Genomic DNA, 44,289 nt, shown 5'->3' on the forward strand with positions numbered 1-44,289 from the left:
GGAATTTCCTCCGGCAGAAGTACAGCCGGCCCAAGCCGCCTGCGCACACTTAGTGCCGCCCATGTTCCCTTTATCCGCTAACTATCATTCATACTATACCTTCAAAGCCTTAGAGAGTGATTTCTCAGGCTTTGAACGTATAGTATAAGTCTCATGTTGTTATCGGCTGACTAATCCGCTCTAAGACACCCGCCTCGGCAAGCGGAGAGTTAAGAGCGGCTAAGTCCCTGGATAAGTGCGACTAAGATTCAGATGGAGTTAAAACTCCACCCGAATCAAGTCTTCTTTATTCGCCTTAACTGCCCACCGGGAATGATTGTCCACAATCTTTTTTTCGGCGCATATGATAGACAAGAAAATAATCCTAAAAGGTAGGGGTAATCTATGCTGGACATTAGCATGCTTATTGTGCTCGTTTATAGTATCGTCGAAACCCTTGAAAAATTCGGAACGAGCCAGCGATTGGCACACCTGCTTGCAATTCCCCTTGGCTTAATTTGCAGTTTTCTATTTTTGCGAGGTTCCTCAGTTGAGCTTATTATTCAAGGATTATTAATAGGATTCGGTTCTGTCGGAGCGTGCAATACTTCCTGTAATATGGTGGATTGGTTAAAGGAAAAAAAATTAAATAGCCCGGATTAGAAATACCGAACTATTACGGGGAAGTTGTACTGCTTTTTATTTGCAATGTCAGAAGCGAATACTCAACTTCTTGAGTATTCGCTTCTAGGATCTTGTTTTCATACTTATTACAGGTTTTAATGTTGGTTCCCGCTCATCGTCTCTTGCCGTATGTAGCGGTTCCAGGCCAACATCTGCCAAAATAGATTCAATAGTCCTTTTTTCTTGCGCCGTCATACCTTTCTGCCTCCTTGTTTTGAGATCTAAGTTGTCTATTCTCAATGGTTTGAAGGTTATAACATTACTATATGGAATTCAGCCGTGAAAGATGTTAGGGCAGCGTAAATTTTCTGTAATAATGTAAAACAATAGGGACAATTCGTTAAAAGCTGTCCTTATGGTAAAAAACATCCAACTCAAAGTACTGAACAAAAAAACACCCAACGTGCCTGCCGGGTGGAGTAAGAACTATAATACTTAAAAGGTTCAAAGAAATCAGTTCTAATCTTTAATTTACCGAGATATTTATAACGAGCACAAGGAATTAGCTTAACATACCCTCGAGAGCATGTTTGTGTAACTCATGAGGAGGAGAGATCAATGCCTAATCATTGGGGAAATCAACCGGGATTTAAGATACCGCCCGTGTTAGTCGTTGTAGTCATCCTAGGGATTATTAGCTTTCTTCTTTTTCCTAACTTATTTACGGATATTTACTCTCGCGTAAATCCAGCTTCTTCATTATCAAATTCCGAGAATGTCAGTCTACCTAATAACGATAACCAAACCAGCATAAACTCGCCCCAGTACTCCAACCAAATTTTGCCTAACACTGACAATACCTTGAGTATCGGCAACGGGAATAATGAGATAGCCTCCGGATATTGGATTCTTTTTGTCAATAACAGTGCTATTCAACAATTGCCTATTAATGCTCAGGATTACGCTTTCATCCTCGGTTTAGTCAATAGCGATAAAAACGCGACTCCAACAAATCAAATATTCCTAATTGAAAATGGACAAATCCAAAAATACCTGATCAGCAATGAAGTAAATTCGGTCATCTCAAACCTGGCAACCATTTACAAGAGGTCCTCAGCAACAAGCCAAACGCCTACAGCTCCCGGTACCACAGTTCCTGACACTGCAAGCCCCAATGCCACGACTCCCAATACTACAATCCCTAATACCACAGTTCCTAGTACCACAAACCCCAATACCACAAACCCTAATACCACAAACCCTAATACCACAAACCCTAATACCATGACTCCCAATAACGTTATCCCTTAGTGCCAGTTAGAATATAACTTAGAATTCCGTACAGCCCAGCCAGCGTTAGCATTACTTACTGACAAGCAATCTTTCCGCAAAGAGAAAGCAGAGGTTTAGATATTCCCCAAAAGAAAAGCGCTCCCAGACAAAAAGAGTAAAATCTGCGAAAATAGCCTCCAGATCTTACTCTTTTCTTGGTTTTCAGAAACGCCTGCTAAAGAATTCAATTTCCGGAGGCACCCATACATCCCTTAAATACCCAAGTACTAATTAGGAAGACGTTATTTGCTATAGCAGCTTAATCCTGTCATTAAGTTTATAATTGTTATGCCAATATTAATTCTAAATATCGAGATGATTTTTAACCACGTAACGGACAATATCCCCACGACTAATAATGCCCACAAGCTTCTGCTCAGAAACGACTGGAACTTTTTTGATTTTTTTATTACCTAAAATTTTGGCCACTTGATCGATATTTTCATTAGAGTCTACTGTAACAACCTTTTTGGTGGCAATCTCCATAACGTTGCGATCCATTAATTTTTTTATTTTTTCCTCAAAGGTTTCAGTATCTACCCAAGAAGCAGAATTAAAAGCATCAAAAATAAAAATTTTGGGGTCCTGGTAACCGATATTATTCATAATATCCCCATCACTGATGAAACCAACGGGTTCGTTTTTGCCATTGATAATAGGAACTCCACTGATTCTCCGCTCCACGAAGGCCTTCAATACCGTTTTCACCGAATCGTTTTTATTAACCGAAACGACCTGGTTAACCATAATCTCGAATGCTTTTGTCACATTTACCACCCCTTATAATATTTCTTGGAAAATTTCTGCTATTTGCCATAATCCAGCTTTGCTGAATTAGTGAAGCGGCTGTATTCTCTTCCCCCGCATATAGGATGCTACCGCCGCAATAATTGACAATACGGCGGAAATATAAAAAGCGATTTTCAGGCTGGACATAACGGCCGGGGCAATTAGTTTGGGAAAAAACACCTTGCCAAGAATCAGCTGTTGACTAGCCTGGGGCAGCTGATGGAGAATGGTGGCCGGTAATAGTTGGGCCATAGGATTATAACCTAGAAATGCCGCGAACAAAGCTCCTGTCGGAGGCAAATTAGCAACCTGAAGAGCGACGGCAGAGGGAACCCCAGCTTGCAGAAGTCCCTGGTACATTGTCGTTGGCAATTGTTGAGCTAAGCCGATGATCAAGATACTAAAATATAAGGTCATACTCAAAGCCGATCCTGTATTTTGCAGAGTGGCCCGCATCCCGGACGAAGCCCCTCTGTGCTCCGGGGGGACGGTATTCATAATAGCTGTCGTGTTAGGGGCGGCAAACATGCCCATTCCTACACCGGCAATCAGCAGGATCATCACGAATGGCAGGTAACTAAAGTCAGCCGGTAAAAGAGTCAGCAGTACAAAGGCCAAGGTTGAGAGCAACATTCCCACTGTAGCAAATCCCCGCGCACCGTAACGATCGGACAAGAAACCGCTTATTGGGCCCATAACGAAAAAACCTATCATCATAGGCAGCATATAAATTCCCGCCCATAAAGGGGTTTGTTCGAAATTATAGCCGTGAAGCGGCAGCCAAATCCCTTGCAGCCAGATGATTAACATAAATTGCAGTCCGCCACGTGCTATCGAGGACAAAAACAAACTCAGATTACCCGCGGCGAAGGCTCTGATCTTAAATAAGTCCAATTTAAACATAGGCGTCTCAGTGTGAAGCTCAATATAGATAAAGGCTGCTAAAAGGATGATTCCGATGATTAAACCGGCAATAACCCACGGATTTCCCCAACCCATTTTTGCCTCATGGTAAGGCATGATTCCATAGGTAAGAGCCAGAAGAAGAGTTGTCAGACCAACGGCAAAGGTACCGTTGCCCAGCCAGTCAATTTTTTGCCTTTTTAATAAGGCACTGTTGTCACGTAATTTCAGATAAGCCCAAATTGTCCCGGTTAAGCCAACAGGGACGCTGACTAAAAAAACAAGCCGCCAATGAACATCCGCTAAAAGCCCGCCGACTATCAGACCAACCAGTGAACCTCCAATGCCTAGGATCTGATTCAAGCCCATAGCCATTCCTCTTTGGTTGGGAGGAAAGGCATCGGTAAGAATTGCTGTACTGTTAGAAAACAGGAATCCGGAGCCAACACCTTGCAAAAGCCGGCAGATGATTAACTCCGTTGCCCCAGTGCTCCCTTTGCCCGGAGTAAAAGCCAGCAAAATTGAAGCACCGGTAAAAATGGCAAAACCTAAGTTATACAGGCGGGCACGCCCAAAAATGTCCGAAATTCTGCCGAAAGAAACTAAGAGAGTGGCCGTAACCACAGTATAACCCATCAATAACCACAGCAAATAAGCAGCGCTTTCCGGGGCCATTGGATTAATCTGAATTCCCCTGAAAATAGCGGGGAGAGAAATCAGAACAATATTTCCATTTAGCATGGCCATAAAAACACCCAAGGTGGTGTTTGACAATGCTATCCATTTGTAGTGAGAATTTTGACTTTGCATAATCCCTAACCCTTTCCTAATGATAGTTTTTTCTCCAGACCCTTACTCAAGAGCTGTTCATTGCACGGCAGATCATTTTGGATTTTCCAGATCATTGTCGTTTTTGGAAAACGTTGCATTTTCCTGTTCGTAACTTTTACATTTGTCTAAACGTTTCATAAAGCCATCACGCATCTTCGTGAGAGCCTCGATTTTCTCATCGATTAGTTTTACCTGGCTCTCTAATAAAATCATCGATTCGCGAACAATTTTGGTTTTCTCCAATTCAGAAGTCTCTTGTTCAAATAAGTCCCGTAATTGTCCCAAAGAATCTTCGGCTTCTAAAATGAAACGAATTTCCTGCAAAGACGCGCCGAGGTACTCTTTTAAATGTAAAATATGTTCCAGTTTATTGACCACCGCCGCGTCATAGAGACGATGACCGCCTTCCGTACGTGTAGCCGGTTGAATTAAATTGATTTGCTCGTAGTAATGAAGAGTTCTGGAGGTTATTCCCAGCTTACTTGCAACATTTTCAACTGTCAGCAAATGTTCTTTCATCTTAAATCTTGTACATCCTTTACGAAGCAAATTTAAGAATTTTAGTTATACATTGTTTTTAAGCTCTTGTCTAAATAAATTACTGACTTAGTAGTTCCCTATATAGTCAAAAACGAACCATCAACAACCCCCTTATATATGCCTCTCTCTAAAACAATTCCACCAACTCCACGAGATTAGGATAAAGGTTAGTTATAACCGCTTGATTATAGTTTACGTCAACGTTAGTTTTATTGCAAAAAAAACTTTGTATTTAAATCAGGCTATCTCAGCTAAAAAGGCTGCTCTTAGAGAACATATCCGATATATGGCTATATTTTCTTAATTGTGGAGATCACTTCAAGCTCAAATTCCGTTATTTCGAAAATGTAACAGGAATACACTCTTTTTTGTCGAAGAAAGATGCGGGAAGGAGTGTTGACAAGGTGACTCTACAACGAATTTTTATTCTTATTTTGGCGCTGTCTTTAATTCTCTTATCCTCGGATTCTGTCCACGCCGCTAATCTTCAGGATAACCTCCATAGTTATCAAAATCAAATGAACAATCTTAAACAGCAGGCATCTCTGCAAAACCAGCAAAAAAATCAAGCAGCTCAACAGGTGCAATCTCTGCAAACGTCTATAAATCTTGTGCAAAAAGCAGTTGAGCAAGACAATAGTTTAATCCAACAACACCAAGAATCTCTTTCGCAAATCAAAAATCAAGAAGAAACATTGACCAGAAAACGGCAACAGGATATTCAAACATTGGGAAACTATTTATGCGCGGAGTATGAAGAAAACGGGACAGCTTATTTGGACCAGATCAGCTGGGTACTAGGCGCTAAAACCTTAGATGACTTATTAAGCCGCATGACCTATATCGGATCACTTGTCGATTCTTACAAAAAATTAGGCGATCAAATTAATGCCGATTATAAGGAACTCCAAAACAATCAACAGTCTGAGCAGACGGCAGAGACTCAATTGACTCAAGCTGTTCAATCCAAACAACAAATGGAAAACAGCCTCAATCTGGCCTTGGGAAAAAAGAAAGATTTAATAGCCGCCCTGACTAAAACTGAACAGCAAACAATAATTAAACAAAATCAAGTCCAAAACGATATTGATGAAACAAAACGTCTTATTGAGGCTCAAGAGAGAGAAGCGGAGCTGGCCTCTCAGGCAAAGGCCAAACAGGAGCAGGCGGAGCAAGAGAAAGCGGATCAAACTTCCGGAAAGCTTACGGCTCCTGTCAAACTAAACGGAACGGTCGGAGAACTTTTGTCCTTTGCCGAGAGCTTTCTCGGATCACCTTATGTCTGGGGCGGGACTACCCCCAACCCTGGGTTTGATTGCTCGGGGTTAGTGCAATATGTCTACGCCCATTTTGGTATTAAGCTTAATAGGGTTACCTGGGACCAATACCAAGAAGGGCAACCTGTTTCCGCAAACAACCTGCTGCCGGGAGATTTGGTCTTTTTCTCCACCTACGCACCTGGTGCCTCTCACGTTGGAATTTATGTCGGAAATAGGATTATGATAGATGATTCGGATTATGGCGTCGCCTATGACAATATCGACCATCCCTATTGGGCAACCAGATATCTAGGAGCACGAAGGGTTATTGCCCAATAACTTCCACCCCCTAAAATCTTTGTTCGATCATTTTACAACGTGGCAGGCAAGCCGCCGGTTGCTTTCTTTGAGATTATTAATGAGGGACGGCTCATCTTCCGTTAGCCAACGGCTGGTTATAGCCATTTCAATCCTGTCGAAGGCATAATTAATCAACCTGCAATAATGAAACCGGCGCGGCAATTCAAAGGAAGTGGCAATCAGGTCAAGATAAGTATACCGACAATATTTGAGCAACCCAATAAACATGGTTAAGGTTATACCGCGCTGTCTGTGCCGCTGTGCTTCGGTTAAAACAAACTCAAGTAACTTACTGAACGGAATTAAAGCTGATGACGATTCATCAGCTTCATGATCGACATCAAATTCAAACTCATCAATTGACGCACCACATTGCAAACAAGATATTATTGAATCAGTCAGGCCAGAAATAGCGAGACGCCAAGCCTCTATTAACGTGGAGGTATATTTGGTGTAGCCATGTTTTTTTAAGATACACTGCAAGTCGCTACATCAGCCAACCTTCACTAGTCCGGATCTTTACGATTAAATCGCGCATGATTCGCTTATACCTCCTGTAACCGACAATATTTTTATTAATGTTACAGGATACTTTCTCTATAGCGAAGGAATTTCCTCTTTATGTTAAAGGGTTACAATCGATATTAACTATTTCTCAAAATCAGAAACTATTCGTTCTATTTCCTCCAATAACAACATCTCATTGATAGGCTTAATAACAAAACCCTTGGCACCGTTTTTAATACTTTCTTTGATGTAAGCTTCTTGTCCCATTGCTGAGCACATTAATACGTTGGCATCGGGGTTAAGGCGGAGAATCTCTTTTAATGATTCCAGGCCGCTTACTATCGGCATAGTGATATCCATTATTACCAGCTCAGGTTTCAAATCTTTGTATTGGCAAATAGCTTCTTGTCCATTTGAAGCTTCACCGATAACCTGATGCCCTGCTTTTTCCACCACGACACGTATTATTTTCCGCATAAATAAAGAATCATCCACAACCAAAATTCGCATGCCATTATTTTCCTTTCTCATCTATAATAAGCCTAGGTAAAAAAAACCATACCCAACGGTAATGGCTTAGAAGTTCCCCGCGGTGGCCCGGCGATCATTACGTTAAGTAAGAAGACCCGTAGCTTTGCGTCCTTAACTTTCGTTAAGTTTGCCTTTATCAAAGCTTTTTAGATATTAAGGACATAAGGGGGTGGGATGAAACGTTCAACAACTTATTTAGAGCATCTTTTTAAGGTTCTGTGTTTTAAATTGTGCCGGAATGTTATAATCTGAAACACTAATTGTCATACATTAACTTTATATTCGGTAATTATTTTTGGTACTAAGTCCTACACATCGTTTAGTATATTACCTTCATTTATGCCTGTCAATATCGTATAATACCTTTGTATTGAGCTCTAATAAGTAAAAGCTTATTCAGAAATTTAACTTTTTTAAAGGAGTAAATAATCAATTGTATCGATCGAAAATAGTTGAAACTGCCAAAGATATTATTAAAACAGAGGGAATAAGCAGACTGACCGTCTCAAACCTCGTGGAAAAATGCAAAATTAGTAAAAGAACCTTTTATGAAATATTTCCATCCAAAAATGCTTTATTAGCTCAACTAAAGCAAGAAGATAACACCTTACAAATCACTGATGAGAGGGAAATCATTATTGAAAATGCCCGGGAAAAATTTGCCTGTGAAGGTTATAACAAAATTGACATGGATGATATAGCCAAAGCAGCAGGACTTAAACGAACCACATTGTATAAACACTTTAAATCCAAAGAAGAACTTTTAGAATATTGTATCGAATACGAAAACGAAATGATCAAACGCGTGGCTGGTGAAGTATTATTAAATGTTGATAATCCTAAAGAGGCTTTAGAAGAGTATATTACAGGTTTCTGCAGGTATATTGCAGACCCCTATCCAAATACCCTGTTTTCTGAAGCCTACAATCAAATAACCTACAATAAAAAAATAGATCAATGTGCCAAAGATATACATCATTTTTTTGTCAACCGTTTTATTGTTCTTCTTGAAGCCGGCATTAAAAAAGGGGTTTTCCGCAGTGATCTGGATGTGGCAGGTACCTCAGTTGTTATCCTGGCAGCTTTGAACGGTCTTGATTTTTTTGTCAAAATTGATCCTTCGCTTGATCTTAAAGTACACATAAAAAATAATGTGCTAAATCTTTTGTATAATACAATATTGACAAAACAAAGTTAAAAAAACTATGTTGCTATTTCCTGAGATATTCAGTAACAAAATCCGTAAAAAGGATGCCCTCTAAGTGATCTATTTCATGACAGAAACACTTTGCCAAATCCCCGCTGCCTGTTAACACAACCTCTTCCCCATTTTCGTTCTGGGCTCGGATTTTTACCTTGGCAGGTCTGTTTAATTTCCCCAAAAGATTGGGAATACTCAAACATCCTTCGATCACTTGTTGAGTCCCCTCCTGCATAATTATCTCAGGATTGACTAATTTCAATAAACCTTGTCCCATGTCAATGACGACCAATCTTTTCAATATCCCCATTTGCGGGGCTGCTAAGCCAGCGCCATGTGCTTCACGCATTGTATCCGCCATGTCATCTAAGATCAGTCTTATTTTATCGTCAATGACGTCAACTCTTTTGCTCTTCTTTCTTAAAATTTCATCATCAGATAACCTAATCTGTCGCAGTGCCATTTAAACTACACCTCTGCTTCTCTGGGCTCTTGATTTTCTTTCACTTTCTTCAAACAGAAAAATCTCCTCAATCCAACAGTGAAATATTTTACACAGGTCATAGGCCAGCCAAATAGACGGTTCAAACTTTTCAGTTTCGATGGCGTTAATTGCCTGTCTTGATACACCTACAAGCTCACCTAATTGTTCCTGAGTTAATCCCAAGGATTCCCGCAATTCTTTTAAACGGTTTTTCATATCCATCCTCCTGTCATGTTAACCTAACAATTTATATCATTGTCTAACGTCATTGTCAAGTTGACCTTACAGAAAAAGACAAAGACGGCATCTCTGCCGTCTCCTATAACACCCATTTACAAATTTCCCCGCGGTATTTTTTAGATTTCTAATCCTTGAGAAAGATTATTACTGACAGTTCTTTGCCTAGAAATTTTAAGATGTTTTGCCAACTTCCAGCCATTTTAATAGTTCCTCAGGCCGCATAGGTTTTCCGTAATAATATCCCTGTATCTCTTCACAACCCCTCTCGCCAAGAAAAGCCAGTTGTTGTTCCGTCTCAACCCCTTCGGCAAGGGTCCGCAAGCCAAGGCTTTTGGCGAGGCTTATAATTGCTTCTATAATAACCTCGTCACCAATATTCCCCCCAATATTCCGGACGAAAGACTGATCGATTTTCAGTTTATTAACACGAAACCGCTTTAAATAGGAGAGCGAGGAATAACCAGTCCCAAAATCATCAATGGCAATACGAATTCCATGGTCATGAAGGGAATCCAACATAGCAACCGCGCTCTTCGGATCTTTCATCGCCACACTCTCGGTCAATTCCAATTCAAGATACTCTGCGGGGAGTTCCGCTTTATTCAAAAGCTGAATAACCAACTCCGGCAGATGCTTTTGCCGCAATTGGACAGCCGAAAGGTTAACCGCCATATTTTTAATAGGCACTCCTTGTTTCAGCCACTCTTTCATCTGATTGACAGAAGTGCGCAGCACCCATTCGCCGATGGGTAAAATCAAACCGCTTTCCTCAGCCAGAGGGATAAATTCCAAGGGGGAGACCATACCGAACTTTGGATGCTGCCAACGCAACAGAGCTTCCACTCCAATGAACTTTTCCCCCGGCAAAGCAATCTGAGGCTGATAGTAAAGCCTTAATTCCTCCCGTTCCAGGGCTTTGCGCAAAGCACTTTCCAATTCCAGTTGCCGGATGGAATGTTTCCGCATCTCGGGTATAAAAAAGCGGTAGGAGTTGCGGCCTCCTTGCTTAGTGAAATACATGGCAATATCCGCACATTTATAAAGGGTATCGAAGTCTTGTCCATCTGCAGGGTAAAGAGCAATTCCAAGCGAAGGAGTGATTGTCAGCTCATGTCCCTCGATATTAAATGGATTTGTATATTCGTCCAGCAACCTTTGAGCAATAACAGCGGCACCTTCACCATCCGTATCTTTTACCAGGAGAATAAACTCATCTCCGCCTAAACGAAAGACGGTATCCTGCACGCGCAAGGAATTTTTCAGCCGTTTGGCAACATGAACAAGCAATTTATCCCCTACTCTGTGACCCAATGTATCATTAACATTTTTAAAATGATCGAGATCAAGGAAAATGAGCGTTAAGGGTTCATTGCTGTTACGGGCCTGGTTAATCGTTTCATTGGCAGTTTCCATAAGCAATGTGCGATTGGGCAAACCGGTTAAGTTATCAAAATAGGCTAAGCGCTGAATTTGTTCTTCAGCAACTTTTTGTTCAGTGACATCGCGAATAGTTTCAATGGCCGCGATAACTTCGCCTTTGGAATCACGGAAAACGGAAGCGTTTGCCCACAGAATTGCTTTCCCTCTAGGCAGATAAGGCGCCAGTGACTCTCCAACCAGAATATCCCCATGTCTCCAAGTAACGGATTTATAATGCTTAACACACTTCACATCAAAATCCCCTGCTAAATCGATCAAAACCGGCCTTTTTTTATGATAAAACGGAAGGGCATACTCGTAGTTTCCTTTGCCGATCATATCCTGCGCTTTGACCCCAGTCATGATTTCTATTGCTTTATTCCAGGCTAAAACAATCCCGTTACTATCTATAACAAAGGTTGCATCCGGCAAAAAATCAATAATACCCCGCTGAAGTTGCTGAGCCTCCAATTTTGCTTCTTCAGCTTTCTTCTGCTCACTTATGTCACGCACCGTGGCCTGAATTACCTGCTCCCCCAGGATTTCCATCATGTTCATGAGAACCGTTGCGGAAAATTCGTGTTTATCGAGCCGTATATGAGTCCATTCAAAAAGGTGTGACCCTTGCTGAGTGGCAATGTTAATCATTTCTTTTAGTTTAGTTTCTGAGCGCTGTCCGTCAAGTTGGTATTCGGGAGACACTTGACCAAGCGAGAGTTTGATAAACTCTTCTTGATCAGAAACTCCAAATAACTTAATAGCGGCAGGGTTTCCGGAAGAAAAGACGCCCGTTGCCGGGTCAATGGTCATCATTGCATCTTGAGAACGTTCAAACAGTGTGCGGAACTTGTTTTCCGCCTCTCTCACAGCATCCTGCGCCGCTTTCCGCTCTGTGATGTCACCAAAAATGCCGATATAATTCGTAATCTCTCCGCTCGCATTGACAATACGGCTGATGGAGAGCCACTCGGCATATATACCACCGTCTTTGCGACGGTTCCAAATTTCCCCGCGCCAATGACCGTTCGTATTGATTTCTTTCCACATTTGATCATAGAAATCGCGATCATGACGTCCTGAAGCAAGAATCCGCGGATTTTGACCTCTAACTTCATCTTCGCCATAACCCGTTAACAGAGAAAATGATTGATTCGCCGAGATGATGGAAACGTTTGCGTCGGTAATGGTGATACCTTCGCGACTATGTTCGAATACCTTGGCGTAAAGCCGAAGCTGAGCTTCAGTTTTGGCACGCTCTGCCGCCAGATCTAAACGGTCTAAAGCTAAGTTTATATTAACCGCCAGCTCATTCAACAAGTCTATAGTTTTCTGGTTAAATCTCTTCTCATTGCTATGATAGACATTGAGAACCGCATAAGGTTGTCCCTTCTTTAGCAAAAGGATTGCCACACTGGGTTTCCAGCTGCCCTGGCCTATTTTATTTTCCCATATGTCCGTGTTTAAATCCACCTGAGGCTGGCCGGAAATGTCAGGCGAGCCATCTTTAGCCTCTGCAGCAAATAGTGAAAGAGGCCGGACAAGATTCTTGCTGTCCGCTCGGCTGATCCAACACAAGTCCATACCGCCAACTTCTACCGCTATGCGGCATACTTGATCAAAAAGAGACGTTTCACTATGGCATTGAGTGATTGCTTGATTGGTTTGGACGAGTACAGCGTACACCTGATTAAGATAATGACTATATTGTTCAATTGTCTTTTGTTCCGTAATATCAAAAAAACTAACCACCGCCCCGATTAATTCCCCGTCCCGCTTAATAGGAGTTACCGTTAAGCGTACAGGAAAGTTCTCACCGCTTTTGCGGACAAATGTTTCCTCTGTCTCCCTGGACACCCCGTCTTCCACAGTTTGGAAAACAGGACACTTGGAGCTGGGATAGGAAGTGCCGTCAGGCCGATAATAATGAAACAGCCGATGCTGATCCGTCCCCAGCACCTCATCCCTTTCAAGTTCCAGCATAGACAAAGCAGAAGCGTTAATAAAAACACAACGCCTTTCCTTATCGACGCCATAAACGCCAACACCCAAATCGTTCAAAGCCAAAGACTCATATCTTGCTCGAATTTCAGCATTGAAGTTTTCTCCCAGCTCATTTTGAGTCTCTTTCATAATGGATCTCCTTCACTCAACATCCGCCATTAAGCTGATTGCGGCTGAAAAGGCCAAACTTTCAGGCGCTCTGCAAAAACCAACCCCGCCCGTCCCTAATTTCACAAGCCTGTCCTAACAGCAGAGATTCCTGCCTTCGACAGGAAGGAATTTTCTGAGACAACTACCCTTCTTCATTGTCAGCATTTCGCACAGTCTGAACAATTCTCAACGTTTTGCCCTCCAGACAAACGAATTCCCTGCTTGTTTAATTCTTCGACCTTTTCAGCAATGAAATCCAAGGACTTGTAGATCTTATGAGAGAGAATTTCGGCTTGCTGATACAGGTTGTCAGCGGATGCTTTCTGCTTCTCCTTCACAGCTTGAAGCACATGATCGCCCAGTCGGTGGAACTCATCATGAACGGAATCAATTTCTTTCCATTCCTCAGCAACGGCAGGATGATGCACATCCAAAGAATGATAGAAATGACCAAAGGCACACTTGGAGGAATTGGTTTGCAGCGGATAAATTGTCATTTCATCGACAATTCTTTTGAGATTATTCAGCCATGCAGCATGAGCGGTTTTAGCCTTTTCAATGTTTTCTAAAAATTCCTGATTACTGATAGAGTTTATACTGCCATGCAAGCATTTCGTCTGAAGTCTAACAATTTCCGAAAGCTGATCGTCGATTTGTGCAATCTGCCTGGCATAATCGGCGCTGCTGACGGCATCCTGATGAATTATTTGCGTCATACGAGTTAAGTTTTCAGCTTCTCGACTGGATACATCCATAGCCTGGTTGATTTCATGCGTGGAAACTCGAATTCCTTCCATGGCTTGATTAATCAATTGCACATCGTCAATCGTCGTTTGCAGCATATCGACATTTTCTTCCATAGTACCCGTAATTACTTCAATTTTGTCACTCATTTTCTGGGTAAGAGATATGGTATTCTCCATACTTTGTTTGCCTTCCTGGGCAGCATTTTGAATGCTGCCCACAAAGGTCTTCATACCATCCAAACTCTTTTTGGTATTGTCAGCCAACTTGCGGATTTCTTCCGCAACCACAGCAAATCCTCTGCCATTTTCCCCCGCTCTGGCAGCTTCAATTGACGCGTTCAAAGCCAGCAAATTTGTCTGATCAGCTATTTCTCCTACACCCTGGACAATTTCATTAATTTTATTGGCCATTTCCACTAATTGCTCTACTTTTTTACTCATGATACCGGCATCAACCATAACATCTTCTTTTAGCCGGTTAACTTCCTTTAATTCCAAGAGACTGTTTTGATTACCCTGGACCAAACTGGCCGAGGCTTCGGAGAGTTGTGACAGGGTTTCCGAAGTCTGTTGGACCGTGTCATTTACTTCATTCATTCCTGCATTGGTTTCTTCCACAACCGCTAAATTCGATTCACTCAGCACGGCCATCTCTTTGGCAAAATCAATCAACTTATTGGAGATGTGTGCCATATTAATATCAAAACTGCTCAATGAGGCCGTAATTGTTAACAATTCTTTCGTCGATGCTGCCATTTGTTTTTCATTGGCAAAAAGTTTTTTGAAATAGTCTAAAAATACAATATGAATAGGATAATCGACCTTTGGAACCTCCGCTTCGCATCCCTGCATCTTTTTTTCCACATATTTGATAATATAGTCTGTTTCGTAACAAGGTTTTTTCGAAAAGAAATCCATATAAACGTCTCCTTTTCATCTCAATCTGATCTTTTCTGTTTCCTATTCTGTTCTGTGCCGCAAAATTTCAGCTTTTAATATAATCCTGAGCAAAGATTAACGTATACTTTCCCTCGATCCTGAGAAATAAAAAGGCAGACGTGCTGCCCTAATTTTAACGTAAACATTTAAGCTCCATCGTCAAAGGATCGCCGCCGAACTCATCGGTTATTAAGACAGCTCAGCAATTGCTAACTTATTACCTATCTGATTAAAACAAACGCAAAGACACTTAGACTGCCTTATACTTCGCGGAAGCCATATTCGAACCTTCTCACCCCGGAACTTAAAAATCCTTATCCTTATTTCTTTCTTTTTTTAAAGCATTCTACATATTTCCTTTATTTCCTTCCCAGATAGCAAAAAAACCAAAAAAATTCACCTGAACCAAGCTTCAAGGCCAAATTATAAGAATTAATTCTTAAAAGAAAGTAATTAAACTTCTCATTTAAGATTTATAAATAAAAGAGCGTTACAAACCATCGATTTAGGTTAACGCCCTTTCATTCTTTAACTCAATTGCCTATGTTTAGATCGAAAAATTCGATCATGAGTGAACAGTACTTAAAATTAATCAATTTCCGGTCTTTTTATAAAGCTGAAAGGTTAAGGTATTGCCTTCAATTAAACTGCGGATTAAAAGATAGGAATCCGTGCTGTTTCTAAATTTGAAATCGAGAACAGGATAAGCTACTGTGGCATCCTGCCCGGAAGGAACATATCCTACGGGAAGGGTATGCGGATGTCTTTCAAGAACCTCCAAATGAGCAAGAACTACTGCATTATAAAGAGTAGACGAAACTTGACAGACTCCTCCTCCGAGGCCCGGAGTAAAGGTGTTTCCTTCGATAATTAAAGCCTCTTTATAGCCGGCTTCAGCAGTTCGTTCTCCAACGCTTTTATTGAAGGAGAAACGTTCTCCCGGAGCCAACAGCTTCCCATTGAGTGCTTTTGCCGCCAGACAAAGATTTTCGGTTCGATTGACCAGAGTTGCGTCAAACTGAGTAGAGTACTGAGCGATAGGCATTGGCTCCTTGACAGTAAGCGTGAGTTTAATTATTTTGCCGTATCCGTTTACAGTCCCTTCATAAACATTTGACCCTACCTTACTGGTATTGGCAACTTTAGAATTCCACTGTACAGGCAGATCAATCGTCTCGCTATTGTAAAGCTTGGCCTGAACGGTTGCGGGTAAAGAATAACTTTCATTTTGAGTAACTGCTGCCGTAATATCAGAAATTGAATAAATGCTGGTTCCTTTCACTTTTCCCAAAATCAAGTCACTTGAATTTTTCATCACATCATCTGATACAACGCCGCTTCCTCCCAAAGAAACTAAATTAGGACATACTTTATTGTCATATAGTCTCTCAAAATAACTGGCAGCCGACTCTGGCAAGGTCTGCTCGGCAGGGTCTATAAATATAATAGGATTTCTTTGTTCCGCTGCCAAAGCGCTGCCGGCCAGAGCGTCGGCAAAACTATAGCCTGTAGCTAAGTAGACTGTTGCTGGATTCGGAGCAAAAGTTTCGGCAATAACAACATTCGTGTCAAACCTGGATTGTCCCGTCAGACGTTGAATACTAGCCTGGGGCAACAAACCGCTTATTTGAGACTTTATATGGTCGGAAATTATCCCTGTCCCTCCCGCTATAATTACCTTGGAAGGTTTTTTTTCCTGCAAAAAATTTTCCATTTCCCGGGGAAGTGCATCATAAGGAGATAATAGAATTGGCCAGCCTTTATTGGCGGCAAAGCTTGAAATACTTAAGGCATCAGGATATTGTTCGCCCGAAGATATGACTACAGTGGATAGAGGTTCATCCTGAAGTGATGCGGCGATCATATAAGATGTATCATACCGGTCCATTCCGGCAATTCTGACAACATTTTGAAATCCCAGATCATTAAGCTTAGCATCAAATTCTTGGCCGATAATCCCCCTACCTCCGATTATATAAACCGTTCCTGCCGACTCTAAATGTTCAGCGATATAACTAAAAGCATCCTTAGAACCGGCAACAGAAGTGTCAACTAATAGTATCGGCGCTTTTTTCTCATAAGCTAAGACGCTTGCAGATAAAGCATCTGCGAAATCCTCTCCCGTTGCCAAAAAAACACATTTAACCTTTCCAGCGCTATAAGATTCAGAGATCGCTTTGGCAGTTTCATATTTTGTCTGTCCGAAAATCCTATTAACATTGATAATCGAGGGCGGGCTACTAGCTGGGTCCAGATTATCAGCCGCAGCAAAGGACGGCGTTCCTAAAAAAATACCGCAACACAGTATTAAGACCAATATGTTTTTGTTCATTTTAAACAGTACACTCCTTCTCCTAACATCTCGATAATTATCTCATGCCGAAGAAGTAAAGCCTGTCGAAAGGATTATGTATTAATACACTACTTCACAAGGAATATGTCTCTTTCCAGCGAACGTAACAAGTCACTCTTTCGAAATTTAAAATTTCTGTTTAAAAAAAATGAAATTGCACTTATAAGCGAGAGAGTATTCACGAAACCGTCAAAATCTTTTCCGGAACAAGTCTCTTTTCTGAATATAGGCTTCTTTAGAGAAGCCAGCTTTTGCCTTTTACAGATTCTTAATAAATTCTTGATACAATAACGATCAAATATCAAGAACTTTATTGTATTCTAAGAACAGAGAATATCAGTAAACTCCAGATAAAAACAAATAAAAAACAACTTACATGAAAAAGACTAAAAGCCGCCCTTGCTGTGGGGCGGCTTTTGGTTCTTTGCTACGGGCTTCATTGGTACTTTTGGCGGTGTGGGAGCAACTGGGGCTAACTATTTTTTTCCCGCTTATTAATTTTTTTCACTAGCTCCTCTGAAAACTCGGTAGACAAATTTGATTGCGACCTCTTCATAATCGAACTTCCGGGCAGCGGAAGGCTTCTGGTTGATCCCAGGCGAAATCTCAGCCCCACATAGATAAGGGAATATAATACAACCATAATAATGCCTGTGACGAGTCCCGCGCTTTGCCCCGGAATAAAAGGCATACTGCCAAAAACAACAATCATGCTTATTAAAGTGATCCAAGAGGTATAGGGATACCCGGGCATTTGACATTTTCCCTCCGGAGGACACCCTTTCCTTTTGCGGAAACGGATGTGGCTGGCCATTATGACAGCGTAAGTAAAAAGCAGGGCAAAACCGCCTGAAGTAATCAGAACGAGATAAACCCTGGGAAATAAGTGACCGAAGCCCAAGCCCAAAAGCATGGCCAGACCGGAAAACAATATTCCCCGATAGGGAACATCTTTTCTATCCTTCAGCCATTTTGGGGCATACCCTTCGTCGGTCAGAGACCTTATCATACGCCCTAAGCCAAAAACCGCCGCCAACATTGCCGAAAGACTTGCGGAGATTAACACTACATTAATCACCGAACCTGCCCACTGAATTCCCTGTCGGTTAAGAGAGATAACCATCGGACTTATATTCTCACTGAGATCTGCCGTGGGGATCAGCGGTAAAAGAACTATTATATAAAGGATATATAAGCCAACCAGAGACAAGACAGTATAAGTAATGGCTTTAGGGATGGTTTCCCGGGGACTTTCCGCCTCTGAGGCAGCCAAGCCAATGATCTCAAAACCTGCATAAGCAAAAAGGACGATTAACATACTCCCGGCAATTCCTTTTACCCCTCCCGGCATTAAAGGCTCGCGTACCAATTCTCCGCCCCCAATAGGCGGGCTTCCCGGAAAAAAGCCTAAAATGAGTAGAACGGCCAAAAGTATGAAAAAGGCAATCGCAAACAATTTGACGGAAGAAAGCCCGCTCTCCAACTTACTCAGGCGCTTGGCGCCTAAGAGATTAAGCATTGTGACTGCTATGATAATTAAAATTCCCAATCCTCCTATGGAGATATTAGGAAACCATTCCCGAGTTAAGATTGGTATGGCTGTGGCTTCACTGGACATGGAAAAAATTGTACCCGTCCAATACACCCATCCTACAACAAAGCCAACTCCCTCGCCCAGTTCTTCAGCTGCAAAGGTGCTGAAAGAGCCCCCATAGGGGTTAGCCACTGTCATTTCAGACAAAGCAAACAGAATAAAATAAACCAGTACCCCCGCTAAAACAAAAGACAGTACAATAGAAGGCCCCGCCGCATTAATAGCAACCGAGGTACCTAAAAAAAAGGAGCCTCCGATAACGCTTCCTAAGGCCATCATAGCAAGATGCCCTGCCGTCAGGCCTTTTTCTTTGCCCATAATTTTCTCTCCTACTTATAAAAGTCCCCGCATTTGACAATTAAGCCCAAATCCTCAAAGGCGAACAAATCACAATGTATTGTACCCGGGATTTTAGGTTATCATTCCCTAAGCCCGCGATAATAAAACCTGCACTCTGAATAATTGCCACAGCGCAATTATAATTTTTTAAGCTATACAGGATCTGTCCGACAATAGAAAAAGTACAGTCGCCTTAATAGGACTGTACTTCCAAAACTTTAATCTCTAACTTCAGAAGGATTAGTAATTCTTTGTTCCCAAAGCCCAGAGGCTACTTCCCCCCAGGACTCTGCTACACTCTGAAGCTTAGCGGTTAATTCATCGACATTTTCCCTATCTAAGTTCTGAGTTGAATGAGCACCGGATTGATGAACCATCATCTTCAATTTAGTTGGGTTATCCATCAAAGGGCAGGGACACAAGTGATTCTGATTAAAAGGCTGGTTTTTGCGGTACTGAGCGAATAAAGGAGATTTTAAAGCCTCCAATAGAGTAGTCTTTTTAATGTTTACATTGGCGTAATGAATAAAAGCACAAGGTTCGACTTCTCCTTGCGAGTTAATATGAAAATAACTTTTTCCTCCGGCAATGCATCCATCGACATACTCACCGTCATTCCAGAAGTCCAAGGCAAAAATAGGCTTTTTGTTTCTTATTTCTCTTATTCTGTGATACATATATTCCCTTTGCTGGGGCAGGGCAACTAATTCCATGACTGCATCTTTGCCAACGGGCACATACGTAAAATACCAGGCAAAAAGACAACCTTTTTCAATCATCAAATCAACAAACTCATCAGAAGCTACATCCTCAATATTTTTACTGTGATAACAGGAAGAATAACCGAAACCCGCTCCTGCTTCCCGCATCAAATCCATAGCCTTGATAACTTTAGCATATGTACCCGCTCCTCTGCGCATATCTGTCGCCTCTCCTATTCCTTCGACACTAAAAGCTAAGACAAAGTTCCCAACTCGAACTAACTCTTTAACCAAAAGGTCATCCACCAAAGTTCCATTCGTGAAGGCCAGGAATGCACAATCCTGATGCTTTTCGGCTAGGGTTATTAAATCGTCCTTACGCATCAAGGGCTCCCCGCCCGAGTAAATGTACATAAAGATACCTAGCTTTTTACCCTGCATGATGATATTGTCGATTTCTTGAAATGACAAGGAATCATGTTGGTCATATTCGCCGGCCCAGCAGCCAATACATTTTAAATTGCAGGCCGACGTTGGATCTAATAATATGGCCCAGGGAATATTGCATTCTTGTTCTCCAGCGATTTTAGCTGCCTTAGCTCCACCGATCAGGGTAGCTTTAATGAAAAGGTTTGTCAGAAACTTATAGCGCACCTTGGCATTAAGGCCGGTCAGCACGGTGTTGACTAATCTATTGGAGGCACCGGAAGGATCTTCGGCATATTTCCGGATATATTTTATAAAAACCTCATATTCTTTCATGCTGGGTATTTTCTGAGCTAGTTTAGAAAGCCTTTCTATTTTGCTCCAATCATTGTTTTCGGCATAAAAAAGCGCCTTTTTAAAGGCAAATGTATAGAGAATTTCACGAATCTTGCTCATACCATATACCCTCCCTAACCATTATCACTACCTAACGCTAACAAACCCAATAGAACTAAGGGCTATCTAAAATATAGGTATGTTCTTAGCAAAGTATAAAGACCATTAAATTCAGCCTTTAGTTCTACTGAAGTTTGCCGGCAATAATTTTTAAAGTATTGGCCGCTCAGGTATTTGCGCTTAATTCTTCATTTATAAATTTCTTTAGAACTTCTTTTGAGCAAGCAAGACTCTGGCTTCTGCGCCGGAGAGATTGCAATGATAAAATTTTATAAAGAACTCCCTAACCTCTTCCACCATGTTGTAGTTAAAAACATCCGGATAAAGTAAGTTGCCCAACCACTTTACACCCAGAATGCGGTTAATGGAGGGAGGCCGGTCCAACCAATTGAAGGGAGCAGAGGGAATCTGATAGACGCGATTTTGCTGTACAGCCCTTAGCCCTCTCCAACTCGGATCGGTCAGAATCCCCTGATAGTATCCTCCCTGCCCTTCACCCCAGGCCAGAATCACCTCAGGATTCCAAAGCAACAGCTCTCTCAGGGACACCGGCGACATTCCTACGCCTTCATTTAAAGGAAGCTTAGCAACGTTATCCCCTCCGACTAAACTTAGCACCTCAATATGCCTCGAACCCTCAGGTTCAGTATGCAAACCTTTTACGCCTTCCGCATAGTAGACTTTTACGCGCTTTTCTTTCGGTATTCTTGCTGCTCTTGCCGAAACATCAACTATAGTATTTCTGCAATATTCAGCCAGCTCGTGAGCACGAGTCCTTTCGCCGAGAAGGGCCCCCATGAATTCACAGGCCTCGTCCATTTTGGCCATTGGAGCGTCAATCAGCACTACCGGTATGCCTAATTGCTGCTGAATCCTGTCAGCTTTGGAGATCTTAGCCGGAGTAACATCCCCCATGCCGATCAGTACATCCGGATGCAACTGCAGTATTCCTTCAGTATTTCCCGTATTTCGACCATACCAGCCGCCTAAACCGGGTAAGGATTGGCATTGAGGTAAAATGTACCTGTTCTCTGTAAAGCGCGGAACGTTATTCCATCCAACCATTTTATACGGGCACAAACTATAAAGTATAATCGACCCCATTGGGCTTGTGGCAAAAGCTCTCTTTATAACGCGAGGTACTGAGACTATTCTGCCCGCCCTGTCTTTAATTGTGCGTTGGGAGCCTGTAGTCGTGAACTTCCATTTGATCTCGGAATCCTTCTTGGGAAGCCGAATCCGCTGCAAATATTTCCAAGTTATTGGACCAACAATTTCATCCGGTAAAAGACCGTTGTCTTTTTGAAATTGAACAACTGCCGCAGCGGTCCTCCCTCCAAAGATTCCGTCAATTACCCCGGGATTATATCCCAGGGCAGCCAGGGTGGACTGAAGTTTTACGACGTCGGCTCCCGCTACTCCTCCGCATAATATACGCAAGCTCATCACCACTGTCATAGTTTTATACTTGCAACACTATATGCATTTTGCAAAAGTATGTTCTTGGCGTAAGCTGCCGTATAGCCGGAAATAAATTGAAGCGCTCCTCAAGGTTTTAAAAAGTATATAAACAGCAACATGGCTGTAGGAATAAAAGCAGCATGAAAGCACCCCTGAAGGTACTTTCATGCTGCTTTTCAGTTGACTTTCCCAATTACATTGGTAAAGCTCAGCTTTTTAGCCAAATTGAATCTGGCGTTTTTTCAATTCCTTTCTTCTTAACCATTCTGTGACTTAGATATACCATAATTCGACTTAGGTTGGTGGTAATTTATTACTGTGCCACCTTTTTGACCCGGTCTGAAGTAATCTGATAGTTTCCCTGCAATCAGACATTGAAAACAATATTGCCATAGCCTCATCAGCGAATGCTATCCTGGAATGATCGTATCCCTAACCGTAAATTCATTTCCGGTATACCCTTGTCTCATGGCTTCCCTAAACCATTTGGCCCGATCGCTTTCTTGTTTTATTAATGCGGAGAGGGGACATAACGCTTCATTCCTACCCGTCTCGCCAGCTAGACTAAACCACTTATCCGCTTCTTCGTCCTGCCGCCCCACACCCCAGCCCAGCTTATACATCACCGCCAGTTTAAACTGGGATAGCGCATGACCCTGATTGGCTGCCTGAAGAAAAAGATTCGCCGCCCGGAGGACATCCCGATCAACGTCTTTTCCCAGCGAATGTCGAACACCCAGATTGTGGAGAGCTTTAGGATATCCATTTTCGGCCGAGCGGTTAAACCACTGCAAAGCATTCTCAGTATTCTGCTTAATGCCACGGCCTGCACAATAGGAAACCCCCAGTTCATATTGGGCAGCCGAATGCCCTTGGCGAGCCGCCGCACGGAACAAAGCGGCCGCTTCAGCCAGGTCTTTATTTTCTGCGGGACCGGAAATAATCTTCATCCCCATTTGATAACATGATTCCGGATTATTCGCATATCCCTCGGTGTTTTCGGACTTCTCAAACTCCTCATTCATGGCTAACCTCCCAATTGACAAGGAATGCTTAATCACAACTTAAAAACTATTTGTCCAGCAGGGACTTGGCACCATTGAAGCCGTGCAGCAAATCTTTATAACTTGCGTCGGAAAGATCCAGATTTAGAAAGGTTTTATAAAACTTTTTCGTTTCATCTTTCATATTTAGATCTTTGAACAGATCCGGGTATAAAGTCTTGGCGATCAGCAATGTTCCAAGTCCGACTTCAGCCGAACCGTACCAGTAATTGGTGCCAACCGGCCATTGGTAAACATCTCCGTTTTTAACTGCCGTTATATTAGCATAGCGCTGATCATTTCTCAGAACGTTGTAATAGTCATCGTTATTGTCGACGTGCTTAACCTGAAAGATATATTCGGGGTCCCAGGCCAGAAGGGCTTCCGGGTTTGTTGTAAATCCTTTATCCGTATTGCCCGCCACGTTGATGCCGCCCGCGTTGACGACCGTTTGCCCCGATTCCCAATCATTGTTATGCTTTTGCAGGATATCCTGACGCATTATATACACCCTTTTACGCTGGTTCTGGGGAATATTTTTCACACGTTCTTTAACCAGTGCCACCAGATCATTATTGTATTTGAGGAGCTTCTCAGCTTTTTCCGACTCACCTACCAGCGCGGCAATCGCCCTTAGTTCTTTAACATAATATTCATAAGTATCTTCAACCTTGGTGACATAAACAGGCATACCCAGCTGCCTCATCTTTTCATTGGATTTTGGGGCAGTGGCAGGAGTCATGATGATATCGGCATTGAGTTTCAACAGTTCTTCAGTATTGACATCTTCAAAAGACCCGTAATCGGGAACCTTAAGCAATTGCGGGTCAACCTTCCTCAACCAGGCATACATGGAGGTATCGGACATAGCGGCAATGCGGTCTATTTGACCGAGAGAAACCAAAATACCAAAAGGCTCGCCCCAGGACGTGATGGCAATTCTTTGCGGATTGGACGCTATGCTGACATCATTGCCGGCCATATCCTTTACGATAATTTTTTCCGTTTTCTTCTGTCCTTGCCCCTGCGAGCTATCCGAACTGCCGGATGAGGATGCCGCTTGTGAAGAACAGGCGGTTAAAAGACTTATAATTAACAAACTGCTTACGATGATCAGAAACACCTTGGAACCTTTAAACTTGCCGACCATATTCCTTCCCCCTAAATTTCTTTGCCGCCCGCAACAATTACTGCCGCAAAGAAGCTCTTCTAAATCCTATTTTTCTGTCTGATTATTTTTTCCTCACAGGGAAGTTCAACCATACACACTCACTTTTTTATATTGGCCCTTTGCTGAGGATATTCAAACTATTCCACTGGCGTCGACAAAATTCTCCACAGCACGCGTCGGCTGAAGCTTCTCGCCGGCTTTGACAATTCTCTCTCCCTGGGTAAGGCTGGAACCCTCCCACATCACGCTTTGACCCTGGTTTTGGTTCAGCCGCTATTGGAGGTCCTCATTGTTCAGCTCTCATCCTTGGATCTTCTGATGACCGTTCGATCTGCCGATTTGCCAAAGAAATGGTAGCCGGAGCCGGCCTCGGCCAAAAGATCCAACAAATCATCGGGATGGGTCACGGAAATTCCGCCCAAAATATCCACACCGCGTTGGAAAAAGGCCTCGGGCATTAAGCTCGCCGTCGGTCCGACGACGGCAATCTGAGCTGTCGGTTTGGCCAACTGCAGCAGGTTGTCCAAGGTATCGTTGATCAAGGTTGTACCCGTGATCACTAAAACATCCGCTTGAGGTATGAACTCGGCGGCCCGGCTGCCGTGCGCGTAAAAAGGCATCTCGTCGGCTTTGAGAGTCGAGGGGTCCATCTCCAGAACGGTGAACGGCTTGGCACGCTTTTTCAGTTTCTTGAGAAAAGGCGCGAGGGCCCCGACCACGACAACATAAGCTTCTTCAGGAATTTCTACCACATCCAGAGCATCAACGTTGCTCTGAACCTTATAATCTTGGGGCGGGGATTTTTGCCAGCAGGTTTCGCTCAGGGCGTTAAGCACCGCTATGCCGATAGCCTTGCGCAAAGAATTACTTCCGGGGATCTCCTTAAGCAGCTCCAGAACCGGCGCACCCTTTAACCGTCCGGAGTTCGGCATGGCCCTGGCTGAGCTCGGGCAGCAAACTGCTTCCGGAATCGTTTTAATCGGGGTGAAGCAAATCCCGCCCACTCCATTGCTCAGCTTAACCCCCGTAAAGAACAAGCCGATAACGACCCGCTCCAAAGTAATTTTGGCGATGTCCCCACCTAAAATAGACTGAATATGCTCCTGGGTTTCCCGCAGGATAGCTCCCGGGCCTAAATCCAATAAAGCAAATCCTTCCCTCCGCTCTTTTAGCTCTCCGGTTTCCATGATTTCCTCCTCTCTGCCCTTAAGGCACCCACATTCTACCCCCTGGTAATCATGACCGACGGGGCATAGGGTTTGAAATCGACGGCCATGCCGCCCTCCCCGACCAAGTTTCTGACCATACCGGGTTCTACCACCATAGTCCCCCACAAAACATCGACGCCATAATCGAAAAGCAGCGGCGCCAAAGGAGTGCTGGGCCCCCACACTACGGTAAAGGCCTGAGGGCAGAGTTCCAGCAGGCGCGGCAACGTCTTATTCTCCAGGGAAGTTGCCGTGATGAACACAAAATCCTGCTCCGGCAGAAGGTATTCGCAAGCCGGGTCAGGATAATCCCCGGGTTGAAGCCGGCGCTCCAGAACAGAGAGCTGACAGCAATCCGCGAATCTTTCCACACCCGGAAGATGACCGATAGCCGCCACCTTTTTACCCCGGAAAGATTCTTGAAAGTAATCGAAGGCGCCGATTTTAGGGGAGTCATCCCACAACCGATACCTCAATTTTTCTACACGGCCCCTGATGTTAAGCACCGAGTTGAGGGCTGCCAGACCCAGGGCCGCCTCATGCAGATTCCAGGACTTCACGTATTCCGCAAGCTCGCGAACCGGCATACCGGCCATTTTTCCCGACAGGGTAACTGTGCGGGAACCCTCCAAAGGCGTCATGGCCAGCCCGATCGTCTCGGAGCGGACCAGCGTCCAGTACAGGCCAATCAGGCATTCCTCCACCCTTAGATCGGCTGGAATCAAAGCCAGTAAATCATCATAAAGCTTCCACAAAACTCTTCTCTCCCTCCACTTTGGCACCTTAAATTAAGCTTGAAGCCCGGCTGTCTAATTAGCCGGCGGCAAGAACTTCAAAATTCTGTTCGCTTGATCGTCGGTTAAGGTGTAATTATAAAACTTGGCATAGTAATCTTTAAGCTCCTGAACCATGTTTAAATCCTCAAACAATTCCGGATGCAGGGTCTTGGCGATAAACTCCATGAGTAACGGACCTTCGCTGCTGTAATCCCAAGACATGACGCCATTGGGATTGACAAAGACCTTTTTGTCCTGAACGGCCTTTATCTTGCTCCACTTGGGGTCCTTCATGATCAGGTCCGTATTGTTCACCCGGCCCATGAAGATCACCTCCGGGTTCCAGGCTAAAACCTGCTCCATGGTGACCGTATCCATGATTTCCTTAGGGGTGTTTTTAGTGACCAGGTCCCCGCCCGCCATCTCGATATACCATTCGGTGTAGGAATTCCTGCCGTGAACGGTCAGAGCCTCGGGACCCCTGACATAGTACACTGAGGGTCTCTCGCCGGCTTTAAGCTTTCCTGTGCGCGAAGTCACATAATTGACCTTCTCATCAAGGAAGGCACACCATTGGTCGGCCTTCTTCTTGGCCTCAGGTCCTAAAACATTGCCAAATAACTGTACCTCCCGCTTCTGGAATTCCACAAATTCCTTGGCACTGGTCGGGTTGCCCGAGGTTACTTGAGTAGCGATAACCGGAATCCCGGCCGCCGTCATTTTATCAAGCGGTTGTTTATAATCCCAGAAGAAGACCGCCTGAATCTTTTTATTAAGCAGATCCTCAATATTGGGATCTTGGAACGAGGCTGTAGTCGGTACACTTTTGAGGGCAGGGGCAATTACCGGAGCCCATTTCGAGGAAATCGGCATGGTCAGGACCAGCTTATCAACTTGACCCAGCATCAGCATTTTCTCATAGCCGGGTCCAACCAAAGCGGCTACCCGGGTAATATCAGCCGGTAAGGTCACGGTTCTTCCCGCCAGATCCGTGACCTTAGTTGGTTCGGCCTGGGGTTTGGCGCTGCTCTGAGCGCTTTGCGCGCACCCGGCAAGCAAGGCTGCAACGACCATCACGATGACGATCGGCCCTATGATCTTCTGAGAACTCAATAGCCTTTTGCGGCAAGCCATCACGTTTCACTCCTCATTCTCTCTTTCGGTTTCAGGCAAATCAACCCTCAGTAATTGGGGCACTCCAGCACCACCTTGCGCCCCATTCCCTGGACATAATGTTCGAGTAACGGACGTTTATCCACAATGAATAACTGCTCGGAAATCTGCTTAACCTGTTGACCCGGCTGCGTGCGCGGAATCTTGCGGGAGGCCGTAACCCCTAAAAGCTGGTTTCCTCCGCCTGCCAGGTACCAAAGGGGAATATCGTCACTCTCATTACCGGCGGCCAAACCCAGCTGCACCTCAGGCAGAATCAGCCGGGCAACGGCAACCGTCCTGGCCAACTCCCAGGGGGAACAACGCGGGAGATCCCGGCATTCTGTTCCGGGAAAAGGATAGAACCGGGAGAAGCGCAAGTGGTAGAGCCGCTTAAATTTCTTCAGATAGAAGAGCTGGTTTATTCTGTCCTCGTCGCTTTCTCCCAGTCCAACCAGCATCATGCCCCGTGTCGGCATACCTTCACTTTCGCAAAACTCCAGCAGGTTTTTGCGCCCCTCCAAGCTATCTCCGGGCTTCCGCCGGGCAAACAACTCCTGATTGCTGACTTCCAAAGAACTTGTGATACTGTTAACCCCCAGGCCCTTAAGCTGTCTCACGGTCTCCCTGGTCAGAGAAGGACCCAAATTAACTTCCAGGGCTATAGCGGAGACAGCGCGAATCTTGCGAACTAAGTCCAGTATTTCCTGATCGTACCCCTGGAGATTGGTCCCTCCACTCAAATGAAGTTGCTGCAGCCCTAATCCCTCAATTTCTTTAATTCCCCGTATAATATCCTCGGTGGAAAAAAAACTATCCGTATGATAAGTACAGTATCCGCAGCGCGGAGTTACCCGACAGGGAAATATTCCGGATATGCCCGCCGACCACCATAGTTCCTGACCCAACTGTTCATCCCGAATTCTTGAAGCAGCTTCAAATAGTTTGAGGGCCCTCTCCGGCAATACTGAGGCTTGGAGAATCTCCAGAGCCAGCTCAGGCGTAATTTCCCCGCTAAGGCTTTGTTGCACCAGATCAGTAAACATCACACATCTTCCCCCTATGTTTTCCAATGTTCAGAGTCCTTGCACTTCCCCAGGGCTGCCGGCAATCCGGCCGACCTTCCGGGGGCCTGTGCCCCCGCTCCTTGAAGGTCTCTGGCCTTGGACAATCCTCGCTGCTTAAGAGCCGATAATCTCCTTGATTTGCGCATCGGTCAGATTGGTTTGGAAAAAGTGGCTATAGAAGTAGGAAATTTCTTTCGCTAAGTCTTCCGTCGGCAGGATATTCGGGTACAGCTTGTTCAGTGTCCACAAAATTGTCAGGGGCTGCTCAGTCGTACGGTTGCCCCAAACATGGGCTACACAGGGGATGGAAAATATCTGCTTATTCTTAACCGCGGGAATATTGGCCAGTCTGGCATCGGCCAGGACATCTTTTTTAATGGCCGGATCGGAAAGGATCATCACGTCCGGATTCCATTTCAGCAGATCTTCCAAGGTATAAGTCAGCGATTGGGCTGTTCTGCCGTTATTGGTCACACTGATCCCACCGGCCGCGGGAATCCACCACTCGGCAATGAGATGGGGTTGGGTGTAGGTGGTTATGCTGCCATAGACAACTTTTTTCTTATCTGCTTCCTTGAGGTTTTTAGTCAGATCCTGAGCCTTGGCCACCGTCTTGTCAAAATAAGCCAGATAGTCCGCGGCAACAGCCTGTTTATTAAGCGCTTCGCCCAGCAGGGTGATGCATTTTTTTACATCCTCAGTTTTATCCCAGGACAGGTAAAGGACGTTTTGTCCCTGGGCTGCAAGCTGATCCGTCTCCGCCTTGGTCATAGCCAGACACAGGTCAGGCTTGGTTTGCAAAACCTTTTCCATCAGAATCGCGCCGCTGGCATCCTGAAATACAGGGCTGGTTTTCAGTTGCGGAGCGAATACATATTGATATTTCCAGCGGTCGGTTTTAGTAAAGGACGCCGACATCTCATTGCAAATTTTGCCGCCCTCGCCCAAGGTTTCCACAAAAGCGTTAAGCACCCCGATGGAACCAAAGGTGGCAATCGTTTTAATCTCGGCAGGGAGCTTAACGGACCTGCCCGCCATGTCAACGACGGTGCGTTCGCTTTGGCTGGCTGTTGTCTGCTCCGGGGCCTTCGCCCCGCTCGGCGTGTTCTGCCCGCATCCCGTCAAACTGGCTAACACAAAAAACAAAGTGAGCAGCAGTGCGAGAATCTTTTTACTCGATTTCATGTTTCTTTTCTCCTCTTCTCTTCTTATAATCTTTCTTTAGTCTTTCTTTAATTCATGATTGGAATGCACACTTTAGTTACCTCATTCCGGGGAGGCAGCGTGGCTGTTGTCACACAAACCGGCGTGGCATAAAGCTTGGACAGGTTCCCCGTAGTAACAACATCATCAGGCGTCCCCTGGGCCATAAATAACCCGTCACGCATGAGCACTGCTTTATTGCAGGCCAAAAAGGCATGGTCGGGAAAATGCGAAGTCATTAAAATCGAATAGCCCTCTGCGGCCAGGCTTTTAATGACCCGCAGCATTTTCACCTGGTTGCTGTAATCAAGGCTGGCGGTCGGCTCATCCATGATCATAATTCCGGCCTGCTGGGCCAAGGCCCTGGCCACCAGGACCATCTGCTTTTCGCCGCCGCTCATTTCATTAAACAGAGCCCGGCTCATCGGCAGGATTCCCAACCGCTCCATCGCTTGGTCGGCCAGATCCCGGTCTCTGTTGGTCGGGCGGCCTCCCGTCGCCAGGTGAGTCACACGCCCCATGAGCACAACCTCTCTGGCTTCATAAGGAAAAGCCATCGTGGTAGCCTGAGGGACATAGGACATCATTTTTGCTCTTTTGGAGGCAGACAGCTTAGTTATGTCACACCCATTGATTTCGATGCTGCCGCTCTTCATTTTGTTAAGTCCCAGCAAGCAGCGGAGCAAGGTTGTCTTACCCGTTCCGTTGGGACCCAAGAGGCATAAAATATCCTGGCTGGCCAGGGAGAAGGAAATGTCTTGCAAAATCATTCTCTCCGGGCGGTAACAATAGCTCAGCCCTTTAACACTTAACACTACGACCACCCCTTCTTAACCCTGGACAGCAATAACACAAAGACGGGAGTCCCTACCAGAGCGGTCAGCACACCAAGCGGCAATTCTACTCCCTCGATCCCCCGAATCACATTGTCGATAAGGAGCAAAAATGTTCCGCCGATAAAAAAGGAAGTGACCGCCAGCTTGGAAAAGCTCGCACCGGTGAGCATGCGGGCAATATGCGGCACTACCATGCCAACCCAGCCAACAATCCCGCAGATGCTGACTGCCGCCACCGTCATCAGCGTCGAGCTGACGACGACAATCAGTTTGACCAAAGGAACATTGACTCCCATAGTGCGCGCTTCGTCTTCTCCTACCGCCAGGACGTTAATCTGACTGCGAAAAATATAGATCAGGCCAAGAGATAGGGCCAAAGTCGGCAGCATGATGAGCACATCCTCGTTTTTGCCCTTGCCCAAGCTGCCCATCAGCCAATAGGTAATGGTCGGCAAAGCGTTATTGGTATCGGCCAGGGTTTTCAGAATAGAGAGCAGCGCCTGAAACAGACTCGAAACAACAATCCCCGCTAAAATGAGCACGGTCATCGTATTTCCGCCAAACACATAGGCAATCAGATAAGCGGCTGCCACGGCCGCGATTCCAAAGAGAAACGCCAGCAGTTGAATTTGCCACCAGGAGGCATTGTTGATCATGGCCAGGGCTGCTCCAAAGGCCGCCCCTGCCGAAACCCCTAAAATATCGGGGGAAACCAGCGGATTTTTAAACAGCGTCTGGTAGGAGGCCCCGGAAACCGAGAGTGCTCCCCCGACTAAAATCCCCAGGGCAATCCGGGGAAGCCGTACTTGCAAAACAACCAGGTTGAGGGTCGTATCCCAATCCTGCGGCAAGGCAACAAATTTGGAAATAATGATCTTTAAAACTGTGAGAGGGGATATGGCAAACCGTCCAACCAGAAACGACGTCAAAAACAATACTATTGTCAAGCAGACCAAGGCCACTATTTTTACCGCAAAGTGATCATTGCTGTTAAACCTCAAGACCGTGTTTTCCCTCCTTTTTCCTCATACTCCTGGTGAACGTTGCGAACCTCTTCCTGCTCCTTGCTGCCTAAAGCCCTAACGCACCGGCTTCATAAAGGTTTTAGCGGATTGCGGCCATCCCCCGAACCTTATTTTTTGAGCGCAATATGCAGGCGGGAGGTTCCATAAGCGCTGGGGATTTCCGCTTTGTGGATAATCCTAAAGCCATTCTGTTTAAAGAGAGCGTCAAACTCTTCACCGTGGCAGAGCGGATGCCCAAAACTTTGCACCGCCCGCTCCAAATCCCGTACCCCTGCACCCTCTTCTCCCCTGTCGCAGCCCGGATCGCAGAACCAATGATTGGACACGACTATCCCGCCGGATTTCACGCTAGCGTTCAGCTTCCGGAAAAACTCCGGCAATTGTTTGCGGAATTTATACAGGAGGTGCGCGATGATGGCGATATCAAACCCTGAACCCAGAGGATCGCTCATAGCGTCTCCGCCTTGGGTGGAAATTCTCTCCGTCAGAGCATAGTGTGCAATAAACTCATCCGCCAGGCCAATGACATGCGGTTTATCAAACACCACTGCTTGCAAACCGGGATGGGTTTGGCAGAGAGCAATGGCATAGAGTCCATGGCCGCCACCGATATCGATTAAGGAGCCGGCCCGGGAAAACCCCTCCCAAGCCCTGATGGCTTTCGTTGCCGCTTGCAGCTCTCCATGCAGGGCGCGCTGGGCGATGGCGCGGAGAAATTCCCGGCTGGGCCCGTCGGCAAACCCCATCATCGAGGGCTCTTGAGCTGTGAGAGTGTCTGTCAAATCCGACCATTTGGAAACTTTGCTCCCGGTGTTCCTGAACCAATCTCCCTGATAGCCTAAACCGGAGGAGATCAGAATACTTGAGGCCATCGGGGAATTGGCATAAACATCCCCGGTCTTGAGCAGCAGCTTCATATCCACTAAGGCTTGAAGAAAGCTGCGGCCAAACATCCCGTTGATTCCCAACCCAGCCGTGATTTCCTCCTGCCTGGCAGATCCTTTGTTCTCCAACCAGTCAAACATTTTTAACTCCAGGGCTGTGCTCAGAACCTGATAGGCCTGATAGCCGTTCATAATAGCCTTAAGCTGCTCTATCCCCGAGGAAGCCTCCAGGTCAGTGATCTTCATGTTTCATCCCTCCAATTTTTTGCCGCTCTCAGCGGTTCATGGTTTAAATGAGCGTCTTCCGCCCGTTGCCTTGGGATAAGCATCCGGCTGCAAGCGTGATCTTTAGCTTTAAAGCGGACGGATTCACGCTGAGGCTTGCGGATTGAAGAAAGCCTGAAGTTCTTGACTGCTGAGGGAATAATGGTAAAAGGTCTGATAAAAATCCTTTGTCTCCTGTTCTAAGTTGACATCGGCAAAGGTATCCGGATACAGGGTCTTAGCCAGCCACATGAAGCCCAGAACTGATTCCGGCGAGGGACGGTCCCACCAAAAGGCCCCGATCGGGCATTGATATGTTTGACTATTTTTAAGAGCTTTTAAATTCCCCATTTGGGGGTTTTTCTTTAAATCGTCGGGAGAGATAAACTGGCCTTCATTGCTGCTCAAAATAATCACATCCGGGTTCCATTGCAAAAGCTGCTCAACAGAAATATCCTTGACGTTGCCGATCCCCTGAGCGGCATTTTTTCCGCCGACCGCTGTGATTAAGCTCTGGCCCCAATTAGCGCTTCCTTCAGTGTGCAACGGTTTGCCCAGCATGTAGTATACTGTCTTTACCTGGTCTGAGGGGATTTTGGCAACCCGCTCTTGCAGCATTTGCAGCTTGCCATTCCAAAGTTGCACAAGGGCTGCCGCCTCTTTTTCCTTGTGCAATACCTCACCCATCATGGTAAATTCCTTTTTCAAACCGTCCACCGTCGCCTTACCCGTCAGCACGGTTACCACAGGAATTCCGGCATCCGCCAATTTTTTGTTGCCTGTTGGCGAAGTAACACTTGCCACGACAATGTCCGGCTTCAGTTTGAGAATCTCTTCGACATTCACATTGTCGAAAGAACCGACGTCCGGAGTCTCTTTAAATTTCGGTTCCATAATTTCCAACTGCTTGAAGCTCTTCATTGTAGGCTGGGCGATGATCTTGTCGCCCGCGTTCAAAACGGCAATTTCATTGCTGGCGCCTCCGTAGCAGGTCACCACGATTCTATTGACTTCCGCCGGAATTTTGACGGTTTTACCGGCCATATCGACAACCGTTCTCGTTGCTGGAGGTGGACTATTGGTTGTCTGCGCAGCGCAGCCGCTTTGGACCAGCAGAACCAAGAGAACTGCCAGCAATGCGAGGTAAGATTTCGCCGTCTTCATCACAAATTTTCCTCCATTCATTCCATTACAGGTTTATTTGTATCCTGCCTTCTTTTTGCCCCAAGTGCAGCTTGGATACCCCATAGGTGCTGGGCACATCCGCTTTGCTCAACAGTTTGACTCCTGATTCGGTAAAAAAACGTCCGAAGTGTTCGACGTGGCAAATAGGATGCCCAAAGCTATGGATGGCCTTATCCAGTTCATTAATCCCACCGGACTCGACTTCGCAGCCCGGTCCACAGAACCAATGATTGGAAACCAACAATCCACCGGGGTTTAGGAGGTTTGACATTTTGGAAAACAGGGGAGAAAGCTGCTGGCGATAAGCGTAAAGCTGGTGTACCATGAGAATCACGTCGAAATCAGGCTCCAGCTCAATTTCCAGGAGATTATTGCACGCTTGAACCTTTACTCTGTCAGCTAAACCTTGATCCTCAATCAGCTTAAAAGTGTGAGCGACCCGAAGCGGTTCTTCAAGAATTAAACCTTCCAAACCGTGGTTCTCCTGGCACAAGGCAAGGGTAAACAGTCCAAAAGAACCGCCGATATCCAGAATTTTACGGCTTTGCCGGAATCCCGGCCAGCCTGCCACATGACGTGTCACCGCCTGAAGCTCGCCGGTCAAGGGACGCTTGGCCAAAGCTTGAATGTATTCGGGAAAATCACTGTCATGATACAATGCCGACACTGGATTTTGAGAACGAAAAAGGGAAAGCAGGTCGCTCCAGTCAGATTTAGCTGTCAAGCTCAGCCATTCTCCCTGGTAAGTCTCTTTATCGCTGGTTAACAAGCAGCTTGCCAGAGCAGAATTTGTGTATTGATTGCCTGATTGCACCAGAAAACCCAATTCAACAAGGGATTCCAAATAACCCTTCATGAAAAGGCCATGCAGTTTGACCCCTGCGGATAGTTCTTCCCTGGTACTTCCCCCTGTTTTCTCGAGCCAGTCAAACAGACCCGAATCAATGGCCGTTCTTAAGACCTGGAACGACTTGTAAGCCTTCGTTAAATTTTCGATGACCTCAAGTTTCTCGGGAACTTGTGTGTCCGCCAACTTTTTAATTTCCATCGTTACCACCCTTCCTTAATTGTTCGAAGTTTATTTTAGCTAGCCACTTAGGGCCTCCTTAGCCTCACTTCAAACCCCGGTTTTCGAGCTTTGCAGAGGAACGCACATTCTCACCTCACTGTCTTCCTGGAAATCCGATTTGATTCCGGTCTGAATGATTTTGACATTAACACCGTAAAGTTCTCTCAGTCCTTTTTCGGTAATGACGTCTTGCGCTCTGCCCAATCCGAACAGGCCGCCTTGACTTAAAAGCATGACCTTTGTGGCATAAAAGAAAGCGTGATCAGGAACGTGGGAAGCCATGATGATCGTTAAACCATCACTTGCCAACTGCCTGACCTGAGTCAAAACCTTCAACTGGTTGCCAAAATCCAAAGCTGAAGTAGGTTCGTCCATAACTAAAATCTTCGGTTCTTGGGCCAAAGCGCGGGCGATCAGGACAAGTTGCTTTTCTCCTCCGCTTAATTCCGTAAAAATACGACTCTCCAGATAGGAAATGCCCAGGGTATCAATAGCTTGTTTGGCAATTCTCCTATCCTGCTTCGTGGGAGAGGCAAAATTCCCCAAGTGAGCTGTGCGTCCCATGAGAATCATATCCATAACTCCAAAGGGAAACGAAGTGTTCTGAGCCTGAGGTATGTAGCCAATCATTTGGGCCATTTTAGAGCGCGACCAATTTGCCGAGTTTTGGCCATCCACCAATATTTTCCCTTCAAGGGGCTTAAGCAGGCCAAGAATTGTCTTGAAAAGTGTCGTTTTCCCCGTCCCATTAGGCCCCAAGACGCAAAGAACCTCTCCTGCTTCAAGACTAAAAGAGATATCACTTAAGACAGCCTTTTGGCCATAACCGCATTTGAGAGCTTTTAGTTCAAGGCTCATTACCAACCCTTCCTTCCGCGCAAAAGGATAAGGAAAAAGAACGGGGCCCCAATAATCGACGTCAGAATTCCTAAGGGAATCTCAGCCGAGGTCAGGCATCTGGCCATATCGTCGACCATCAGCATATAAACACTCCCTATTGCGATGGAAACAGGTAAAAGCACTTTGTAATTGGGACCTACGATCATACGGGCTAAATGGGGCACTATCAGACCCACCCAGCCAATCAGTCCACTAATTGCCACCGCTCCGGCGGTCAGCAGCGAAGAACAGATAATTACCGCCAGCCTTAGTTTTCCTGTTTCCAAACCTAGCGTTTTGGCCTCCTCTTCTCCCAGAGACAAAACATTAAGGCGCCATCTCAGCAAATAAAGCGGTATTCCCCCCGCTAACATAATAATGAATGAAGAAATTACGTTTTTCGGAGAAACCGTTGCCAAACTGCCCATCAGCCAAAAGGTTATAGCCGGCAGCTTGTCATAGGGATCAGCCACATATTTAAGGAGAGAGGTGAAGGAGGAACACAGGGTACCTACCAAAATTCCTGTCAGAACTAAGGCTAAGGTTGGATCACGCTTGATCTTGTTGCTGAGCAGATACACGGTCATAACCGTCAAAAGACTGAGGGCAAAGGCGGATATCTGAATCCCCGCGTTGCCCAATGAGAAAAAGATAGCCAAGGCCGCCCCGAGTCCCGCTCCTGAAGATGCCCCTAAAATATCCGGTGACACTAACGGGTTTTTAAACATTCCTTGATAGGCGGCTCCGGCAATGGATAAAGCCGCCCCCACTAACATAGCCGCTACAATTCTAGGCAGCCTTACTTGAAAAATTACCGTATTGACAACACCCTCAGGACCATGAACAAAAGGAAAAACCCTTCCCGCCAAAGCCGAAAGCAAATCAGGTATCGAGATAGGATAACGGCCCAAAGGAAAAGAAAAAATAAACGCTAAAATCGGCAGCAATATTATAAGGATATATACCTTAGATAAACTTTTTTCGCTCTCTGATTTAAGGGACGCTTCTCCGCTCTCGTAGCTAGTCTTCACTTTTGCAAATCCTCCAGACTCAATGTTAATTACACAAAAATAGCTCCACTTATAGAAAGTGGAGCATGCCAAACAAAGGCCCGGCAGGCCAGCCACCTCCTTTTCAATAGTGAAGGCATATCCGTTTCCGGGTATACCCTGAGAGCTTCAAAGCCCTGGCCGGTAACCATAGATTTCTCTTTAGGTCAATACGGCTCGGAGTTAAGACCTATAAGCATAGCCGGCAAACCATGGTTGGGGGAAAAAGCCACAATTATTGCCAGCATTGCTGCTTTTTAAAATACAGACGAGAAATTTCTCCCTTGATTGCTGTAAACAACATGCCCCCTTTCTTTAAATGCTTCCTAAATGACAGATAAAGAAAACTTAAATGGTGAAGGCGGCTGCTTAGTTGTTTTTATGCTTAGAAAGTATACAACGCAGGTTTATACCTTCCTAAGCAACAAAAATAAGCTTCCTAAAAAAAGGGAGCTCTAATAGACCGGTGTTCCAGTCTGGTTTGCGCTACTCCTTTTCAAAACGTGAAGGCATCCTCGTTTCCGTGAATACCCTGAGGACCTGAGGTCCTGTCCAGCGACCATGGATTAACTCTTTAGGTCATTCTGGCTCGGAGGTTAATTATTAGGTTTTCCGAATTTTGGAATAAAAAGTCCAAATTACACTGTAATTATACCTATGCCACATTACATTAGCAATATACTATTTCACTTTTCATAAAATTATGAGCATAGGTTTGCTCTGATTGTTTTAAACGTAATATCTCTTGACTCCATTTTCAGGGAATTTTCAGTTAACACTTAGAGGATTTTAAGCTAATGTTCAGTTCTATTTAAGTTGGAGGCTCTAAAATTAAATTGTATTCAGAACAATTTAGGAAAGGAGACGAAAACTATGTAGGTTTAATATCCAAAGGAGTTCATGAGCCCACAACTCAGCTAATACATAAAAAAGACGGCTCTCCGTTCTCAAATAACTTTTTAATTTGCTTAATTTTTTACGCAGAGAAAGATTAGAATTTAAAAAGGAGGCTCCCTATGAAAAAGACGAAACCTCTTATGGTATTTGGCGCAGTATCACTTATCACTCTTCTAACTGCGTCAACTGCCTTTGCCATGGCTCCCAGTGATGATCACTCGAAACATTCCCAAGTTCACCAAACCGTTGGTCAAAAGGATTCCAGTAGATTTATAAGCGGCCTGGATAGTTTGGTAACTTCAGGAACTATTACACAGGATCAAGCAGATGCTATTCAAAGCGCCCTTAATGACGCAAAACCTACTCAAGATCACCGAGGCAATTCCGGTCTCACTTCAGTCCTTGACAATTTAGTTTCTTCAGGCACCCTCACTCAAAGCCAAGAAGAGGCCGTTCTGAATGCTCTTAAACCCCCTACCCCACCGGATGCTCAAGACACTGGGTTAGCAAATACTTCTGACAATTCGCTAACCCAGGATGAACAAGCTCCTTTTGGCTTTACTTCCCTCCTTAATAGCCTGGTTTCTGACGGTACCCTTACTCAAGCCCAAGAAGAAGCCGTTCTGAATGCCCTCCAGCCAAGTACTCCCCCTGAGGGTGAAAACCTTGGACCGACAAATCCGTTGGATAGCTTAGTAACTTCAGACACGCTTACTCAGGATCAGGAAGATGCTATTCAAAGCGCTCTCTCCGCAGCTATGCAGCCCCCGTCGGACAACAGTGGCTTAACAACCGTTCTGGATAGCCTGGTAGCCTCAGAGGCTCTCACTCAAGAACAAGAAGTTGCCATTCAAAATGCTCTTGCGCCGGCTCTACCTTCAGAAGAGGATAACAACAATTTGGAAACCGTACTTGACAGCCTAGTATCTTCCGGTACAATTACACAGGCTGAAGAAGCAGCAATTCTAAATTCTTTGGATTAACCCAGTATTTAATATCTCTTAATAAATTTAGCCCTCCGGTTTTTATGAAACACCTCCTTGTCGAGTAGACTGTGGAAAAAATAAAAATGCCACCAATCATTGCGGGATTGGTGGCATTTTTATTTTGCCAAAGCGTTCAGGTATTGTCCCTATTCGAATAGCTTGATATGTCCCGATTAGCTCCGAAACTACATCTGCAACCGTTTATCCAGGGTGCGATACTGTATCGCCTCTGCTAAATGCTCAGGCAGAACATCGTCGGACCCTCCAAGATCAGCCACCGTACGAGCTACTCTTAGGATTCGGTCATGAGCACGGACACTTAAGTGCTGACTGTCAAAAATCCGCCGCAAAAGGGCCTCTCCACTCTGGGTTAGCCTGCAAAATGTTTGGGTTTCTTTTGCCGTCATCTCGGCATTGGTTTTTGTCAGTCCCAGACGTGCCCATTGCCTTTGGCGAGCGGTCATTACTCTCTTCTCCACGATACTGGAAGGTTCGTCTTTCTGACTATTGTTCTTTAACTCCGAATAATTCAGCCTTGGCACTTCAACGTGCAAGTCAAAACGATCCAATAAGGGTCCGGAAATTCTGCCGCGATAATTTTGAATCTGCGTAGGTGTACAGCGGCAGACTCTGCCCTGATCACCAAAGAAACCGCAAGGACACGGATTCATACTTGAAATAACGCTGACGTGGGCAGGGTATGTAATACTGCCCGATTGGCGGGTTATCGTCAATTCCCTGTCTTCCAAAGGCTGACGGAGGCACTCCAAAACTTCACGTGAAAACTCAGGGAGCTCATCCAAAAATAAGACACCGCAATTTGCCAAACTTAATTCCCCCGGGCGCAAATCCCGTCCACCGCCGATCATCCCCACCTTGGTGATCGTATGGTGCGGACTGCGAAAAGGGCGGTGTTGCACCAGCCGGCCATTGCAGGTGAGCAGGCCGCAGCTGCTGTAAAGCTGGGTAACCTCAACACTCTCGGCCTCGCTCAGTTGCGGCAGTATCCCTGCGTAAGCCTTGGCGAGCAGTGTCTTACCTGATCCCGGCGGACCTACCAGGATGACGTTATGTCCCCCCGCAGCGGCGATTTCCAGCGCTCGTTTCGCCTGCTGCTGACCCCGAATATCTGTCCAGTCAACTTGCCGTTCAGGGGATACTTCTTCAGCTTGAGCAAATTGCACTGGCATTTCATCTTCAACGTTGCTTTTTCCCTCTAATCTTTGAACCATCTGCCTCAGGGTTGAGGTGCCGTGGCTTTCTATCCCGGTTACAAGACGGGCTTCGGCAAGATTTTCCCAAGGAGCTATCAGGCACAGCTCCTTGACTTTCTTCTCCTGTACGTCGGCTTGCTGATTATTCCGCTGAAGAGTAAGGGCCATTGTCAGGATACCGGGAACAGGCCGCAGAGATCCTTCCAAAGACAATTCACCCAGGAACACGTAGCGGTCAAGGCCGGTACAAAGGCATTGTCCCGTGGCCGCAAGAATTCCCAAAGCAATCGCCAGGTCAAGACCTGATCCTTGTTTGCGCAAATCTGCGGGTGCCAAATTCACGGTCACTCTCTGCAAAGGAAACTGATAGCCGGAGTTTCGAATCGCTGAACGGACTCGATCTCTGGCCTCTTTAACTGCTATATTAGCGAGACCTACGAGCTCGAAGCTCGGCAGACCGTTGGAGACATCAACTTCCACACAAATTAAGTGAGCCTGTAAGCCAAGAACGATCATACCATAAACTGAGGCGAACATCGATCATCTTCCCCCTAAGAAAGAAAATTTGTTGGCGCAGTTGTTACACTCCCCAATAAAGAAGACTTGATTCAGGTGGAGTTTTAACTCCATCTGAATCTTAGTCGCACTTATCCAGGGACTTAGCCGCTTTTAACTCACCGCTTGCCAAAGCAGGAGTCTTAGAGCGAATTAGTCAGCGGATAAATTGAGGCAGCTTGCCGTCCGGTTTAAATAATTTTCAGAACCTCGAAGTTTCAGTTCTTAAAAACCGGGTATAGAGAAAATGTTCGCCCAAATTTGTGGCATTCCTTCATAAATAGTCCAAAATATGGTTTATTTTTCTACAGTCACATTATTAGGCTCTTTGGGTAAAGTAATCCAGAAAGTTGTCCCTTTTCCCATATCGCTTTCCACCTTGATGTTTCCTCCATGGGCCTCCACAATTTGGCGGACAATCGCCAAACCGAGACCCATTCCTCCGTCTTTGCGCGAACGTGCTTTATTAACTCTAAAGAAGCGGTCAAAGATATAGGGCACGGCTTCTCGCGGAATCCCCTCTCCTTCATCTTGAATAGCAAAGCGCACCTGATTTTCTTCAGTTTCAAAAAGGACCCGCACTGCTTTGCCGGCTGGCGTATGACGCATGGCATTATCTAGAAGATTAATAAAGACCTGTAAGAGACGATCCGGGTCGGCGATGATTTCTCCATTTCCCTTGGCTATTTCCAAAGTCAAGCCTAAATCATGTGCCCTGCCCTGGAAACGCTGGTAAACTTCATTTAAAAAACTCTTCAAATCTAAATTAACAGGCTGCAAACTCTGCCCTCGTTCCAGCCAATTAATATCTTGCAGATCTGTTACCAGTCGGGCCAAGCGCTTTGCTTCTTCCAAAACAAGTTCGATGTACTCGCCACGCTGATTCTGTGGAACAACATCATCCTGAATCGCTTCCAGGTATCCCTGGATAAGGTGAAGAGGAGTTCTCAGCTCATGGGTTACACTCGCCAAAAACTCACGCCGCGCCTTTTCCGCCCGTAGAGAAGCCGTTATATCCCTCATGACAGCAACATATCCGCGGAAACCCTCCGTCTCAGCCATTGGGGCCATCACGACCTGCAATACCTGGATACCCAGGTTGAACGTCGCGTAATTTTCACTGGGGTCCGGATTTTGACTCATACTTTGCAGAAAGCTTTCGATCTGATTCTTGCGCTCCGACAGCTCAACGTCATGCTCCTGCCACAATGCTTTAGCCGTATCATTGGCATAAAGTATATTGCCATCCGAACCGAGCATGACCACTGCGTCGCTGATGCTTTCCACAATCCCTTGCAGCAAATTCTTTTCCTGGGAAAGCCATTCCATATGGTTTTTTAAGCTTTCGCCCATGGAATTGAGAACCTCAGCTAATTCTCCAATCTCATCCTGGCTGGAGACCCCCTGAATCGGCAGAAAATCGCCTTTAGCCATTCTTGAGGCACCTTTTTGCATCAAGGCAAGAGGTCTGGTAACCTGCCGGGCAAAAATGAGGCTGACCACCGTAGCTAAAAAGACAGCGACTAAAGAGGCATAAAAAATCAAACGCCGAAACGTGGCGATACTCTCTTGAATCGGTATTGGAGAACTCCCTAATAAAACGACGGCTTGGACAGGTTTTGATCCCACGGGAGTCGCCGCCAGAAGCATGGTTTGTTCCCCTCCATTGACTGGCAGCGCTTTATTCGAAATAGTATTGCCTGCCAGGACGTCGGCTAAGTTATCATCCGTAAAAAAATCCGAAGGGAGCGGTGTGCGGGACCACCCTCCAAGCAAGCCACCGATTCCTCCAAACTGCCCGCCTATGCCGACACCTTGGGCCTTTGCCGAGGTTGAGCCCGCAATAACTAAAATGTTCCCCTGAGGATCTAACAAAACCAGCTGGGTACCGGAGGTTAACTTAAAAGTTTCCAGCAGGCTGAGCCGTTCACTCCAGCTTGGGACTGTGGCTAATTGAGCTGAGATTTCCGTAGCTTCAGTGCGCAGTGAGTCCAGCTTCTGATGTAAATAAAAATCCCCGAAAAGCCAGGTGATAGTAAGTCCTAGTCCTCCCAAGACCCCAAGTATCAGAAGAGTCATTGCCAGCCACAGTTTTATGGAAATAGTCCACGAGCGTCGTTTCCGTTTGTTCATCAAGTCACCATATCCGGGTCAAATTTGTACCCCACACCCCATACCGTTACCAACATTTTCTTAATACTCGGGTGAGCCAGTTTTTCGCGCAATTTTTTAACGTGGGTATCTACTGTCCGCGCATCTCCATAAAAATCATAACCCCAAACGGTTTCCATCAGTTGTTCACGCGAAAAAACTCTGCCGCGGTTTTTCGCTAAAAAATAAAGCAGGTCGAACTCCAGGGGGGTCAGGTTAATTACCTCATCACCGATTGTAACCCTGTGCCGTTCTTTGTCTATGCTGAGTAAGCCTGCTGTTAATTCTGAGGTCACAGGATGAAGTTGTCCGCTTGACCGGCGCAGCAGTGCTTTAACCCGGGCAACTAATTCCTTTGTGCTAAATGGTTTTACTAAATAGTCATCCGCACCTAATTCAAGGCCTAACACGCGATCGAACTCTTCGCCGCGTGCCGTCAGCATAATAATCGGGATTGCCGAAGTTTCTCGAATTTCCCGGCAGACACGCCAACCATCAATCTCAGGCATCATCAGATCTACGATCAGCAACGAAAATTGACCCGCTTTAAACTTAGCTAAAGCAACGCTGCCATCTTCCGCCTCTTCGACAGCATAACCTTCGCGTTCAAGATATAATCTGACCAAACTTCTGATTCTTTCTTCATCATCAACAATTAAAATTGGATCCACTTTGTAACTCCCCTTTGACAGCCTTTATCAAGACATTTCTTGGAATTCGCTATTAGTCTACCACGTATTCATGGTTATTTTGTGAAAAAATAATGAAGAATATTATAATGCTCCTTTAATCCAAATTATCTCAGGGTTATTTTCCAGCCAACGTATGGCAATTACATCAAATCTTAAGTTCGGCCAGGTAGTGTAGCCGCATTGCAGCACATAGTAGGCTGCAATTGCTTTAAGACGCTGTGCTTTATGATAGCTTATGCTTTCTTCCCCCCATCCTCTAAAGGAGGAGCGGCGGGTCCTGACCTCTATGAACACCAATGTTTCGTGCTCCCGGGCAATAATATCCATTTCTCCCTTTGGGCAGCGGTAATTCCGGGCGACGATTTTTAATCCTGCTTCTTGCACTGAGCGAGAAGCGAGTTCCTCGCCGGATTTGCCTAAACAATTATTATTTCCGATGTTTGATCAGCTCCCTCTCCGCAGCGGTTATAGTTTAATTCTTCAGCTTATGGAGATTTCCTTTTATTTTTAGGTGACATTGTTCTAAAAGCTTTGGCTGATGATATGTGTTCCTGTTGCACTTCAACATGACCTTTGGAACGGTATCCGCCGGAAACTAATAAAGACAGGCTCTCAGCAACCTGAAAGCCTGTCTTAGCCGTACAATTATCCAAATGTTAGTTATACCCGATGATAGGAGTTTACTGCACCAAACTCTGAGCGGCAGTGATGGCCATCTGCGCCAGAGGCGTCGGGTAAATCCCAAGCACAATCGTAATGATGAGAGAAAACAGCATCGTGAACTTAACAGCTCCGTGGACCGGAACGTCAGGCAAACC

General features: G+C 45.3%; 37 protein-coding genes and 3 riboswitches. Of the genes, 5 read left to right on the forward strand and 32 right to left on the reverse strand.

Annotated features, from left to right (window positions below; translation table 11 throughout):
* The first annotated feature begins 384 nt into the window (after positions 1–384).
* Positions 385–642: a hypothetical protein gene (locus REC12_RS18585; protein WP_308897066.1), complete on the forward strand. Its 258-nt coding sequence runs from the start codon at positions 385–387 to the stop codon at positions 640–642.
* Positions 643–726: 84 nt separating this feature from the next.
* Here the strand turns inward: REC12_RS18585 and REC12_RS18590 are convergent, their stop codons facing one another.
* Positions 727–858, reverse strand: coding sequence for a hypothetical protein (locus REC12_RS18590; protein WP_308897068.1), 132 nt, complete (start codon positions 856–858; stop codon positions 727–729).
* A 363-nt stretch (positions 859–1,221) separates the two neighbouring features.
* Between REC12_RS18590 and REC12_RS18595 the strand changes: the two genes are divergently transcribed.
* Complete coding sequence (locus REC12_RS18595) at positions 1,222–1,914, forward strand: hypothetical protein (protein WP_308897070.1); 693 nt, start codon at positions 1,222–1,224, stop codon at positions 1,912–1,914.
* 324 nt (positions 1,915–2,238) lie between these two features.
* On the opposite strand, the gene REC12_RS18600 is transcribed toward REC12_RS18595, so the two are convergent.
* From REC12_RS18600 to REC12_RS18610, 3 genes are all read right to left on the reverse strand, one after another.
* Positions 2,239–2,703, reverse strand: coding sequence for a CBS domain-containing protein (locus REC12_RS18600; protein ID WP_308897072.1), 465 nt, complete (start codon positions 2,701–2,703; stop codon positions 2,239–2,241).
* 66 nt (positions 2,704–2,769) lie between these two features.
* Positions 2,770–4,437, reverse strand: a complete 1,668-nt coding sequence (locus REC12_RS18605) for an MFS transporter (RefSeq protein ID WP_308897075.1) — start codon at positions 4,435–4,437, stop codon at positions 2,770–2,772.
* A gap of 72 nt (positions 4,438–4,509) precedes the next feature.
* Positions 4,510–4,977 carry a helix-turn-helix domain-containing protein gene (locus tag REC12_RS18610; RefSeq protein ID WP_308897077.1) on the reverse strand — a complete coding sequence of 156 codons (468 nt, stop codon included), beginning with the start codon at positions 4,975–4,977 and terminating at the stop codon, positions 4,510–4,512.
* A 425-nt stretch (positions 4,978–5,402) separates the two neighbouring features.
* On the opposite strand from REC12_RS18610, the gene REC12_RS18615 reads away from it, so the two are divergent.
* On the forward strand, positions 5,403–6,596 hold the full coding sequence (locus REC12_RS18615) for a C40 family peptidase (RefSeq protein ID WP_308897080.1): 1,194 nt from the start codon (positions 5,403–5,405) through the stop codon (positions 6,594–6,596).
* A gap of 27 nt (positions 6,597–6,623) precedes the next feature.
* Here the strand turns inward: REC12_RS18615 and REC12_RS18620 are convergent, their stop codons facing one another.
* On the reverse strand, positions 6,624–7,100 hold the full coding sequence (locus REC12_RS18620) for a hypothetical protein (protein ID WP_308897082.1): 477 nt from the start codon (positions 7,098–7,100) through the stop codon (positions 6,624–6,626).
* Between the two features lie 165 nt (positions 7,101–7,265).
* Entirely contained in the window at positions 7,266–7,655 is a 390-nt protein-coding gene (locus tag REC12_RS18625; RefSeq protein ID WP_308897084.1) for a response regulator, read from the reverse strand.
* Between the two features lie 57 nt (positions 7,656–7,712).
* Positions 7,713–7,797: riboswitch (cyclic di-GMP riboswitch) on the reverse strand.
* Between the two features lie 291 nt (positions 7,798–8,088).
* On the opposite strand from REC12_RS18625, the gene REC12_RS18630 reads away from it, so the two are divergent.
* Positions 8,089–8,853, forward strand: a complete 765-nt coding sequence (locus tag REC12_RS18630) for a TetR/AcrR family transcriptional regulator (RefSeq protein ID WP_308897086.1) — start codon at positions 8,089–8,091, stop codon at positions 8,851–8,853.
* 13 nt (positions 8,854–8,866) lie between these two features.
* On the opposite strand, the gene def is transcribed toward REC12_RS18630, so the two are convergent.
* The 22 genes from def to REC12_RS18740 form a co-directional block, all read right to left on the reverse strand.
* Positions 8,867–9,319, reverse strand: a complete 453-nt coding sequence (gene def / locus REC12_RS18635; protein WP_308897087.1) for a peptide deformylase — start codon at positions 9,317–9,319, stop codon at positions 8,867–8,869.
* Positions 9,320–9,556 (reverse strand): helix-turn-helix transcriptional regulator, encoded by a 237-nt coding sequence (locus tag REC12_RS18640; RefSeq protein WP_308897089.1) that lies wholly within the window; start codon positions 9,554–9,556, stop codon positions 9,320–9,322.
* 195 nt (positions 9,557–9,751) lie between these two features.
* Complete coding sequence (locus REC12_RS18645) at positions 9,752–13,129, reverse strand: bifunctional diguanylate cyclase/phosphodiesterase (protein WP_308897091.1); 3,378 nt, start codon at positions 13,127–13,129, stop codon at positions 9,752–9,754.
* 179 nt (positions 13,130–13,308) lie between these two features.
* Positions 13,309–14,814, reverse strand: coding sequence for a methyl-accepting chemotaxis protein (locus REC12_RS18650; protein ID WP_308897093.1), 1,506 nt, complete (start codon positions 14,812–14,814; stop codon positions 13,309–13,311).
* A 613-nt stretch (positions 14,815–15,427) separates the two neighbouring features.
* Positions 15,428–17,167, reverse strand: coding sequence for a cell wall-binding repeat-containing protein (locus REC12_RS18655; RefSeq protein WP_308897095.1), 1,740 nt, complete (start codon positions 17,165–17,167; stop codon positions 15,428–15,430).
* 493 nt (positions 17,168–17,660) lie between these two features.
* Positions 17,661–19,103, reverse strand: a complete 1,443-nt coding sequence (locus REC12_RS18660; protein WP_308897128.1) for an amino acid permease — start codon at positions 19,101–19,103, stop codon at positions 17,661–17,663.
* 236 nt (positions 19,104–19,339) lie between these two features.
* Positions 19,340–20,704 (reverse strand): radical SAM/SPASM domain-containing protein, encoded by a 1,365-nt coding sequence (locus REC12_RS18665; RefSeq protein WP_308897097.1) that lies wholly within the window; start codon positions 20,702–20,704, stop codon positions 19,340–19,342.
* A 204-nt stretch (positions 20,705–20,908) separates the two neighbouring features.
* A complete protein-coding gene (locus tag REC12_RS18670) occupies positions 20,909–22,162 on the reverse strand; it encodes an ABC transporter substrate-binding protein (RefSeq protein WP_308897099.1) in 1,254 nt (417 codons plus the stop codon).
* A gap of 413 nt (positions 22,163–22,575) precedes the next feature.
* A complete protein-coding gene (locus REC12_RS18675; RefSeq protein ID WP_308897101.1) occupies positions 22,576–23,190 on the reverse strand; it encodes a tetratricopeptide repeat protein in 615 nt (204 codons plus the stop codon).
* A gap of 46 nt (positions 23,191–23,236) precedes the next feature.
* Positions 23,237–24,358, reverse strand: a complete 1,122-nt coding sequence (locus tag REC12_RS18680; protein ID WP_308897103.1) for an ABC transporter substrate-binding protein — start codon at positions 24,356–24,358, stop codon at positions 23,237–23,239.
* A gap of 314 nt (positions 24,359–24,672) precedes the next feature.
* Positions 24,673–25,566, reverse strand: coding sequence for a Rossmann-like domain-containing protein (locus tag REC12_RS18685; protein ID WP_308897106.1), 894 nt, complete (start codon positions 25,564–25,566; stop codon positions 24,673–24,675).
* 35 nt (positions 25,567–25,601) lie between these two features.
* Positions 25,602–26,342 carry a Rossmann-like domain-containing protein gene (locus tag REC12_RS18690; RefSeq protein WP_308897108.1) on the reverse strand — a complete coding sequence of 247 codons (741 nt, stop codon included), beginning with the start codon at positions 26,340–26,342 and terminating at the stop codon, positions 25,602–25,604.
* 54 nt (positions 26,343–26,396) lie between these two features.
* Positions 26,397–27,497, reverse strand: a complete 1,101-nt coding sequence (locus tag REC12_RS18695; RefSeq protein ID WP_308897109.1) for an ABC transporter substrate-binding protein — start codon at positions 27,495–27,497, stop codon at positions 26,397–26,399.
* Between the two features lie 47 nt (positions 27,498–27,544).
* Positions 27,545–28,561, reverse strand: a complete 1,017-nt coding sequence (locus REC12_RS18700; protein WP_308897130.1) for a radical SAM protein — start codon at positions 28,559–28,561, stop codon at positions 27,545–27,547.
* Positions 28,562–28,696: 135 nt separating this feature from the next.
* Complete coding sequence (locus tag REC12_RS18705; RefSeq protein ID WP_308897111.1) at positions 28,697–29,767, reverse strand: ABC transporter substrate-binding protein; 1,071 nt, start codon at positions 29,765–29,767, stop codon at positions 28,697–28,699.
* Positions 29,768–29,814: 47 nt separating this feature from the next.
* Entirely contained in the window at positions 29,815–30,600 is a 786-nt protein-coding gene (locus REC12_RS18710) for an ABC transporter ATP-binding protein (RefSeq protein WP_308897112.1), read from the reverse strand.
* Entirely contained in the window at positions 30,600–31,622 is a 1,023-nt protein-coding gene (locus tag REC12_RS18715; RefSeq protein ID WP_308897114.1) for a FecCD family ABC transporter permease, read from the reverse strand. Before REC12_RS18715 ends, REC12_RS18710 begins: the two co-directional genes overlap by 1 nt.
* A 131-nt stretch (positions 31,623–31,753) precedes the next feature.
* On the reverse strand, positions 31,754–32,776 hold the full coding sequence (locus REC12_RS18720; RefSeq protein WP_308897115.1) for a methyltransferase: 1,023 nt from the start codon (positions 32,774–32,776) through the stop codon (positions 31,754–31,756).
* A 123-nt stretch (positions 32,777–32,899) separates the two neighbouring features.
* Positions 32,900–33,958: an ABC transporter substrate-binding protein gene (locus tag REC12_RS18725; protein WP_308897132.1), complete on the reverse strand. Its 1,059-nt coding sequence runs from the start codon at positions 33,956–33,958 to the stop codon at positions 32,900–32,902.
* Positions 33,959–33,983: 25 nt separating this feature from the next.
* A complete protein-coding gene (locus REC12_RS18730) occupies positions 33,984–35,027 on the reverse strand; it encodes a class I SAM-dependent methyltransferase (protein ID WP_308897117.1) in 1,044 nt (347 codons plus the stop codon).
* Positions 35,028–35,096: 69 nt separating this feature from the next.
* Positions 35,097–35,906: an ABC transporter ATP-binding protein gene (locus tag REC12_RS18735; RefSeq protein ID WP_308897119.1), complete on the reverse strand. Its 810-nt coding sequence runs from the start codon at positions 35,904–35,906 to the stop codon at positions 35,097–35,099.
* A complete protein-coding gene (locus tag REC12_RS18740) occupies positions 35,906–36,958 on the reverse strand; it encodes a FecCD family ABC transporter permease (protein WP_308897120.1) in 1,053 nt (350 codons plus the stop codon). Before REC12_RS18740 ends, REC12_RS18735 begins: the two co-directional genes overlap by 1 nt.
* 80 nt (positions 36,959–37,038) lie before the next feature.
* Positions 37,039–37,169: riboswitch (molybdenum cofactor riboswitch) on the reverse strand.
* 280 nt (positions 37,170–37,449) lie between these two features.
* A riboswitch (molybdenum cofactor riboswitch) is annotated at positions 37,450–37,583 on the reverse strand.
* A gap of 409 nt (positions 37,584–37,992) precedes the next feature.
* On the opposite strand from REC12_RS18740, the gene REC12_RS18745 reads away from it, so the two are divergent.
* A complete protein-coding gene (locus REC12_RS18745; protein WP_308897122.1) occupies positions 37,993–38,856 on the forward strand; it encodes a hypothetical protein in 864 nt (287 codons plus the stop codon).
* A gap of 188 nt (positions 38,857–39,044) precedes the next feature.
* On the opposite strand, the gene REC12_RS18750 is transcribed toward REC12_RS18745, so the two are convergent.
* The 4 genes from REC12_RS18750 to REC12_RS18765 form a co-directional block, all read right to left on the reverse strand.
* Positions 39,045–40,610, reverse strand: coding sequence for a YifB family Mg chelatase-like AAA ATPase (locus REC12_RS18750; RefSeq protein ID WP_308897124.1), 1,566 nt, complete (start codon positions 40,608–40,610; stop codon positions 39,045–39,047).
* Positions 40,611–40,925: 315 nt separating this feature from the next.
* A complete protein-coding gene (locus REC12_RS18755) occupies positions 40,926–42,761 on the reverse strand; it encodes an ATP-binding protein (protein WP_308897134.1) in 1,836 nt (611 codons plus the stop codon).
* Positions 42,761–43,450 carry a response regulator transcription factor gene (locus tag REC12_RS18760; protein WP_308897126.1) on the reverse strand — a complete coding sequence of 230 codons (690 nt, stop codon included), beginning with the start codon at positions 43,448–43,450 and terminating at the stop codon, positions 42,761–42,763. The genes REC12_RS18755 and REC12_RS18760 overlap by 1 nt, the downstream gene beginning before the upstream one ends.
* 102 nt (positions 43,451–43,552) lie before the next feature.
* Positions 43,553–43,909: a YraN family protein gene (locus REC12_RS18765; protein ID WP_308897136.1), complete on the reverse strand. Its 357-nt coding sequence runs from the start codon at positions 43,907–43,909 to the stop codon at positions 43,553–43,555.
* Positions 43,910–44,289: the final 380 nt, after the last annotated feature.

Source organism: Candidatus Desulfosporosinus nitrosoreducens, assembly GCF_030954495.1.
Taxonomy (GTDB): Bacteria; Bacillota; Desulfitobacteriia; order Desulfitobacteriales; family Desulfitobacteriaceae; genus Desulfosporosinus; species Desulfosporosinus nitrosoreducens.

What these genes read in the sequence shown, in the direction of transcription:
- REC12_RS18645 (WP_308897091.1), bottom strand. Translation starts at nt 13,129, where the DNA reads ATGAAAGAGACTCAAAATGAGCTGGGAGAAAACTTCAATGCTGAAATT.
- REC12_RS18610 (WP_308897077.1), bottom strand. Translation starts at nt 4,977, where the DNA reads ATGAAAGAACATTTGCTGACAGTTGAAAATGTTGCAAGTAAGCTGGGA.
- def (WP_308897087.1), bottom strand. Translation starts at nt 9,319, where the DNA reads ATGGCACTGCGACAGATTAGGTTATCTGATGATGAAATTTTAAGAAAG.
- REC12_RS18700 (WP_308897130.1), bottom strand. Translation starts at nt 28,561, where the DNA reads ATGTTTACTGATCTGGTGCAACAAAGCCTTAGCGGGGAAATTACGCCT.
- REC12_RS18625 (WP_308897084.1), bottom strand. Translation starts at nt 7,655, where the DNA reads ATGAGAAAGGAAAATAATGGCATGCGAATTTTGGTTGTGGATGATTCT.
- REC12_RS18750 (WP_308897124.1), bottom strand. Translation starts at nt 40,610, where the DNA reads ATGTTCGCCTCAGTTTATGGTATGATCGTTCTTGGCTTACAGGCTCAC.
- REC12_RS18650 (WP_308897093.1), bottom strand. Translation starts at nt 14,814, where the DNA reads ATGGATTTCTTTTCGAAAAAACCTTGTTACGAAACAGACTATATTATC.
- REC12_RS18655 (WP_308897095.1), bottom strand. Translation starts at nt 17,167, where the DNA reads ATGAACAAAAACATATTGGTCTTAATACTGTGTTGCGGTATTTTTTTA.
- REC12_RS18640 (WP_308897089.1), bottom strand. Translation starts at nt 9,556, where the DNA reads ATGAAAAACCGTTTAAAAGAATTGCGGGAATCCTTGGGATTAACTCAG.
- REC12_RS18595 (WP_308897070.1), top strand. Translation starts at nt 1,222, where the DNA reads ATGCCTAATCATTGGGGAAATCAACCGGGATTTAAGATACCGCCCGTG.
- REC12_RS18695 (WP_308897109.1), bottom strand. Translation starts at nt 27,497, where the DNA reads ATGGCTTGCCGCAAAAGGCTATTGAGTTCTCAGAAGATCATAGGGCCG.
- REC12_RS18685 (WP_308897106.1), bottom strand. Translation starts at nt 25,566, where the DNA reads ATGGAAACCGGAGAGCTAAAAGAGCGGAGGGAAGGATTTGCTTTATTG.
- REC12_RS18605 (WP_308897075.1), bottom strand. Translation starts at nt 4,437, where the DNA reads ATGCAAAGTCAAAATTCTCACTACAAATGGATAGCATTGTCAAACACC.
- REC12_RS18680 (WP_308897103.1), bottom strand. Translation starts at nt 24,358, where the DNA reads ATGGTCGGCAAGTTTAAAGGTTCCAAGGTGTTTCTGATCATCGTAAGC.
- REC12_RS18735 (WP_308897119.1), bottom strand. Translation starts at nt 35,906, where the DNA reads ATGAGCCTTGAACTAAAAGCTCTCAAATGCGGTTATGGCCAAAAGGCT.
- REC12_RS18720 (WP_308897115.1), bottom strand. Translation starts at nt 32,776, where the DNA reads ATGAAGATCACTGACCTGGAGGCTTCCTCGGGGATAGAGCAGCTTAAG.
- REC12_RS18585 (WP_308897066.1), top strand. Translation starts at nt 385, where the DNA reads ATGCTGGACATTAGCATGCTTATTGTGCTCGTTTATAGTATCGTCGAA.
- REC12_RS18665 (WP_308897097.1), bottom strand. Translation starts at nt 20,704, where the DNA reads ATGAGCAAGATTCGTGAAATTCTCTATACATTTGCCTTTAAAAAGGCG.
- REC12_RS18730 (WP_308897117.1), bottom strand. Translation starts at nt 35,027, where the DNA reads ATGGAAATTAAAAAGTTGGCGGACACACAAGTTCCCGAGAAACTTGAG.
- REC12_RS18725 (WP_308897132.1), bottom strand. Translation starts at nt 33,958, where the DNA reads ATGAAGACGGCGAAATCTTACCTCGCATTGCTGGCAGTTCTCTTGGTT.
- REC12_RS18755 (WP_308897134.1), bottom strand. Translation starts at nt 42,761, where the DNA reads ATGAACAAACGGAAACGACGCTCGTGGACTATTTCCATAAAACTGTGG.
- REC12_RS18745 (WP_308897122.1), top strand. Translation starts at nt 37,993, where the DNA reads ATGAAAAAGACGAAACCTCTTATGGTATTTGGCGCAGTATCACTTATC.
- REC12_RS18675 (WP_308897101.1), bottom strand. Translation starts at nt 23,190, where the DNA reads ATGAATGAGGAGTTTGAGAAGTCCGAAAACACCGAGGGATATGCGAAT.
- REC12_RS18670 (WP_308897099.1), bottom strand. Translation starts at nt 22,162, where the DNA reads ATGACAGTGGTGATGAGCTTGCGTATATTATGCGGAGGAGTAGCGGGA.
- REC12_RS18705 (WP_308897111.1), bottom strand. Translation starts at nt 29,767, where the DNA reads ATGAAATCGAGTAAAAAGATTCTCGCACTGCTGCTCACTTTGTTTTTT.
- REC12_RS18590 (WP_308897068.1), bottom strand. Translation starts at nt 858, where the DNA reads ATGACGGCGCAAGAAAAAAGGACTATTGAATCTATTTTGGCAGATGTT.